Below are 57,671 nucleotides of genomic sequence, written 5' to 3'. Positions count from 1 at the left end.
TGTGTGACTGCGCGCGGTTCCACCAGAGATTCAATCGCGGCTTGCAGCGCTTTCAGCGCAAAGTCTATTTGCTCGAAAGTGATGATGATTGGCGGCAGGAAACGCAGCACTGAGCCATCGCGACCGCCTTTTTCAATGATCAGGCCACGCTCAAGCGCTGCACGCTGGATAGCAATGGTCAGCTCAGGTGCAGATTGCGGCTCACCGAATTTGTTTTTCTTCCCGGACGGGTCGCAAATTTCGATGCCCAACATCAATCCTTTGCCGCGTACTTCTGCAATACAGCTGGTCTTCTCGGCAATTTTTTCCAGACCACGGCGCAGGTAGTCACCGGAGATCTGGGCTTTGGCCGCCAGATTGTCGCGGCGGATAATTTCCATCGCTTTTGCGCCGGATACCATCGCCAACTGGTTACCGCGGAAAGTACCGGTGTGCTCGCCTGGACGCCAGGTATCGATCTGCTTATCAAACACCAGCAGGGACATCGGCAGGCCGCCACCAACTGCCTTCGACAGACAGAGAATGTCCGGTGTAACACCAGAATCTTCGAATGCGAAGTGGGAACCGGTTTTACCAATGCCGCATTGGATTTCATCAAAAATCAGCAGAATGCCGTGTTCTTGGGTAATGCGGCGCAGTTCTTTGAGCCAGTACGCTGGTGCAGGAATCACACCACCTTCACCTTGTACAGGCTCTACGATAATAGCAGCAGGTTTCTGCACACCACTTTCGTCATCCGCCAACATACGCTCAATGTAACGCAGCCCCTGACGCGCACCCTGCTCGCCATGCAAGCCATAGGGACAGCGTAAATCGTAAGGAAAAGGCAGGAAATGGACATCGGCCATCAGACCCTGGCGACGCGCTTTGGTATTCAGATTGCCCATCAGCGCCATGGTGCCGTTGGTCATGCCGTGGTAAGCACCGTGAAATGCAGCAATGGTGTTGCGGCCTGTGGTCTGCTTGGCCAGTTTGATAGCTGCTTCCACTGCATCCGCACCGGATGGGCCACAGAACTGCACCTTGGCATTTTCGGCAAAATCGGGTGGCAGAAACGCCATCAGTTCACGAATAAAAGCATCTTTGGCAGGCGTGGTGATATCAAGCGTCTGGTAAGGAATGCCAGCGTGGAGCTGCTCAATCAGCGCTTGGTTAATTTCAGGATGGTTGTAACCCAAGACCAAGGTACCAGCACCAGCGAGGCAGTCGAGATAAACCTGACCACGGGTATCTTCCACCAGCACGCCGTTAGCCTTTGCAATAGCGACAGGCAGTCGACGCGGATAAGAACGCACTTCAGACTCGTAATGTTCCTGGCTTAGCAGCAACTCATCTGGCGTGAGATCGTGGAGACCTTGCAGAACAGGAATAGCACCGGCTGCATTTTTATCCTGCGTTTGGGTCGGAAATTGAATCATTTTTATTAATCTTCCATGTTCACCACCAATCAAAAGCCCTTTGACGCACTAAACCCCTGCACAGCGCCTGTGCAAAGGAAGAAACGGCAATGTCATGGTGAAGCACACCCCCGAAATATTTCGGGAAATACCCGTCAATTCACATAATGTGTAATTGGCGGAAACCTAAGTGTGTAGAGCGGCGGTATCGTCTCAACAGACAAACAACACGTCTTTTCGCGTGGGAAAATGTTTGAACGGATAGATAGCGTCTCTTGTGATCAGGTAGATCAAGGCTCAGTAATGATACTGAATTTGGGTAAGACGAAGCGGAAGTGTTGATATTCATTAATCACTGTTGGGATCCCCATCAATATGCCCCGATCTCCTTGAGACCAGACAGCTCTATTAACGCCCTTCTACTGGAGAACCTCTCTCCAGTACCTACGTGCGACGACAACTTCTTCAACATTGCGCCGCGTGTGTCTCGAAAAGCTCTATGTTCGAGATTGTCGCGCAAGGTAACACAGACGGATTTTTAAACACAAGTGGAATTTAACCTCTCCCACAACTTTTCCTCCAAGGATCGTTACAATTCAGCTAATTATTGGATCTGACTACGGGGGCATTGGGGAAGCCAAAACCTTTACGGGCACGACTCATACCCTCTCTGAAAACGTCCTAGGGGCTGTTGACCTTTGGTGATGATTTTTGCAGCAGTTTGTGGGGATTTTATGCAAGGCAGAAGCTTCGATGTGTAGCTAGCCTACATGAGACGCTGATAACGCAGCAGAAATTCCCCACAAACGCTGCCCGAAGGGTTCTGCCCTAAGCGTTTTATGCTTTGTTGAGGTGTATTTGCTTAGAATACTAGGCGGCACACACCTCGCCGCGCCTAAAACGCTTATGGCTAGAACAAAATTTAACCACCAAAGGTCAACAGCCCCTCGTAAACGATAAATTTTTAACGAGCCCACATTTTAGACACCCGGCTGTACTACATTGAAGTCTAAACTACTATAAATCTATCTGCTCCAAGAATTGATTTATCCTATTGTTTTAAATATATTTTTTAGTTGGATGTTGTAAATAAAATGAAAAAAATCATTACATCTTTGCTTACAGCAGCCGTGCTCGCCGGTTGTGCGACTGGCTCTACACCTGAAGCCAAAAAGGCCAATGCGTGCAAAGACACTCAAGAAGCGCTCCAAACCATTTACTCAGAGCACCCGGGGTCCCGGGCTGCTGTTCAAAAAAGCCTTGCTTACCTGGTCTGTACTGGCAGTGATACTTACCTGTTTGCGGCCTCGTCCGGTGGTGGTGTTTGTACCTACCACAAAGGTGGCAAAATCACCTACTACCGCTTTGCTACCCTTGGGGCTGGACTTGGCATTGGCCTTAAGAAAGTCGCTTTCGTTTACGCCTTCAATAACAGGAATGCAATGAAGCGCTTTGAGGATTCTGGCTGGGATGCAGGTGCGAAAGCCGATGCAACTGCCAAAGCGAACGATCAGGGCGATCAAGCTAGCGCCAACACCTCTTTTGATGTGGACGGTGTAAAAGTCTATCAATCTGCGATCTGGGGCGCTGCCGCACAGGCAACAGTGCAGGGTTACAAGTTTTGGAAGACAGATTTTACCGACGACTTTATGTCTAACCCTGAATAATGGCTGTTTGGCCAGATAAAGTTAAAGATTGCCGGATGAGGATACTTGCCCGGCATTTTTCGTTTTGGTGAAGAGCGTTGTCGCGATTGTTTTTGCAGTAGATAAATGCAAAAAGGCCTTACCAGCATTGCTGATAAGGCCTAATTTAATGGTGCCCCGGGCCGGACTTGAACCGGCACAACGCGAACGTCGAGGGATTTTAAATCCCTTGTGTCTACCAATTTCACCACCAGGGCACGCAATTCTTTAATTGCGACGGCAACACCATCGAAATGTAATTTGGAGCTACACACGAGGTTCCTGATCTTCAAGGCTTAGGCGTGACCTCAACCTTGGCAAGGTTCCTTGCGTATCACACTTCCGACGTATCGAAAGTTCTACTTTTCCACTAAGAGAAAGTGGAGCGACACACGAGGTTCGAACTCGTGACCTCAACCTTGGCAAGGTTGCGCTCTACCAGCTGAGCTAGTGTCGCATTTGGTTGCGGAGCCGGATTTTATCCGAGCGGCGCTTCCGTCGACGGCCTGAGGGTTATGACGAACAAAACACTCAAACTATCTGAATAATTGGTTGCGGGAGCCGGATTTGAACCGACGACCTTCGGGTTATGAGCCCGACGAGCTACCAGGCTGCTCCATCCCGCGTCCGTAATTCATCGTTCTAGTACGATGACAACTATTCCCATATTCCAAACTCTCTAAGGAGATTGGAGCGATACACAAGTTTCCTTGCGCATCTCACTTCCGACGAATCAAAAGTGACGAATTTGGAGCGACACACGAGGTTCGAACTCGTGACCTCAACCTTGGCAAGGTTGCGCTCTACCAGCTGAGCTAGTGTCGCATCATGGAGGCGCGTCCCGGAGTCGAACCGAGGTCCACGGATTTGCAATCCGCTGCATAGCCACTCTGCCAACGCGCCTTCGTTTGTCTCGCTTCGGTAAGTTGCCTTCCTCTGCGGTACGGGTTGGCATTCTACATAAGTTTTTATGGCTGTCACGCACTAATTGCGACGATTCGGTTCGTTTGCTTCTTTATCGAGCAAAGATGATAAATATCAGCCACATTGATCAAAGTTTTAGCAAAAAAACCTGGAAATAATTCTCACACCCTACACACACAAAGGGCTACACGCAGATACAAAAAAGCCAGTGACTGGTCACTGGCTTTTACATGAATCGCGTTTGAGGCGATTAAATCGCTTCTACGTCGAAGTCTACTTCTGGGTTAACGTCTGCTTCGTAATCCACACCGTCAACACCAAAACCGAACAGCTTGAGGAATTCTTCTTTGTATTCCACGTAGTCAGTCAGCTCTTTCAGGTTTTCAGAGGTGATTTGCGGCCACAAGTCACGGCAGTGTTGTTGAATATCATCACGCAGTTCCCAGTCATCCAGACGCAGACGGTTCTTGTCGTCTACTTCTGCTGCTGTGCCGTCTGCTTTGTACAGACGTTGGCTGAACATGCGGTAGATTTGCTCCATACAACCTTCGTGTACGCCTTCTTCACGCATTTTCTTGAATACCATTGCGATGTACAAAGGCATCACAGGAATCGCAGAAGACGCTTGGGTAACCACACTCTTCAGTACGGCAACGTTCGCGCTGCCGCCGGTAGCTGACAGTTTCTCGTTCAGTGCCGCCGCTGCGCGGTCCAAGTCCATCTTGGCACGACCCAGTGCGCCGTCCCAGTAGATTGGCCAGGTTAGTTCGGTACCGATGTAGCTGTACGCCACGGTTTTACAACCGTCAGCCAGTACGCCTGCATCAGACAGTGCTTTGATCCACAGTTCCCAATCTTCACCGCCCATGACGGTTACGGTGTCTTTGATTTCTTGTTCTGTTGCTGGCTCTACCGTTGCTTCGATGATTTCATCTTTATTGGTATCAACCGCAGTTGAACGGTAAACCTCGCCAATAGGCTTCAGTGAAGAACGAACCACTTCACCGGTTTTTGGCAGTTTACGCACTGGTGACGCCAGTGAGTAAACCACCATATCGATCTGACCTAAGTCTGCTTTGATCAACTCGATGGCTTTCTTTTTCGCTTCGTCTGAGAATGCGTCGCCATTCAGGCTTTTAGAATACAGACCTTCTTCCTTGGCGAATTTGTCGAATGCGGCAGAGTTGTACCAACCTGCTGTGCCCGGCTTCTTCTCTGTGCCTGGCTTTTCAAAAAACACACCGATGGTCGCTGCACCGCCGCCAAACGCAGCAGCAATGCGCGATGACAGGCCATAGCCGCTTGAAGAACCTACAACCAGTACACGTTTTGGTGCATTTGCGATTGGGCCCTGGGCCTTGGTGTATTCGATTTGCTCTTTTACGTTGGCTTCACATCCCTTTGGATGTGTTGTCGTACAGATAAATCCGCGAATTTTCGGTTTGATGATCATATTCAACCTTCCTTTCAAAGTTGGGCTTAGGATAAATACTTCATTTTGTTTTGGCACTTATTTTTGTCGTAAAACCCCACTTTCGGGCAGTGGTTGGAGGTGTTAGCAAGAAAAAACGCCGCAGTTGCGGCGTTTTTGAGAACATATCGTCGATTATGCAGCCTTTCCTTTTTTACGGCTGTGGGGCACTTTTTCAGCTTCGCCTTTAAACCATTCCGGTTTGAAGTTATCCACTTGAATCGCTTCGTAGCGCAGGGCGTTGGCATGTTTAATCTTGTCGACCTCTTCCTGAGTAAGGATGTTTTGTTCAAGCGCTGCATTCAGGCGCTCTTCCAAGGTTCCTTTACGCGGGACTTTCTTCTCTTTTGCTGCCGCAGCGAGTTTCTTCTCCAGCGGCTTAACATCCTGCATGGCATCGAAAGCACGCTCCATAATGGCAATCGGATCGCTTTCTTTGTTGCCCACGTAGCAAAGGTGTGTCAGACGCTCGCGGTGTGCCCCAGGGGTCATCAGCAAGTCTGCAATCTTAGTCGCCAACTTGTCTGACGGCGCTTTGTAGTGCATACCCAGTGGGAACAAAATTGCACGCAGCGAGAATCCAACACCTTTTTGTGGGAAGTTGTTAAACGCACCATCAAACGCCACTGCGCATTTGTTCAGGCAGTATTGCAGTGAGTAGTGAACCAGTGGCAGGTCAGTTTGCTGGCGACCTTCATCTTCAAAGCGTTTGAGCACGGCTGATGCCAGATACAAATGGCCTAACACATCACCCAAACGGGCTGAAAGCATTTCACGGCGCTTCAGTTCGCCACCCAGAGTCAGCATCGCAACATCCGCAGTCACTGCCAGCGCACGGCTCATACGGGAGAGTTGACGATAGTAATCTGCCGTTTCACCGGACACCGGCGCGCTGTTCAGGCGCGAACGGGTGAAAGCATTGGTGAAAGACATTAGGACATTCTTCGTCGCAAAGCCGATATGTTTGATGAGCAGTGAATCAAACGCTTCTGCGCCTTTTGATTCATCTTTCTCTGCCGCAGCTTCCATCTCTTTCAATACATAAGGGTGACAACGTGTCGCACCCTGACCGAAAATCATCAGGTTACGGGTCAGGATATTTGCACCCTCTACGGTGATCGCCACCGGCATACCAAAATAGTGGTGGCCTACATAGTTCAGAGGCCCCAACTGGATAGCACGGCCCGCGTGGATATCCATCGAATCATTAAGGATGGTGCGTGCCAGCTCTGTCATGTGGTACTTGGCAATGGCGGTCACGATCCCCGGTTTTTCTTTCATATCCAGCGAGGTGGTTGTCAGTGTACGCGCCGCTTCAAGCATATAGGTGTAACCACCGATGCGACCCATGGCTTCTGCCACACCTTCAAATTTGCCGATATTCATACCGAACTGTTTACGGACATAAGCATAGGCACCAGTCGTACGCGCCGTTAAGTGCCCCACTGCCGTGCCAAGCGCCGGCAGAGAAATACCGCGGCCCGCTGACAAACATTCCACCAGCATGCGCCATCCACGGCCAACATATTCCTGTCCACCGATGACCCACTCCATTGGGATGAACACGTCTTCCCCTCGGGTTGGGCCATTCATAAAGGAGAGCCCAAGTGGATTATGACGCTCACCAATTTCGACACCTTTATGGTCAGCTGGGATCAAGGCGCAGGTAATGCCCAGTTGCTCTTTATCCCCAATGAGACCATCAGGATCATGAAGTTTGAACGCCAGCCCCAGCACGGTGGCAACCGGCGCGAGCGTAATGTAGCGCTTGTTCCAGGTCAGACGGATGCCCAGAACCTCTTTGCCTTCATGCTCGCCCATACAGACAATACCTTTATCAGGAATTGAACCTGCATCGGAGCCTGCCTCTGGGCCAGTCAGAGCAAAGCAAGGCACCTCATCACCATTAGCCAGACGTGGCAGCCAATAGTTTTTTTGGTCTTCTGTACCGTAGTGGGTCAGCAGCTCGCCCGGCCCCAGTGAGTTCGGTACCATCACCGTCACCGCCGCACTTAGGCTGCGGGTTGCAATGCGAGAAACGATGGTGGAGTTGGCAAACGCAGAAAACGCCAGACCGCCAAATTCTTTCGGAATAATGAGGGAAAAGAATTTTTCCTTCTTCATGTATTCCCACACTTCCGGGGGAAGGTCTTTATGTTCCTGAACAATTTCAAAGTCGTTCAGCATTCCCAGCAAGGTTTCCAGCTGGTTTTCCATAAATGCTTTTTCTTCGTCAGTTAAACGCGGCTTCGGATATTGCAGCAATTTGCGCCAGTCAGGATTTCCCGCAAAGAGTTCGCCATCCCACCACACACTGCCCGCTTCCATTGCTTCGCGTTCAGTCACAGACAAAGGGGGAAGGACTTTCTTAAAAAACTTAAAAGCGGGGTCGCTAAGGTAACGTCTTCTTAGTGATGGTTGAGCACTCATGATTCAGATCCTTTTATTCGTAACACGTTAATTTTGTTTTTATAGTTTTTATCCTGCACTGCGCGGAATGTTGCGCGGCACAAGTGACAGTTCCTGGCCGATCGGTGCATCCACACCCGCAGCCAGATAAGGGATTAACCTGTCGATGATGTCTTCAATAGAAACATCATGACCAAAATCGTTTTCAGCTATTTCGCTGAGCGCCACATTAGAGGCCATGGTGAAAATCACTGCGCCCAACGTGAAATGCAGCCGCCAGAACACATGTTCAGGTTTCAGGGCGGGGTTAGCTTTAGTGACTGCGCGGGTAAACAGAGAAAGTACACTGTCGTAACGGGTGGTGATGAACCAGCGCAAGTGGCCTTGTACATCGGTATATCCGCGGCCGATCAATTGCATGAATGTGGAGGCACCGTGTCGACGGAAGCTATCCAGCCCTAACAGAGGCTTCTTGGTACAGGCAAACACCTCTTCCATTGAAATGTCGTCTTTTACCAAAAGTGCCTTCAGCTCTTGCTCCAGTTGGGGCATGAACAATTCCAGATACCGCGCCAGAACCGCCCGCACCAGCGACTTCTTATCACCGAAGTGATAGTTCACTGATGCCAGATTCACCCCTGCTTTGCTGGTGATGGTACGTAGTGAGGTGTCCTTAAAGCCATGTTCTGCAAAGAGTTGCTCTGCGGCATCAAGGATTTTCCCCTTGGTTTCGCCTTTTCCTGCCATTTTCATTCACCCGTATTAAACACCTGTTTAACTTTACATCCCGATAGCATTGATAACAACTAAAAAACATTTATCATCATCACAGAAAAAAGATGTGCTTTCAGATGCACTTTTAACCCTTTGTAAAGCATGATTTTTTAAGAAAACCAGGTAAAAAAGTGCTCAAGATTGAGAAAAAAAGTACAGTTCGGGGGAACCAAGTGAATATCGGCAGGTCACAATTAATGCCACTGCTTTTTCTTAGAAGTTTTTTCTTCTGAAGCCCGAACTCAATGTGAGTACGGGCTTTTTTTCGTTCTGGCGGGTGATGAATAAGAGTGGGTAAAGAGAAAAGGAAGAGATCGAAAACTTTTTTAAATATTTTTTGAACTAACTGAAATAGCCTCAGTCAGAGTAACTGTAGATAGCGGATAAGTGCCTTAATATGTAATGCTGGCCGCCACACATGTCTTCTGACTTATCCCTAGATGCTGCTGCTTTTTCTTACTCCTGCTTAAAACTTTTTGCTTTAAGATCGCCCGCTCCCATGGATGCGGGCTTTTTTTTATTTCAATGTTCTCGGGAATATGAATATCAGCCTTGCAATGGCATCAGGTATGGCGATGGATACCTCAATTCAATGCCAAGCACTTTCAATGAAAAATCCGGACAAATCCGTTTACCCTCTCCCCCCTCAGCAACAAATTGTGGTTCTGGCAACCCCAGTTCGGCGGCAGCCCATTGGTAATAATCTTCGCGGGTTGGGTGCGCCGAGGCTGATAGATGAAGTATCTCTCCACCTAGCTGATTCCCAATGACGGCCTCCATGGCAGAGATACAATCATCACGGTGAATAAGGTTGACCGGGTCTTTACCATTAGCGATGCCCTCCCAGCCAGCCAGAAATTTTGCTGGATGGCGTGAACCACCGACCAGACCCGAAAAGCGCACTATCACACCATTCTCGGGAAACTGCGCTTGCACGTAGGTTTCCAGCTCTCGGTGTGCGCGGCCTGATGCAGTGTCTGGATGGCATTCCGTACTTTCGATCACGTTTCCTTTCACTTCCCCATAGACAGAGGTCGTGCTGACGAAAATAAACTGCTTCACATTCCCCGCTTTGGCGGCATCAATCATTGCTTTCATTGCAGTGACAAAACCATCACCTTCAAGTGTCTTTCTGCCGGGCGGAATATTGGCGATAAACACATCGGTGTCAAAAAGCAAGTTTGTGGTCTGGGCAGAATCCGTATTGAAAATATCGAAGACAACCCCCTCAATCCCTTTATTTTTCAGTAACGCCACCCCTTCATCCGTACGTTTGCTGCCCGTGACAGCGTACCCTTTTGATAGGAGGTATTCAGCCAATGGCAAACCCAGCCAACCACAGCCGCATACTGATACTGTTTTATATGGTTTCGACATCGAAAGTTCCCTGTAAGCAAATTTCAGCAACCCCAAATATTCATTCGAGACGTGCCACAAGAACGGAATGCAACCCGCATTTGGTGAAAAAAAACTCCGCCATTGTGTAATTAAGCAACTAAAAGCGTGAATGAATACAAATTTTTTAACGGCAATTCTTGGTTAAAATGTCTTTCGACAGGTTCAGCCGTTAGACTCGACTATAACATTGTTGGACTTCGAAATATTTCATCCATATACGTCACCTTACGCCGCCCTGATAACTGGATAGCGAATACTGACAACTTAGACAGCGGAAGCGACGCGGTAATCTGAATGAACACCCTAGAAAAAATACAAAAAAATATCGAAAACTTTAGTAAGTCAGAACGAAAAGTTGCAGAAGTGATCATTGCATCACCACAAACAGCTATTCATTCCAGCATTGCAACGCTGGCTAAAATGGCTGACGTGAGTGAGCCGACAGTCAACCGTTTCTGTCGCCGACTGGATACTAAAGGTTTTCCTGATTTTAAACTTCACCTTGCCCAGAGCCTTGCGAATGGTACGCCTTACGTTAACCGTAACGTAGAGGAGCACGACAGTGCCGATGCGTATACCTCAAAGATTTTTGAGTCGACCATGGCGTGTCTGGATGTGGCGAAAAACAGCATTGACCCACACCAGATCAACCGCGCGGTCGATTTGCTGACCCAAGCCAAGAAAATCTCTTTCTTCGGTCTGGGCGCATCTGCTTCCGTTGCCCACGATGCACAAAATAAATTCTTCCGCTTCAACATTCCTATCGTCTGTTTCAACGACATCGTGATGCAGCGAATGAGCTGTATTAACTGTTCAGACGGTGACGTGGTGGTGGTTATTTCACACACTGGCCGCACCAAGTCTCTCGTTGATGTTGCAACACTGGCGAGAGAAAACGGCGCAACGGTAATCGGTATCACCGAGAAAGGCTCTCCACTGGATAAAGTCTGCTCGCTGACCATTACTCTGGACGTACCGGAAGACACTGACATTTACATGCCAATGGCAAGCCGCGTAGTACAGATGACTGTCATCGACGTACTGGCGACCGGCTTTACACTGCGCCGTGGTCCAGGATTCCGTGAAAACCTCAAGCGCGTCAAAGAAGCCATCAAAGACTCCCGCTTCAACAAAGAGTCGCTGACGTAAGCAGATTGCATCAATAAAGGGTAGACACAATGTCTGCCCTTTTTATTTCGTCGCAGGTTGGCTCAACTACACTTTAACTACTGATACACAAAGCCAAGCCGCTTCGCCTTCATTCGATTGTTCTTCAAAGCAAGCATTTATTTCAGGAGAAATTCATGACCGCTCCACTTCGCCGAACAAAAATCGTAACCACATTAGGCCCCGCAACAGACAAAGAAGGGGTATTGGAAAAAATCATCATCGCCGGTGCCAACGTTGTGCGGATGAACTTTTCCCATGGCACAGCCGAAGACCATATCGAACGCGCGAATAAAGTCCGTGCTATCGCCGCTAAACTCGGCCAACACGTGGGTATTCTTGGAGACCTGCAGGGCCCGAAAATCCGCGTTTCCACCTTTGCCGATGGGAAAGTCCAACTGGCCGTTGGTGACCGCTTTATTCTCGATGCCGATTTACCCGCTGGAAAAGGCCATAAAGAGCGCATCGGTATTGATTACAAAAACCTGCCAAATGATGTCGTCCCTGAAGATATCCTGCTGCTGGATGATGGCCGTGTGCAGTTAAAAGTGCTGTCAGTTGACGGCGCCTGCATTCACACCGAAGTTACTGTGGGTGGCCCGCTTTCAAACAACAAAGGCATCAACAAAAAGGGCGGCGGATTATCAGCCCCAGCCCTGACAGAAAAAGATAAGCAGGACATTCTCACCGCAGCGAAAATCAAGGTCGACTATCTGGCCATCTCTTTCCCGCGTAACGGGGATGACATGCGTTTCGCACGCTCTCTGGCAAGGGATGCCGGTCTGGAAACCCGTCTGGTTGCCAAGGTTGAGCGTGCGGAAACTGTTGCGACTGATGAGAACATTGATGACATTATCGAAGCGTCTGACGCTGTGATGGTGGCGCGTGGTGATCTGGGCGTGGAAATTGGCGATCCGGAACTGGTGGGTGTGCAGAAAAAGCTGATCCGCCGCGCCCGCTCTTTGAACCGCTGTGTGATCACCGCCACCCAGATGATGGAATCGATGATCAAAGCCCCGATGCCTACCCGCGCAGAAGTTATGGACGTAGCGAACGCCGTATTGGATGGAACCGACGCAGTGATGCTGTCAGCAGAGACAGCTGCCGGTGACTACCCGATTGAAACGGTGAAGGCGATGGCGGAAGTGTGTGTTGGTGCCGAGAAGATGCCGTCTATCAACGTCTCGAATCACCGTCTGAACAAAGAGTTCGAGTTGATCGAAGAAACTATCTCTATGGCATCCATGTACGCGGCGAACCATATGCCGAAGGTTAAGGCCATGGTAGCGCTGACAGAATCAGGCAAAACGGCTTTGATGATGTCGCGTATCAGTTCGGGCAAACCGATTTTCGCCATGTCGCGCCATGAATCTACACTGTCACGCGCTGCGCTCTATCGTGGTGTTACACCGGTTTACTTTGACGCAGATACCGGTGCGGGCCCGGACATCGCCCATCAGGCGATTGAACTATTGAAAGAGAAAGGCTTATTGAAACCTTGGGATGTGGTCATTTTCACCCAAGGCGATGTGATGGGTTATGTCGGCGCAACCAATACTATGCGTATGATCACTGTGACCTAAACTTGCTCCCCTTTATACGTTCAAAAGCCCGCGAATGCGGGCTTTTTCGTTTATTCAGTCAGCGCTTCAACCAGCCATTTTCCGCCGATTCACTGAGCAGTTCGGTGACTTTTTGCCACAGAATGGCTGAGCCTTTCTCGATTTTTCTGTTCACTGTCAGTGCCTGCTCAAGCGAAACACCGTGCTCTTGCCAGCTTTGGCCATCATTGTGATAGTTGAGCAGCATGGGGAGCATTCTATCCAACGCTTTCCCAAACCGTGCTTCAGCACTCTCCCCTGCTTCAAATTCCAGCCAAAGCGACAACAATGCCTCGCCCTGCTCTTTGGGTAACATCCCAAACAACCGTTTTGCCGCTTTAAGCTCCTTTTCTTCCTGCTGTTTGACCGCTTCCAGATCGTAAACAAAGGTATCGCCAGCATCGATTTCCACCACATCATGGATTAACAGCATTTTCACGACCTTGGCGATGTCTACAGGTTCATCGGCATGCTCAGCAAGCAACAGTGCCATTAAGGCGACCTGCCAGCTGTGTTCGGCAGAATTTTCCAGACGGCCACCATCACACTTGATCCGCGAACGGCGTAAGACGGCTTTCAGTTTGTCGATTTCGATAATCAGCGCCAGTTGTTGTTCAAGACGCTCTCGCTGGCCAGTACTATTCATTGATTGCGGCTACCCAGTCTTGGTTGATGACGGAGGTCAGAATGTGGTCTTCCCATTTTCCGTTGATCAGGAGATAGTCTTTGGCTTCGCCTTCTTTTTGGAAACCCACTGCCTGTAATACAGCTTCACTGCGCTTATTACGCGGCATGTATGATGCTGTCACACGGTGCATATTGAGATTGTCAAACAACCACTGGTTAGTCGCCTTCAAAGCACGGCGCATGATCCCGCGCCCTTGCGCGTTTTCCGCCAGAGAGTAGCCTACGTTACAGGCATGAAAAGGAAACTGCATAATGCTGTTGTAAGTGATCACGCCGCAGATTTCCTCACTCTCTTTTTCAAAGATAAGGAAGTAGTAAGCCAAACCATGTTTTTGCAGCTCGGAAAGCTGGACAACCCGACGGTCCCACCCTTCTTGGGTAAAAAAAGAATCAGGCCTCAATGGCTCCCAGGGCGTTAAAAACGTCCGGTTTACTTGAAAATAGCGAACCACCGACGCGACATCTGTCTTCTGTACAGCTCTGATGACAAGATCATCAACGATCAATCTTGGGAAAGGGTTTATAATTTCGACTGACAACTTGCCCCCTGTCTAACTGTGTCGTGATTATGTACTTCGATAGCTTTGATTCCCCACTGGGGAAGATACACCTGCTGGCCGATGAGTCTGGGTTACGCCAGTTAACCCTTTGCCTTCATCATCCTTTTGAGCAATGTCGCGATTGGCAGCACTCTCCCTCCTTCCTCGCCCCCTATAAGCAACAGGTCCTTGAGTTTTTAGAAGGAGAACGAACTGACTTTGACATACCGCTTGCGCCCGAAGGCACCGAATTCCAACACAAGGTATGGCAAGCCCTCCGGGACGTCCCTTACGGCGAAACCTGCTCTTACAGTGATATAGCTGAAGCCATTGGTAACCCGCAAGCCTGTCGTGCCGTCGGCATGGCCAACAATGTGAATCCGATCCCCCTTATCATCCCCTGCCACCGTGTTATCGGACGGGATGGTGCATTGGTCGGTTACCGCTATGGCCTGGAGATAAAGCAAAAGCTGCTCGATATGGAAAAAGAAACGGCGCACTGAAGCGCCGTTTTACTATTTCTTGCCAATGCTGTATTCGCGCAGTTTATTCGCCACTGCCGTATGCGACACACTCAGGCGTTTAGCCAGTTTCCGTGTCGACGGATAACTACGGTACAGGTTCGCCAGAATACCTGACTCATAACGCTTCATGATGTCGTCCAATGAGCCGTCCAGCGAGTCCTCTGTCAAAAATGCCGTCTGCTCTGTTTCAGGAAGCTGGATATCCGCTTTGGTCAGGCGTCCGTCTTCTATCTGGGTCATGGCACGGAACAGCACATTGCGAAGCTGGCGCACGTTCCCTGGCCAGGAATACTGGTTCAGCAAATCCAACACCCCGGCTTCAAGCACCGGATGTTCTTGTCCCAACTCAGCAGCAAACTGGTTCAGGAACAGCTCTGCCAAAGGCTGAACATCAGACGGACGCTCGCGAAGTGGCGGTACCGTCAGCGACAACACATTCAGGCGATAGAAAAGATCTTCACGGAATTGTCCCGCAGTCACACGCTCGGAAATGTTTTTCTGCGTTGAGCAGATAACGCGGACATCAACTTTGATTTCCTTCTCTTCACCAACCCGGCGGAAGGTGCCATCTTGCATAAAGCGCAACAGTTTGATTTGCAGATGCTGGCTCATTTCCCCGACTTCATAGAGGAAAACCGTACCACCGTCGGCCTGTTCCAACTGCCCTTTTTTGCCTTCATGGTCCGAACCCGGAGCACAACCGAACAGTTCGGTTTCTGCGGCATCGTCCGGCATGGATACACAGTTCACCAGCAGAAACGGTTTTTCTGCGCGGTGTGAGCGTTGGTGACACGCTTTTGCCAGCATTTCCTTGCCGGTACCTGTCTCACCCTGAATAAGTAGTGGTGCATCCAGCAAAGCAAACTTCTTGGCCTGGTTGACCAGGGTGCGGAACTTACTGGACTGCCCCACCAGATGCTCAAATCCATGCTCGCCCGGCGTGCGGTAAAGCGTGGTGGGCAAATGGCTCATGGATACCTGTTTGAGCTGAATTACCGCACTGGCCAATACATCCCGCTGCTCGCTGTCTGTGACGTAAACCGGCATCACTTCCATCAGGTAATCCATACCGGACATGACAACCTGACGACACAGTTGGCTGGCGTTATCACGCTCAAGCCAGTGGCTGAAGTTAAATTCGGGAAAGAGATTATTGGCTGTTTCGCCAAGCACGGCGGACTCTTCGCAGCCCAGCAAACGGAAGGCGGCCTTATTGGCCATATCGACTTTACCGCTGAGGTTCACTGAAAAAACCGGATCGCTCAGGGTTTCGAGCAGCGCCCGCAATTCACGGTGTTCGCGCTCTGCAGGCAGGAACTGAATTTTGCGGACATCAGTGACGCCGCTAATCAAACGAATTTCAGACATCAGCTGCCTGAACTCATCAAACTCAATTTCCGGGCAGTTCAGGTAAATAATACCGACCTGGTCGATTTCTATGCCGCGCAAATCAATATTGCGGCGCGCCAGAATATCCAGCAGTTCCCTGGTCAATCCCAGCCTGTCTTCACAAAAGACCTGTAGTCTCACGGTGTAATCCTGCTAACAAAGGGCTGACGAACTCCATTTTCTCCCATCAGCCGGTTGGAATGAATGCACACGCTGCAACGATTTTTTGCCGCGTGCTCCTGCACCCCACGCCATATTCCTTGGCGTACATTAAAGTGTCAGGAATAGTTGACAGTGTTCGAAGTGTGCGCCCGATAGAAGTGCGAGTCAAGCGACAGAACGTAAAACGTGAGAGACAAAAACAAACCTGAAATCCCACGCAAACAGGATCTTGTATTTCATCGATACCGTGCTGCAGAAAAAGAAACAGCGCCATCAGGCGCTGCTTTTTTTGGAGGTCAGTTGCGTGAGCAATTGTCGGCGCATATCCGATAGTTTTGGCGGTTCGGTGCCGACATAAGGAAGCGGACGCATAATGGCCATCGCTTTGTAGCCCAGACGTGCTGTTAAAAGGCCGACACCCAGTCCCTGTGCTGCGCGGGCAGACACCCGTCCGGCAAGGTCGACAGACAACATGTCAGTGCCCACATCCGTCAAGGCTTCACTTGCACCGGCAAACGCCATGTTCACTAGCACCAACCGCAACAGGCGAATGCGCGACCAGTAGCCCAGTTTCACGCCATAGACATTCGAAACCTGCTCCAACAGGCGGAAATTACGCCAAGCCACCAGAAGCATATCTGCCAGGGCAAGCGGGCTCAGGGCAACCATGACAGCGGCTTCTGTTGCATAGCGCGCGACCATCTTGCGTGCCTTGGTGTCTTGCTCCGCCACGACGATTTGGTCATACAGTTCGAACACTTCGCGGTCGTTATGGGTAGCCGCCAGCGAGTTTTGCCAGGTGTCATAGCCGGGCGTGAGTCCGACAGCCGATTGCTTGGCAAGCTTTTCGCAAAAGTGTTTGGCTTTGCCAATGCCGTCTGCCGCCATGATTTCGACAACCTGTTCGCGCTCGTCCTGCCGCCCTTTCAGGCGGCGGAGGGCAAACAGTTCACGACCCAGGGCGCCAACCCCCATCGCAGCCAGCCCCGCAACAAAACCGCTCCAGCCTACGGTTAACCAATCACCGCTTTGCACCGCAGTGATCACGGTATCAACCGTCTGCCAACCAACCAGTGCCAGTCCAGCCGTTGCCAGTATGCGCCAGCCCCAGCGCTTTTTACGCGGCGGATTCAGCACAGCCGCAACCTGTTGCTCTGCATCACTTTCCTCGTCGATAGCAGCAACAGAAAAAGTAACCTTGTCTTTGTCGAACTGCTGTTGCAACGTCAACTCTGGAGACGCTGCTTTTTCGCCATCTTTATCTTCGAAAACAATGGCTTTTTTATAATCGTTCATCTTTTTCCTTACCTGAGCTTATCGCCCAGCAAATACTGTAATGCCTTGTCGACCCGGATATGTGGCAAGGGCTCATCCACATCCGTTGGCATTGGGCGAAACTGACGGAACTCAAACTGGTTGTTCTGCCAGAAAGTGTCACCCGGCAACCGCGATGGCACATCTCCCGGATACATCAGGATGGACTCGCCATCTTCCAGAGTGCCACGCAACGCAGCGACAGATTCACCTTTGTGGTTGACCATACCGGGCTCGGTCGCCTGAATGGACGCGAGACTGACGCATTCCATATCAATGCCTTCAAAAGCCGCTGTTTGCCACGCTTCATGGATAAGCTGCTGGAGCAACGACACCAGATTGGGGTGTTGATCCGGTGTCACGTGGTCAGCTTTGGTTGCAGCAAACAAAATCTTATCAATGCGCGGTGAAAACAGACGGCGCAACAAGCCGCTTTTGCCGTAGCGGAAGCTTTGCATCAACTGCTCGATAGCCAGCCGCATATCATTGAAAGATTCCGGCCCAGCGTTGAGCGGCTGCAGGGTATCCACCAGCACGATTTGTCGGTCTACCTTCGAGAAATGATCCTTGTAGAACCCCTTCACGATATGCTGACAATAGTAGTCGTAGCGCTGTTTTAGCATGGCGTAATTACTGCCTGCTGGCGCAGATGCTAACTGGCTCTCGCCATATTGATCACTGACCAGCGGAAAGAACTGTAATACCGGTGCACCGGCGTATTCTCCCGGCAGGACAAACCGCCCAGGCTGAACCCAATGCAGACCCGCTTCATCCTTACAGGCATGAAGGTAAGCCGTGTATTTTGCTGCAATATCAGCAATGTGCTTTTCATCGGCCTCTGCCATTGGGTCAAAGTCATTGACCGCATCCAGCCATGTTTGCGCCAGAGCCTGTCTTTTACCAGTCAACACGCCGCGCTGCTTGCGCGACCATTCGTCAAAGCTCATCGACAGCAATGGCAGATCCAGCAGCCACTCGCCGGGATAATCGACAATATCCAGATAAAGGGTTGCCGTTTCCTGCAGTAGCCTGAGTGCGCCTTTTTCCGGATGGAAACGAATCGCCAGCCGGATTTCACTCACATCGCGGGTCGGTGAAGGCCATGCGGGCGGTTGCCCACGTAATGATTGAATGCCTATGTCGTAATCAAACGCCGGGATATGCAACTGTGTTTGCTGGACACGGCGGGCACCGAGCACCCTGCCTTCCCTGACAGGCCGGAACAACGGCATGCGCGGGTTAGTGGCACTGTGCAGGAGTTGATTGATTAACGAGGTAATAAATGCGGTTTTGCCTGCCCGGGAAAGGCCGGTTACTGCGAGTCGAACGTGTCTGTCGAGAGTCCGGCTGACCCATTTGTCGACCTGACGCTTCACGGTTTTCATGAAATGCAGCACCCCTCAAAAGGTAAATCCCCCGCAAAGCAGGGGAAGAGGATACAAATAACAGCTAATGCCTGGTCAGAGTTTTTTGAACTGGCGATTCAGCTCAAACTCTTTGGATGTCACGTACGCTTCCATTTTGGCAACGCCACGCTCCATCTCTTTAATTTCTTCATCAATGTCTGCCAACAGTTTGCTCGCAGACTTACCCTGTTGCCAAGGCTTTTGTTTCACTTGATGTTCTTTGTTGTGGTGGGTTTTCTGCGCTTCTTCAGGTGGCATTTTTTCCAGAATCAGCATCGCTGCAATGTACGCCACGATAACGAAGAAACCCAAACCAATCAGAAATGCTGTCACGGTCAGAATCCTCACCAGCCAGACTTCCATCCCAAAGTAATCAGCGACACCCGCACAAACGCCACCGATTTTTCCGTTTACAGGATCACGATACAACGTTTTGCTCATTGTTTATGTCTCCAATTTGGCGCTTCCTCATCCAGAATGCGCTCAAGTGAGTGTATCCGCTCCTGCAGCGCTTCTGCGCGATTGGCCAGCGCCTGCAGGTGTTCATACTCGTCGCCGCTGAGCCCCTGTCCAACCTGTCGCTTGCTGCGGTAGTGGAGCCATAGCCACAGTGGTGCCACAAAAACCAGAAACACCACCAGTGGAACAGATAGAAACGCCATTGACATGCCAACTCCTTACCCTAGCCGGGCTTATTCTTTATCCTTCAGCTCAGCTTTCATGCGCTCAAGCTCTTTTTCGATTTCGTCCTGTGCCTGAAGATCGGCAAATTCGTCTTCCAGACGTTTACCACGCCCAATGCTGTAGCTGTCTGCTTCGGCTTCCAGTTCGTCAATGCGGCGCTCATATTGCTCAAATTTCGCCAGCGCTTCGTCTGTGCGGCTGGTATCAAGCTGACGACGCACGTCACGTCGGTTGCCTGCCGCTTCACGACGGATCACCAACGCTTGCTGACGCGCTCTTGTTTCAGCCAGTTTGGTCTCAAGCTCAGCAATTTCATTACCCAGCTTTTCGATAGTTTCATCGACCAGACTGTACTCTTCTTTGAGGGTCAGCAAAATATCATGCACTTTTTGCTTTTCAATCAGTGCTGCGCGGGCAAGGTCTTCGCGGGATTTTTGCAGCGCAAGTGTCGCTTTCTCCTGCCAATCCTGCATCTGGCGCTCAATACCTTCAATTTTCCGTGCCAGTTCTTTTTTGTCCGCCAATGCACGGGCAGACGAGGTGCGAACTTCCACCAGCGTGTCTTCCATCTCCTGAATGATCAGGCGAACCATTTTTTGTGGATCTTCCGCCTTGTCCAGCAGCGAGTTGACGTTGGCGTTAACAATGTCTGCAAAGCGAGAAAAAATACCCATTGTGATGCTCCTTGTTACCGAATGCGCGCTTCGCGCTTAACAATGTGGGGGGATGCCCCGGTTTGCAGTACCTATTACAATCTGCGTGCCAAGTTTATAAATCATTTATTTTCAAAGCATTAGATTAAAACGTGCAATTCCCACCCAGGTGCGTATGATGAAATAAACTAACAGTTGGTATTTTTCACCATGCAGAAACCCGACAACCTCATTGGCCAGTCCGATCACTTCCTCTCAGTGTTAGATCATGTTTCCCGGCTTGCGCCGCTGGAACGCCCTGTGCTGATTTTGGGTGAACGGGGGACGGGTAAAGAGCTTATCGCGAAACGCTTGCATTATTTGTCACGTCGTTGGGATGGCCCTTTGGTCAGCCTCAACTGTGCCGCGTTGAGTGAAGGCTTGATTGATTCTGAATTGTTCGGCCATGAGGCCGGTTCTTTCAGTGGGGCGAAAGGCCGCCACAAAGGGCGGTTTGAGCGTGCAGAAGGTGGCACCCTGTTTCTTGACGAACTGGCTACCTCACCGCTGGGTGTGCAGGAAAAACTGCTGCGGGTAATTGAATACGGTGAATACGAGCGTGTGGGGGGAAGCCAGGTTCTGGGTGCTGATGTCCGCCTAATCTGTGCCACCAACGAAGACCTTCCACAGCTTGCCAGCGTCGGGAAATTCCGCGCTGACCTGCTGGACCGACTAGCGTTTGACGTTATCCATCTTCCGCCGCTTCGCGAACGCCATGGCGACATTCTGCTGCTTGCAGAATACTATGCGCTGAAGATGTGCCGTGAGCTGGGTTACAGCTATTTCTCCGGCTTTTCCCCACGGGCAATTGACACCTTGCACCACTACCGGTGGCCGGGCAACGTGCGCGAACTGAAAAACGTGGTGGAGCGGGCGGTTTACCGCCATGCAGATGAACATTCGCAGGTGAATGTTATCGAGCTCGACCCCTTCCAGGCGCCTTGGAAGATGGAGCCCCTGCCCAATGCAGAGCCAGAGAACACGACCATTTCTTTCCCTATGGACTTGCGCCAGTGGCAACAGGATCAGGAACAATCCATTGTTGAACAGGCGATGGAACAGGCAAGATTTAATCAACGCCGCGCCGCAGAGCTACTTGGCTTAAGCTACCATCAGATAAGAGGGTTGTTGCGAAAATACAATCTGGTGGGTGAGGAAAGCTCGGGATCGGATTAGTTTTTTCGCCAAATCTTCTGAATTTAACCAGATATTCACACCGCCACTTGGTGACTCCGGCGCTTCAGTGGTAGATTAATAAACTTAACTTTATTACGTAATCATTGGCTTATGAGCGCTCTAGGCCGCTTGCTAATGGCAAGCGTTACTCTACTCCTCCTGGTGGGATGCGAAGATCCGTTTTCAGATAATGCCGCGCGTAATCGCGGATTTATTTATTGCGGTCCGGGCCAACCCAATACCTTCAATCCCCAGCTGACTGACGGCGGTCTCACCGCAGACGCGCTATCGAGTCAGTTGTTTGATCGGCTCTTGCAGTTAGACCCTGAAACCTACCAGCCTGCGCCCATGCTTGCCCACAGCTGGGAGGTCAGCCCCGACGGCAAAGAGTACACCTTCTCACTGAGAAAAAGTGCGCGTTTCCAAGTGACGGACTGGTTTATCCCCCATCGTGGACTGACTGCCGAGGATGTGGTTTTCAGCTTCAAACGTTTGATAGATCCGGAGCATCCCTTCAGTGACGTTTCCGGTGGTCAGTATCCTTGGTTTGACAGCATGGACTTTTCAGGACTGGTGGAAGATGTGGTCGCGCTCGATGACTACACCGTAAAATTCATCCTCTCCCGCCCAGACGTTTCATTCCTCTCCACACTTGCTACCACCTATGCCGTTGTCCATTCGGCAGAATATGCCAATGAATTGTTGGAGCAGGGAACTCCGGCGCGTCTTGATACTCACCCTGTCGGCTCTGGCGCGTTTTACCTTGATGAATACCAGCCACACCGCTACATCAGGCTGAAAAGGCATTGGGGCTACTGGAATGGTGCTGCGCCAATGGAGCAGATTGCCTATGACATCAGTAACCGCGGTACCGGCACATTGACCAAGCTCATCACACGCGAATGCGATGTTTTATCTTCCCCTATCGCCAGCCAACTTTCAGTCATTAATGAAAACCCCGATTTTGTGCTCGCCTCACAAACCGGCATGAATGTGGCTTTTCTGGCACTCAATACCCGCCATCCGGCCCTTTCCGAGTTGGAAGTCAGACAGGCGATCAGTCTGGTTATCAACCGCAATGCCCTTATCCAGTCGGTTTACTACAACACAGGAACCCCCGCGACCGGGATGTTACCCCCCATGTCTTGGGCATATGACGACGACGCGGATATCGGTTATGACGTGCAGTTGGCTAACAGTTTGATGGCAAAAGCAGGTTATCGGCACGGGTTTGATATTGATCTTATTGTGCCGCTCACGCCTAAGGCCTACAATCCTAGCCCCCGCAAGGCAGCGGAACTGATTCAAGCTGATCTCGCCCAAATCGGGATCAGGGTGAACATCATTGTTCAGGAAGACATTAACCGTAAGGTGTTGCGTGACGACATCTCGGAACTGGGCATGGTGCTGACCGGTTGGATTGCAGACAACGGCGACCCGGATAATTTCCTCCGGCCGCTTTTATCGTGCAATGCCAAATTTACCGGCTGGAACCTGTCCAACTGGTGTAACCGCTATTTTGACCGCTATCTCGACAGTGCAATCGCCACGGATGACAGGGAAAAAAGACGGGCACTCTACCTTCAGGCGCAGGCGATTCTAAATGATCGCATGCCTGTTATACCGTTAGCCCACGGTGTGCATTATCAGGCGCGTAATGCGTCTTTACAGGGCATTAGTCTTAGTCCTTTCGGAGACAAATCTTTTGCAAATGTGTCTAGGAGCCGCTGATCTATGTTGATCTACGCAATCCGTCGGCTCAATCTTTTCATCATCACGTTTCTGATCCTGACGTTGATCGGTTACAACATCGTCAAGCTTGACCCTTTCTCGGTTTATAACCAACACGATTTCTGGTTTGGCTGGCTGCAATACCTGCGTGAACTGATGCAGGGCAACCTCGGTTTTTCATCCAATGGACAACCTGTGACCCAAGCATTGATGCGGGTACTTCCTGCAACGATGGAACTCTGCTTTTTTGCCTTTTTACTGGCGCTGATTGTGGGTATTCCATTCGGTACGCTGGCGGGTATCCGCAGGGGTTCGACGCCAGACATCATCATTTCATCCATTACACTGCTGACATTTTCCATGCCCATCTTCTGGATGGCGATATTGATGATCATGTTGTTTTCCCTGTATCTGGGATGGCTGCCGGTTTCCGGCCGTTACAACCTGTTGTTTGAAATTCCGCCGACAACCGGTTTTGCTTTTGTCGATGTACTTTTATCCAACCATCCCCAGCGCTCTCAAGCGATTGAAGACATTATCCGCCATTTGATCATGCCGACGCTGGTATTGGCGGTGGCACCGACCACTGAAATCATCAAACTGCTGCGCGATTCTGTGGGCGATGTGATGAGCCAGAACTACATCAAAGCTGCGGCGACCAAGGGATTGTCAAAATCCGAAATCGTTATGCGTCATGTATTGAAAAATGCTCTGCCGCCTATTATTCCAAAATTTGGTATCCAGATTTCGACCATGATGACCTTCGCCATCATTACTGAATCTATCTTTAACTGGCCAGGCATTGGCACCTGGTTGTTAGATGCTTTGAACCTCCAAGATTATGTGGCAGTGCAAGCCGGTGTGCTTGCGGTCGGGAGCATTGTATTGCTCGCCAACATTTTCTCGGATCTCGCTGGCGCTGCAATCAGCCCGCTGGCAAGGAAGGAATGGTATGCCCTCAAATAGTGTTTATATGGAGGAGCGCATTCCGACCCAGTTGGAGCGTTCCTGGAAAGCATTTCGTGAAAACAACCTGGCTGTATTTGGTTTTTGGTGTTTGTGTATCCTGATTCTGGTCACCCTGTTTGCCCCCTGGATAGCACCTTTTGATGCTCAGCACCAAACCGGACACCTGCTACTTCCACCATCGTGGGATACCAAAGGCTCCGTGGACTTTTTCCTCGGGACTGACGATCTGACCCGCGATATGCTCTCGCGCCTGATTGCCGGCTCCCGTCTCACCTTTGGCTATGCGGTGCTGGTGGCTATTGCAGCCGCGATCATTGGCGTGCTGATTGGTATTGTTGCTGGCATGACTTCTGGTCTTAAGTCCAGCTTCCTGAACCACTTACTGGATACCGTACTTTCTATCCCTTCCTTATTGCTGGCGATTATCGTGGTCGCGTTTAAAGGCCCGGGGGAGATGAATATATTGCTTGCTGTGTGGCTGGCATTGATCCCTCGCTTTATTCGCGCCATCTACACCGCTGTCCACGCGGAAATGGAAAAAGAGTACATCACAGCCGCCCGTCTGGATGGCGCAAACAGCTTCTACCTGCTCTACCATTCCGTGTTGCCAAATATCCTTGTCACTCTCAGTACAGAGCTGACCCGCGCAATTTCAGTCGCTATCCTTGATATTGCAGCGCTTGGCTTTCTGGGACTCGGTGCCCAGGCGCCTTCTCCTGAATGGGGGGCAATGCTGGGCGATTCGATTGAACTGGTTTTCACCGCGCCATGGACAGTCACCCTGCCGGGTCTAGCCATCATGATGAGCGTGCTGGTCGTAAACCTTGTTGGTGATGGTCTGAGCCAAGCCATTAACGCAGGAACTGAATAATGCCGTTATTAGATATTCGACACCTGACTATTGAGATTGAAACCCCTCAGGGCATGGTAAAGGCGGTAGACCGCATGAGCCTGACCATCAATGAAGGGGAAATTCGCGGCTTGGTAGGTGAATCCGGCTCAGGCAAAAGTCTGGTTGCGAAAGCCATCTGTGGCGTGACCAAAGATAACTGGCGCGTCAGTGCTGACCGCTTACGCCTTGGCAACATCGATCTGCTTTCCCTGCCTGCGCGGGAGCGCCGCCATATGGTCGGCAAAGATATCGCGATGATTTTCCAGGAGCCGTCAACCTGTCTCGACCCTTCTGAAGAGGTGGGCTATCAGCTGGAAGAAGCCATTCCATCTGACTCATTCAGCGGCAGTTGGTGGCAACGCCTTTCATGGCGCAAGCAACAGTCTATTGCCCTGCTACATAAAGTCGGTATCAAAGATCATAAGCGGGTGATGAAAAGCTACCCCTATGAACTGACTGACGGTGAATGCCAGAAAGTCATGATCGCCATGGCGATTGCAAACCGCCCCCGCTTGTTGATTGCCGATGAGCCAACAAACGATCTGGATCCAATTACCCAGGCGCAAATTTTCCGTTTGCTTAGCCGCGCGAACCAGATTTCGAATACGACCATTTTGTTGATCAGCCATGATTTGACGACAGTTACCCAATGGGCAGACCGTATTACGGTTATGTACTGTGGCCAGTCGGTGGAATCAGCAGGTCGCCAGCAAATTCTTGAGTCACCGCATCACCCTTATACTGATGCGCTGCTGCGGGCAATGCCGGACTTTAGTCAGAACATTCCACACAAGAGCAAGCTGGAGGCACTGCCGGGTTCTATCCCGCCGCTGCAACATTTGCCAATCGGTTGTCGGCTGGGGCCACGTTGCCCTTACGCACAGCGCAAATGTGTTGAGGTCCCCCGCACGAAGAAGGTGAAAAACCACAAATTCGCCTGCCATTTCCCTCTGAACATGGAACAGAAGAAACATGAGCGCACTGCTTGAAGTCGATGGCCTGAGTAAAAACTACCACTACCGCACCGGACTTTTTACCAAGCGGGTCATTGAAGCGGTTAAACCCGTCTCTTTTTCGCTGGAAGCAGGTGAAACACTGGCGCTAATTGGCGAAAACGGTTCAGGAAAGTCCACACTGGCGAAAATGCTGGCTGGCGTTGTCGCACCCAGTGGTGGAGAGATTCGGGTGAACGGTGAAGTACTGGCGCACAACGACTACAAAACACGCTGCAAATTGATCCGGATGATTTTCCAGGATCCAAATACGTCGCTGAACCCTCGCACCCCGATCTGGCAGATCCTTGAAGGGCCGCTGAAACGAAACACCAATATGACAGCACCGGAGCGCGAGAAACGGGTCATTGATACGTTACGCCAGGTTGGTCTTTTGCCAGAGCACGCCTATTTCTACCCACGTATGCTTGCGACAGGCCAAAAGCAACGTGTTTCCCTTGCCCGTGCACTCATCCTGCAACCTTGCGTAATCGTTGCGGATGAAGCCCTTAACGGCTTGGATATGTCTATGCGCTCGCAAATCCTCAACCTTTTGTTGGAGCTTCAGGAGCAAATGGCACTTTCCTACGTCTATGTATCCCAACACATGGGCGTGGTGAAACATATTGCTGACAAAGTGATGGTGATGCAAAACGGTGAAGTGGTGGAAGCCGGCGACACCCAGACAGTATTTGCCGCCCCGGAACATCCGTTAACGCAGCGTTTGTTGGAAAGCCACTTTACGGCCCCGACACTGGAGCGCCGCTCTCGCTACCATGCCACATAAGCTGTTAATTTAATAAATAAAACAAAGCCCTGCGAATGCAGGGCTTTTTCATTTGATTTACTCAGGTAAAGACTGACCTTTCGGCACATTGTATGCGCGGACAAATTTGCTGTTTGTGCTGAATATCAACTTGGTACGTTGCAGGACTTCCTGGTAACTGATGTCATCAATAGTGCCGTTTACATCCAACAGTGCTTCCACGCCCCATCCGTTTATCAGGTAACGGCTAAATATATTTGCCTGATCGTGGGCATTCTGGTCTAGGTTCTGCATCGCTTCACGGAATTGTGCCGTAGCAACATTGAACTCTTCTTCCGATACCCCTTGAGACAGCGCTTTAGCAATCGATTCGAACACGTCATTTGCTTCTTTGGCGCGCTTTGGATCGACGGTGGCAGCAAACCCCCACCCCGTGCGATCTTCATTGTCGACATTGATTTGCCAGGTATTCGGCGCATAAGACAAACCTTTCTGCTCCCGGACAATATTAATGACACGTCTCATCACGATACGTTGCAGGATATCATTGATAAAAGCAGATTCGGCACTATCATCCTGCGCTGTTGGGCTCAGCACGTAAAGTGCAGCAAACCCTTTGTCTTTTTCCTCTTGCGCTATTCCCAACGAAATATCTGCGTCAATTGGCCACTCCTGTGGGTCTTTTAGTGCAACATCTGCTGGCGGAGCTGCAACGTCAATGCCCGCCAGATATTTACCGACAGCACGCTTCAAGCGGCTGGGCGATACATCACCGACGATATAGATTTTGGTATTGTCCGTCGTCTGGAAGAAGTTTTGATGCACTTTCTCGACTTGATCCAATGTGGCGGCTGCGATTTGGTTTTCACCGACAAACATGTACGAAGGATCGTTGTCGCGCAGTGCGTAAAACACCTCTTTATCAAAAGCGCCGCCTGCTGAGGAGAAAAAGTTTCTCGACTCCCCAGTAAGCTTCCTTTTGGCAACCTTTAAAGCCTCTTCGCTGAACGTCGGATTTTGTATTGCATGATGCAACACAAGAAGCGCATCATTCAGCTGTTCCCGTGAAGAACCCAGGTGAACTGCATGACGGGTTGGTGAAACCTCTGGCCAGATAGCAATATTTTTGTCATTGAGATACCCGGAAAGTTGCTGACTATCCAACCCTGCTAACCCGGATAAGAACAATGTATCTGGCATAAGGTAACTTGCCGCCATCATTTCGTCTGGAATGATTGAACGTCCGCCTTTGTTACCCAACACGATTCTCAGGTCTTTTTTGGCTTTCGGGTTTTGTTGATACCAAACTTCCATACCATTTCCGAGTGTCCAAACGCGCAGAGATGGTGTCACAGACCTTTCAGCAACCACTGACCCGGTTTTATCAACCATCGCCAATATCGCTTTGCCCGTCTTACCTGCAGGCGCCTCTCCTTCAAGGCTGAAAAGCTCCCTTGCCATTGCAAGTTGCTTTGTCACTACTGAACGGTCTTCACTTGGGTCAACAAACGCAACAGTGGATGGTGTACGGGACAACATGGACTCTATGCTTCTGAACAAGGAATCTTTGTTCACATTCCTCGACCAGCCCAGTCTCAGAGAGTCTTCGTCATCGACAGATAGATTTGGGTAACTATACAACAGGTTACGGGCGTACTGATCAGCTCTATCCCTTGCATTGAGATTACTGTCGCGCTGAATTAGCTGCTTTTTATTGGCTATACCCCAACCAATAGACGATGCCAGCGATGCATCTGCGCCATGATCACGCAATGTGGCTAAGGTCTCTGCAATTGCCAGTTGAGCCTCATCCCTGGCTTCCTCTGGGAACTGGCTACGAATAATCAGTTGCCGACGCTCACCGATGTTATCAACCCAGACCTGAATACTGTTTTGATCGCCGGTGATGCGTAATGCCACTTCCTGAAGCTTCTGGGCAATTAAATAGGCTGATTCCCATTGCGTCCAAAGCGCATACAAGCCCGCTTTGTCGTTCACATCAGCACTGCCAAGGTCAAACAGCATGACAGTCGATGTACCCTCATTTGGGTAGGCTGTATAGAGCGCGGTATCCTTGTCCAGTTCAGGAACCTGGTATCTCTCCGGTATTTGGGTAACACCGCGTTGCCATTCTGAAAACTTTTCAGCCATCAAGCTTTGCACTTCAGTGGCTTCTATGTCTCCCACTACGACAATATGGGCAAGCTGGGGCTGATACCATTTGTCATAAAATTCACGAAGCGATGCGGGTGTGGCTTGTTGCAGCTGATTGAGCTGGCCAATTGGATCCCGCTCCTCAAGTTTTGAACCTTTCGCAACGTGTTCATATAACTTCAAGCCGGCTTGTTTGATGCCAGCGCGGCTTGCCCGCCACTCACCAATCAACACCTCTTTTTCTTTTTCCACTTCGTCATTTGAAAAAGTCAGCCCCTGCGCAATATCTGAAAACCAGTCCATGGCTTCAGGCGCATAGGCCGCGTTGGGAAGATCCAGTTTGTAAACGGTTTCATAGCCGCTTGTGAACGCATTGGTACCGTGACCAAATGTGACACCGATACGTCGTGCGAACTCGACAAATTCATTACCTTCAAAATGCTCTGAGCCATTGAATGCCATGTGTTCAACAAAGTGAGCGTAGCCGCGTTGCTGGTCTGTTTCCTGTAGGCTACCAGCCTGGAAAATTAAGCGGACAGAAACATCTTCATGCTCGGGGGAAGAAAAGACGTGGTAGGTTAATCCGTTTTCTAAGGTTCCTGTCGACCATCGGTCGTCAACACGAACATTGCTTCCCGAGGTTGCCTGGCAACCTACGAGTAAAAATGCCATGCAGGCAGAAAATACTAATCTCATCAAATACTCCCTTTTTGTTTAAAGGAAATCTTAATGCGGTTAGTAATCAACCCGTTAGGAGGAAGTTAACGGAATTATAAGCAATATTGTTCGATGCGAACGACATCACGTATGAGATTCTGGGCAGGGTTAGTGTTGCAAAAAAAAAGCTGCACGAATGCAGCTTTATCTCTCTGTTTCTGCGTTTAGGCCAATGACTGGTTGATTTGTGTCAGCACAGCCATAGGGTCAGCCGCTTGGGTAATCGGGCGGCCGATAACAAGGTAATCAGAACCTGCTGCCACCGCTTCTATCGGTGTCATAATACGGCGCTGGTCACCTGCATCACTTCCCGCTGGACGAATGCCCGGGGTCACCAGTTTGAATTCTTTACCCAGTGCATTCTTAAGCATGCTGGATTCATGGGCAGAACACACGACACCATCAAGGCCACTGTTGCGGGTCAGCGTCGCCAGAGACATAACATGCTCTTGCGGCTCGCGGTTAATACCGATACCTGCAAGGTCACTTTGCTCCATGCTGGTCAGCACTGTCACACCAATCAACAGAGGCTTATCTTTGCCGTATGGTTCCAACGCCTCACGGGCTGCAACCATCATACGCTCACCACCGCTTGCATGAACGTTCACCATCCATACCCCAAGTTCCGCCGCTGCTGCAACAGCACGGGCGCAGGTGTTTGGAATGTCATGGAACTTCAAATCCAGAAAGACAGTATGACCACGCTCATGAAGCTTGCGCACATAGTCAGGACCATAAAGGGTAAACATCTCCTTACCCACTTTCAGGTGACAACTGCCTGGCTCGATACGATCTACGAACGCCAGCGCCTGATCAATGTTTGGGTAATCCAATGCAACAATAACTTTTGGATCCTGCATTCCTAATTATTCTCCGTCTAGGCCTCTGATGGGTTTTATTGAACCCCACCCCTTGCACGACGGACAATGCCAGTACAATGAGTGAGTAGAGAAACCACATTTCCGACAACGATAATGTGGTTTCACTTTTAACTGTTCCTCTACCAGTTGTTTGAGCGTGTTGAGGCTCGCTTTCGCGCGTCCTTCTTCTGCCTGTTCCACATGCAGTTCCATCAACTTGTGGAAACCTTTCATGGTAGGATTTTTGGTCAACTGGCGGGTCAAAAAGCTTTGTGCCATTGCCGCGTTTTCATGGCTGTTGATAATGTCTGACATCATCAATTCCGCGGCGGCACCGGTGTTCTTCTCAATACAGCTTTTCAGGAATCGAACCATCGACATTTCTTTGTCGAGGTGGGAGTAACAGATCTCCAGTTGTGGCAGCGCTTCACTGATGAAATCCGGGTCTTGCTCCAAGACCTGCTCAAGCGCTTTCGCCGCTGTGCGGTAGTCCTCACGGGCAATATCAAGCCGGGCTAACATCAAGGAGGCACGTACACACGCTTTGTCTGTCGACTGGGCTTTTTTCAGTAGCTGGCGGGCAGTTTTTTCATCACTGTCTCCCATCGCCTGCATTGCGAGTTCGCAGTAGAAATGAGAAATGTCACGTTTCAGTTTGGGCTTGCCAGATTTAACCAGCTTGTTCGCAATCTCGATTGCCTTCTCCCATTCCCGGGTCTGCTGGTAAATGGCGAGTAGCTGTTGGAGGGCAAAAGCGCGGTAGTCAGGTTCTTCGATGAGCTGGTGGAAGATTTTTTCAGCTCGGTCAAAAAAGCCTGCAACCATGTAATCTTTTGCAAGTTGCTGCAATGCCAGATTACGTTGATCCAACGTGAGGTTGGGTCGGGCGATAAGATTTTGGTGAATACGAATAGCGCGATCTACCTCACCGCGTGAGCGGAAAAGGTTACCGAGTGCAAGGTGGGTATCAATCGTCTCGTTATCGACCTGGAGCAGTTCTATGAACAGATCTACCGCTTTGTCTGACTGATCAGATAAAAGCAGGTTAAGACCCGCGACATATTGTCGGGATAGATGGTGCGACTGATCCTGTCGGCGATGACGAGCATTCCTATTGCCCATATACCAGCCGTAACCGGCAGCAATTGGCAGCAATAGAAACAGCAGCTCTAGCATTGACGCTTATTCCTTAACAGGGTCCGTACGCAGCTTATCCAACTCCTGACGTTGCTTGTTTACTTGCTTTTTCAACATGGCGGCGGACATTTTTGCTTTCAGATAAAGCATGCCACAAATCAACCACCCCAGCGCAAAACCAGTACCAAACACGACGCCCAGAAGTAATGACAATCGAAACTCTCCCTGAGCGATCAGGTAGTTAAAATTAACCACTTCCTGATTTTGAGCTCCAAGGGCGAGTGTGATCAGAAAGCACAGGACGAGCAATACGATACCAATAATCTTCACAGTCACTCCCTTTTTATTCTTTGCGCAAGTCAGGGATGTCGAACAGTGAATCCCTACAACTTGTCAACGGTGATACCCGCTTTCAACGCAGTAACGGGCGAACTTTAGCCACTATCACTCTGCGTTTATGCCAACTTGGGTATATCTGTGATTATGCAGTAATTTGGCTTGTCAGACCATTCCAATAGGCATAAAAAAAACGGCATACGTATAGCATGCCGTTTTTTTATTCGAAAACGAGTCAACCTTTAAAAGTTGACGCGATCGCGAAGCTCCTTGCCTGGTTTGAAGTGAGGGACGTACTTGCCGTCGAGCTCAACTTTGTCACCGGTCTTTGGATTGCGTCCAACACGAGGAGCGCGATAATGCAAAGAGAAACTACCAAAACCACGAATCTCGATTCGGTCACCTTCCTCGAGTGTAGTGGCCATGTGCTCAAGGATTTCCTTGATGGCATCTTCTACCTGTTTGGCAGAAAGATGGGTTTGTTGACTACACAGTCTTTCGATTAACTCAGACTTGGTCATGATCACCCCGCTTTTAGTTGTTTCTCAACAGTATAACTGCAGAGGGGGAATTTTTCCCCCTCACTTACATTAATTATTCGCTTTTCGCAGCTTTGAAAGCGTCTGCCATAGCATTACCGAACGCAGCGTCGTCAGCTTTGTTCAGAGTTGCCATTGCTTCTTGCTCTTCTGCTTCGTCTTTCGCGCGAACAGACAGGTTGATTACGCGGTTCTTACGGTCAACACCGGTGAACTTCGCTTCAACTTCGTCGCCAACAGCCAGAACCAGAGTTGCATCTTCAACGCGGTCACGTGATGCTTCTGAAGCACGCAGGTAGCCTTCAACGCCTTCTGCCAGCTCAACAGTTGCGCCTTTCGCGTCAACTGCAGTTACTTTACCCTTAACTACAGCGCCTTTCTTGAAGTCAGCCATGTAGTTGTTGAATGGGTCTTCTTCCATTTGCTTGATGCCCAGAGAGATACGCTCACGCTCAGCATCAACTTGAAGAACAACTGCAGAGATTTCGTCGCCTTTCTTGAAGTCACGAACCGCTTCTTCGCCTGCAACATTCCAAGAAATGTCAGACAGGTGAACCAGACCGTCGATACCACCGTCCAGACCGATAAAGATACCGAAGTCAGTGATTGACTTGATCTTACCAGTTACACGGTCGCCTTTGTTTTGCATTTCTGCAAACGACTGCCATGGGTTAGCTTTACATTGCTTCAGACCCAGGCTGATGCGACGACGCTCTTCGTCGATGTCCAGAACCATAACTTCAACTTCGTCACCCACGTTAACAACTTTAGATGGGTGAATGTTTTTGTTAGTCCAGTCCATTTCAGAAACGTGTACCAGACCTTCAACGCCTTCTTCGATTTCAACGAAGCAGCCGTAGTCAGTCAGGTTAGTTACACGACCAGTCAGTTTGTGACCTTCTGGGTAACGGTTCGCGATAGCAACCCATGGATCTTCACCCAGTTGCTTCAGACCCAGAGATACGCGAGTACGATCACGATCGAACTTCAGAACCTTAACCAGGATCTCGTCACCAACGTTAACGATTTCTGATGGGTGCTTAACGCGTTTCCAAGCCATGTCAGTGATGTGCAGCAGGCCGTCAACACCGCCCAGATCTACGAATGCACCGTAGTCGGTCAGGTTCTTAACGATACCTTTAACTTCCATGCCTTCTTGCAGAGAAGCCAGCAGTTCATCACGCTCAACGCTGTTTTCAGATTCGATAACTGCGCGACGAGAAACAACAACGTTGTTGCGCTTCTGGTCCAGCTTGATAACTTTGAACTCCAGCTCTTTGCCTTCCAGGTGCAGAGTGTCACGAACTGGACGAACGTCAACCAGTGAACCTGGCAGGAACGCACGGATACCGTTCAGTTCAACAGTGAAGCCACCTTTAACTTTACCGTTGATAACACCCATAACGGTCTCAGCGTCTTCGTAAGCTTTCTCCAGTTGGATCCAAGCTTCGTGACGTTTCGCTTTTTCACGAGACAGTTGAGTTTCACCGAAACCATCTTCAATCGCGTCCAGTGCTACGTCTACTTCTGCACCAACTTCGATTTCCAGCTCGCCAGCAGCGTTTTTGAACTGCTCAGCAGGGATAGAAGATTCAGATTTCAGACCAGCGTCAACCAGAACGTAACCGTTCTCGATAGCTACTACAGTACCTTTAACGATGGCACCTGGGCGGGTTTCTAGCTCTTTAAGAGATTCTTCAAAGAGTGAAGCAAAAGATTCAGTCATTAATTTAGTCTTCAATTTTTAAACTTCCACGGGTGTCCTACCACGTGGGGTTGATAGTAATGTCAGTCATCATCCTTGCGACCAACAGTTAAACCCGCTGCTTCAGGAAGCAACGGTAATTTTACTCTTAATATAGGACAATGCTTGTTCCAGCACCTGCTCAATGTTGAGAGAGGTGGAATCTAGAACCAAAGCATCCTCCGCCGGACGTAATGGCGCGACTGCTCGATTGCGGTCTCGATCATCACGTTCCTGAATTTCGCTCAAAAGGCGGTCAAAGTTAACATCTAACCCCTTTAGTTGCAACTGGTTCATGCGACGATTGGCGCGCTCTTCAGCGCTGGCGTCCAGAAAGATTTTCACTTCCGCGGCTGGGAAAACAACGGTACCCATATCGCGGCCATCAGCAACCAGTCCCGGCGCTTCAGCAAACGCACGCTGACGACGCAGCAAGGCTTCGCGAACACGCGGCAAAGCAGCAATTTTTGACGCCGCGTTTCCTGTTTCTTCTTTGCGCAGTTCACCGGAAACGTCTTCGCCTTCGAGGATCACTTTTACCAGCTCACCTTCGGTTTTGAACTGAACATCCAAATGGGATGCCAGCGGCACCAGCGCGTCTTCCGACTCAGGGTCTACACCATGGTGAATAGCTGCCAGTGCCAGTACGCGGTAGATAGCGCCAGAATCGAGCAAATGCCAACCCAACTTTTCCGCCAGCAGCATACAAAGGGTCCCTTTACCGGCACCGCTTGGGCCATCAACGGTAATTACTGGTGCTTGGGTAGACATAGGTATCTCCATTTCATTTACGATCAGAGCAGTAACAATAACTTCGCGATCACTGCCCTTCGGAATCGGTGGCGTATTATAGGTAAGTCTCACCAAAAAAAACAGGCCGACGCTGTGTCGACCTGTATATTTGTACATCCAAACTGTTTCGTCATCTTTCCGACAGTGAAGCCAACTTGTCGAAATAATCCGGGAAGGTCTTAGACGTACACTTTGGGTCGTTGATGGTGACCGGTGTATCGCTCAGTGCCACCAAGGAAAAACACATCGCCATGCGGTGGTCATCATAGGTGTCGATGTCTGCATGCATCAGTGTTTGTGGCGGCGTGATCGTGATGTAGTCTTCGCCCTCTTCGACAACAGCACCTACTTTTCGTAGCTCCGTTGCCATAGCAGACAGACGATCTGTCTCTTTCACCCGCCAGTTATAGACATTGCGGATCGCCGTGGTGCCTCTAGCAAATAACGCAGCTGTTGCAATCGTCATTGCCGCATCCGGAATGTGGTTGAAATCCAGGTCGACCGCATTCAGCTCACCCCGGCGGGCAATCACATAGTCGTCACCCCATTCTATATCTGCGCCCATAGCCGCCAGCGCATCCGCAAATTTCACATCACCCTGTACGCTTTGCTTGCCAATTCCTGTCACCTTGACTTCGCCACCCTTAATGGCAGCAGCCGCCAGGAAGTAGGAAGCCGACGAGGCATCACCTTCCACCAAAAATGCACCTGGTGCGATATAGGTCTGGTTGCCCTTCACATGGAAAGTCTGGTAATTCTCATTGACCACTTCCACGCCAAATTGCGCCATGATGTGCAAGGTGATGTCGATGTAGGGTTTAGAAACCAAATCCCCTTTGATGCGGATATGGGTGTCACCACTGAACAAAGGTGCTGTCATCAACAACGCAGTCAAAAACTGGCTGGAGATGGTGCCATCAATTTCCACGTCACCGCCCTGAATGTCTTGGCTGACAATTTTCAGCGGCGGATAATGTTCATTTTCCAAATAGGTCACATCCGCGCCAACGGTGCGCATAGCGTCAATCAGGTGACCAATCGGACGCTCTTTCATCCTTGGCTCACCCGTCAGCACGTATTCGCCTTGGCCGATGCACAGTGCAGCCGCGAGTGGACGCATCGCCGTTCCGGCATTGCCAAGAAAAAGCTCTAGCGGTTCAGATGTTTTGAACGGACCACCAAGCCCTTCAACCACACATTCTGTTTTGTCGTCAGATAAGCGATACGAAACACCGAGTTTGCTCAATGCATTGAGCATGTGACGGATGTCATCACTGTCTAACAGGTTGGTTAAATGGGTGGTGCCTTTTGCCAGTGCGGCCAGCAAGAGTGCGCGGTTTGACACGCTTTTCGAACCGGGGAGGTTTACTTCACCGTTGATTTTTGAAATGGGTTGTAACGTCAACTGCTCCATCTGAACTAAAACGATCCTTAATTTTTCGTTCCCTGAGAGTAACGAAAAAGCAGCACGGGGGCTAGCCCAAGCTGCTTTTATCTCGTGATGACTGAAAAAACGGAATTTCAGTCGGTTATCGGGTCATTTTCTTTACAAACACCACCACGAACAGCGCGATAGTAAAACTGCCGGTGAATGCTTCAGTAGCTGCCACCAGGCGTGACAGGCCTATGGGGATAAAATCCCCATACCCCAGGGTTGTGAATGTCACTACGCTGTAATAAAGGCAGTCAAAAAACGCGAAGGTGTTTTCCCTCAGGGTCTTCTCTTCGGTAAACCCAACGTACTCGCCGTCATACTGGATACCGGTAAAAAAGTAGATCATTGCGGCGAGAAGGATCAGCGCTAGAGAGAAAAACACCACTCTTATGGGGCTTTCGCCGTAGCCACAAAACAGATCTACCGTTTTTGACATTGCCCGCTGCGTTGAAAATAGCGGCATTTGAAACCGGCGCATGGTGAGCTCTTTTTGCAGGAAATAGCCAGCCATGGTGAAAATGCCATGCGACTCAGACGCTTTGCGCAAGTCCCGGTAAATTTCTTCAGACTGTTCATATAAATCGAGCGCTTTATCCATTTCGCCGTTGCGCTCAGCAACACGCCCTTCCGATTCTTGCTGTAACATCTGCCCGATTTTGATGTTGTCTATTTTGGTATCGGTAAGCTTCACGCCCAGCAAGTTGCAGTTAATGAAGCTGGCGCAATGGACATTGGCATCATGCAGATCCGCTTTCATCAAACTTCCGTGATCAAACTTCGCATTAAACAGATGGGCACCGGTGAGATTCGACCGGTAAAAATTGGCATAGCTGAGATCATATCCACCGTGACGGCCATGCCGAACCAAGTTTACGTCCTGCAATTCCGCACGCTTGCATATGATCCCCCGAAGCTGTCCTCCCCGCTGGGCATAGGCTTCTAGCCGCTCTTTGACATCAGCTATGCCTTCCTTCGCGATATTTTCGTCATGCCAGAAACACAGACCGGACGCTTCCGCGGGTTCAGAGCACCGAAACTGTTCTCCATCAGGATCCTGATAACAGCAGGTTGCGGTTTTCAATTCATGGTTCTGCTCACCATCACACGATGGCTCCATTTCCGCGCCTTCCGGGCGCAATGATGCTGAACGTTCGGACATAGCGACACCTCCACTTTCTCAGTATAGAAACTTGGTACAAAAAACGAGAAAGAGTCGAGGCTGACTGGAGATAGGAGAACAGAGACTAGAGATTGGAGACCAAAGATAAAAGAAGAGAGAAGAAAGAAGAAAGAAGAAAGAAGAAAGAAGAAAGAAGAAAGAAGAAAGGGTAGCGCAGTGAATATTTCACCACACTACCCTTTTGGCAAGATTCAGAAAATTAGTCTTTGTGTTTTGGCTCTGGTGGCAGCACGAGGTTCAGGATGATTGCAGTCAGACCACCGGCTGCCATACCCGATGACAGAATGTTTTTTATCCACTCAGGCATAAACTGGAGAATTTCCGGTTTTTGCGCGATACCCAGCCCCATTGAGAAGGACAGTGCCATGATAAGAATCGCGCGGCGGTTCAGATCACAGCGGGAGATAATGCGGATACCTGACGCTGCAATCGTACCGAACATCACAATGGTCGCACCACCAAGCACAGGTTCAGGGATCAACTGAACCAAGGTTGCCACGCCGGGTAGCAGACCCAGAATAACCAACATGCCCGCCACAAAGTAACCGATGTAACGGCTCGCCACACCCGTCAGCTGGATAATGCCGTTGTTCTGGCTGAATGTAGAATTAGGGAAACTGTTCAGCACTGCTGCAAGTGCAGAGTTAACCCCATCAGCCAACACTCCACCTTTAATACGCTTCATATACAGTGGGCCAGCAACAGGCTGCTCTGATGTTTCAGAGGTGGCGGTAATATCACCGATTGCTTCCAGTGAAGTTACAAGAAATACAATCACCAGAGGGATCAGCAAAGAGAAATCAAACGACAGGCCATACTGCATCGGTTGCGGAATAGCGACAAACGGCACGTCCTGCGCCGGGGCGGTATTTACCATACCCAGCGAGTAGGCTAAAACGGTACCGACTGTCATTGCGATAACAATAGAAGAGACACGCAGGTAAGGATTGTTGATGCGGTTTAGCAACACAATCACGGCCAATACCGAACCAGCCAACATCAGATTGTTCAAACTACCAAAGGTGCCGTTTTCAATTGCTGCATAACCACCACCCATTGAAGTCAAACCGACCTGGATCAGTGTCAGGCCAATCAGGGTCACCACAATACCGGAAACCAGCGGTGTAATAATGCGTTGGGCATGATCCATTACGCGCGACAGGAACACTTCAGTCAGTGATGCCACCATGATGGTGCCGAAAATCGCAGCCATCATTGTTTCAGTCGGTGTACCGCCCGCTTTCATAGCCAGACCGGCGCCGATGATTGGTCCCAGAAAATTAAAGCTGGTGCCCTGAATCGAAAGCAACCCCGAGCCCAGCGGTCCAAAGGTTTTAATTTGGATAAACGAGGCAAGACCGGAAGCAAACAGTGACATGCTCACAATGGTATTGGTGTCTGCAGCTGGCAGACCCAGAGCCTGACAGATGATCAATGAAGGAGTGACAACCGCAACGAACATTGCCAGCAAGTGCTGCACAGCGGCAAAAAGGGTTTGTGGCAAAGGTGGCCTGTCATCCAATCGATAAACCAGTTCGGAAGGTCTGACATTTTCGGTGCTGTTTTCGGTACTGCGCGAAAGGCTCATTTGTTTTACTACCTGTATTAACACACTTCTGCATTACGCTGAATGGGTAAAGCAGCCTGCTGAATGTGATGCTCTGTGATTGCTGTTACTCAGAACATTCGGCTGGTTAAGTGGTTGGGATGAAAGAAATTTCGCGCCATTCTAACCGCAAGCCAGCAAAAAGCAATCGTTTGCGTAGACGGTGTATTTTAATTGGTGGCACTTTACCGATATTTAACCGCCAAGCATCCAAAAGGTAACTTTAAGGCAAAAAAAACCGCCGATAGACGGCGGTTTTTCAAAAGATTCTGATTACGCGTTTTTGGCTTCAAACTCTTTCATAAAGGCGACCAGCGCCTGTACACCTTCCAAGGACATCGCGTTATAGATAGAAGCACGCATACCGCCTACATCACGGTGTCCTTTCAATGCAACCAGCCCAGCCGCCTCAGACTCCTTCAGGAATGCTTCATCCAACTCTGGATTAACCAGTTGGAAAGGCACATTCATTAATGAACGGTTGTCTGGATGGATGTTGTTGACGTAAAAGTCTGACGCATCAATAAAGTCATAAAGCAACGCAGCTTTCGCTTCATTTTTCTGCTGCATCGCTTCAACACCACCCTGCTCTTTCAGCCATTTATAGACTTCACCCGCCAGATACCAACCAAATGTTGGTGGCGTGTTGAACATAGATTCTTTGTCCACCAGCGTTTTGTAGTTCAGCACATTCGGCAAGAACTCTTTCGCACGTCCCAGTAGATCGTCACGGACAATCACCAGCGTGATACCCGCAGGGCCAATGTTTTTCTGTGCGCCTGCGTAAATCACACCGTATTTAGACACATCGATAGGACGGGACAAAATCGTTGAAGACATGTCTGCAACAATTGGCTTGTTGGTGTCTGGCAAATCACGAATTTCAATACCGTCGATGGTTTCGTTTGGACAGAAGTGCACAAAGGCACCATCACTGCTCAACTTCCAGTCTTTGGCTGGGAGCACCGCTCGCTTGCCATCAATTTCAGTTTTGATATTGATAACGTTCGGTGTGCAGTATTTCTTTGCTTCGTTGACTGCACTCGCCGCCCAGTAGCCGCCATCCACATAGTCAGCAATGGTGTTGCTGCCAAGCAAGTTCATCGGTACGGCAGCGAATTGCGCGCGAGCACCACCCTGTGCATACAAAACATGATAGTTTTCTGGAATAGAAAGCAGCTCACGGAGGTTTTTCTCGGCTTCTGCAACAACAGCCAGAAATTCCTTACTGCGGTGAGAAATCTCCATGACGGATGTGCCCAAGCCATTCCAGTTAGTCAGTTCAGCCTGTACTTTTTCCAGAACCGCTTCCGGCAACATTGCCGGGCCAGCAGAGAAGTTATATACCTTTTCCATGATTATCGAATGCTCCTGCATTAAATCGCTTATTTATGGCTGTCTCGTGAATCAGTGAGGCTTTCCGTTTCCGCCAACTCCCGGTTTCAGGGAGCACAAGACGCCAAGAAGAATTGTTATTGGTTTTGTTTTATCACCTTTTTTAGGTGATTGGAACGGATAGGCGCAATCAATTTCAGTCACAATTAAAAAGGGGATAAAAAAAACGCAGCGAATGCTGCGTTTTTTACAATATGATTAAACTGAATGAATTTTATTCTTCAGTATCACCGTCAGTGCTGTCTTCTGCCGGTGCTTCAGCGGCCACTTGACCTTCTGTTTCACCTTCTTCGTCCAACGGCAGATCTTCTTCATCTGGCTCGTCAATACGTTGCAGTCCAACCACTTTCTCGTCTTCAGCGGTACGGATCAGTGTCACACCTTGGGTGTTACGGCCAACCTGGCTCACTTCAGCGACGCGGGTACGCACCAAGGTACCAGCGTTGGTGATCATCATGAATTCATCACCGGTTTCTACCTGAACCGCACCGACAACGCTGCCGTTGCGCTCAGAAACCTTGATGGAGACAACACCCTGTGTTGCGCGGCTCTTCGCTGGGTACTCACCAAGTTCTGTACGTTTACCGTAACCGTTTTCAGTCACAGTCAGTACATCACCATCATTGTGAGGCACAATCAGAGAAACAACCTTGTCGCCCTCTGCCAGTTTGATACCGCGAACACCCGCGGCGGTACGACCCATGCCACGCACCTGGCCTTCGTTGAAGCGAACAACTTTACCAGACTTCGAGAACAGCATGATGTCGTTGTCACCGGTGGTGATATCCACACCGATCAGCGAATCGTTGTCACGCAGGTTAACTGCAATGATACCGGCGCTGCGAGGACGGCTGAAATCAGTCAGCGGCGTCTTCTTCACGGTACCGTCGCCGGTTGCCATAAAGACAAACTTGTCTTCCGCATATTCTTTCACAGGCAGAATCGCAGTGATGCGTTCATCCTGCTCCAGCGGCAGCAAGTTAACGATAGGCTTACCACGCGCAGTACGCGATGCCAGAGGCAATTGGTAAACCTTCAACCAGTACATACGGCCACGGCTTGAGAAGCACAGAATAGTGTCGTGTGTGTTGGCAACCAGAAGACGCTCAATGTAGTCTTCTTCTTTCATGCGCGTTGCTGACTTGCCTTTACCACCACGGCGCTGCGCTTCGTAATCAGACAGAGGCTGATACTTCACGTAACCTTCGTGCGACAGGGTCACAACAACGTCTTCCTGATTGATCAGGTCTTCGATATCGATGTCAGCACTTGCTGCGGTGATCTCAGTACGGCGCTCGTCGCCAAAGCCATCACGAACAGCAATCAGCTCTTCAGTGATCACTTCCATCAGGCGCTCTGGGCTCGACAGGATGAACATCAGCTCGCCGATCAGTGCCAGCAGCTCTTTGTATTCATCCAGGATCTTCTCGTGCTCAAGACCAGTCAGTTTATGCAGACGCAGATCCAGAATTGCCTGAGCCTGTTGCTCGGTCAGGTAGTATTTACCATCACGAACGCCATATTCGTCTTCCAGCCACTCAGGACGCGCTGCATCAACACCGGTTGCTTCCAGCATTGCCGCTACAGTGCCCAAATCCCAACCACGTTGTTGCAGCTCTTCGCGTGCAATCGCAGGGGTTTGCGCATTACGAATCATTTCGATGATTTCATCGATGTTTGCCAGCGCAATCGCCAGACCTTCCAGGATATGGGCACGGTCACGGGCTTTACGTAGCTCATAGATAGTACGGCGTGTCACCACTTCACGGCGGTGGTTCACAAAGCACTTCAGCATGTCTTTCAGGTTGAACAGGCGAGGCTGGTTGTTATCCAGCGCAACCATGTTGATACCGAAAGAAGTTTGCAGTTGAGTTTGGGCATACAGGTTGTTGAGGATAACCTCACCCACTGCATCACGCTTACATTCGATAACGATGCGCATACCGTCTTTGTCAGACTCGTCACGCAGCGCACTGATGCCTTCGATCTTCTTATCTTTAACCAGCTCGGCGATCTTTTCGATCAAACGCGCTTTGTTTACCTGATAAGGGATCTCAGAAACAATAATGGTTTCTTTGCCGTTTTTCTCAACTTCGATTTCTGCTTTGGAGCGCAGGTAAATCTTGCCGCGACCGGTGCGGTACGCATCTTCAATACCTTTACGGCCATTGATCATAGCAGCAGTTGGGAAATCCGGACCTGGGATGTGCGTCATCAGCTCTTCGATGGTGATATCTTCGTTCTCGATATACGCCAGACAGCCGTTAACCACTTCAGTCAGGTTGTGCGGAGGAATATTGGTCGCCATACCTACAGCGATACCGGACGAACCGTTCACCAACAGGTTTGGAATGCGGGTAGGCATTACTTCTGGGATTTGCTCGGTACCGTCGTAGTTCGGAACGAAATCAACGGTCTCTTTGTCCAAATCAGCCAGTAGCTCGTGGGCGATTTTCGCCATACGAACTTCGGTGTAACGCATTGCTGCCGCAGAGTCGCCGTCGATCGAACCGAAGTTACCCTGGCCATCGACCAGCATGTAACGCAGTGAGAACGGCTGTGCCATACGAACAATGGTGTCGTAAACTGCGCTGTCACCGTGTGGGTGGTATTTACCGATCACATCGCCGACAACACGGGCAGATTTTTTATATGCTTTGTTCCAGTCGTTGCCCAGTACATTCATCGCGTACAACACGCGGCGGTGTACAGGCTTCAGACCATCACGCACATCTGGAAGAGCACGACCCACGATAACGGACATCGCGTAGTCGAGGTATGAGCTTTTCAGCTCCTCTTCAATGTTGACGGGCGTGATCTCTTTAGCAAGATCGCTCATGGAGCCAATATCCCTCAGGTAAGTATGTCAAAAATGACTACGTGCAAGACCCGAAAGAATACCATAAAAGCAGACAAATAGTCATAGCCTAAACCCGAGATAAATCACGAAATACTCTTATATCGTCGCTCTAAGGCGCTACAGGGCGAAAAAACACTCAACCTCAAGGTGGAACTAGGTAAAACTGTTAGACAAGCTTAGAAAGCGCCAGGGGTCTTTTGCTTATTAACGTCAAGCTAGGTATCTCGATCACGAATAGGGATGTAATAAAGGAGGGAGATATACAATGGGAAGCCGGTCTCAATATCCGCAAACTTAGTGCGTGAAAATACCCCTGACACAATGCTGTGTCGCCAACATCGGGGGAAGAGCTATGTTCTATAAAGCTATCAACGCGGTGGGTATGGCTATCATTGTTGGAAAATACACTTTGCTGGGGCTGTTGGCTGCTGTTGCTGTCACTAACGCTGCCTAATCCTTCTTTCTGACACTGATGCTATATAAATTAACCTCGCCGGGGGTGCGCCTCCGGCTTTGCGTATCTCCCCTTTCAAAAACCATTCCTTCCCCTTCGCGACCTATCCTGAACGAACAAGTCTGCAAACCAAGTTCACCCAGGTTGCGTAACTTCAGGTAGCTTGAGATATAATGGCAAAAAAATTTTAGGGATAAGATGTAGATGACTACCCAACTCAACGTTGATCCAGCTGAAATCCAGAAGTTCGAAGACATGGCCTCGCGCTGGTGGGATCTGGAAGGTGAATTTAAACCACTGCACCAAATCAACCCATTGCGCCTTAACTACGTGATTGAACGCAGCAACGGTATCTTCGGCAAGAAAGTGCTGGATGTCGGGTGTGGCGGTGGCATCCTCGCTGAAAGCATGGCACGGGAAGGCGCCGATGTAACAGGTTTGGATATGGGTAAAGAGCCGCTGACCGTGGCACGTTTGCATGCGTTGGAAACCAACACAACCCTTTCATATATCCAATCAACGGCTGAAGAACACGCAGAAACCCACCAAGGGTATTACGATGTGGTTACCTGTATGGAAATGCTGGAGCACGTGCCCGATCCGGCTTCAGTCATTGCTTCTTGCGCCAAAATGGTGAAACCGGGCGGTCATGTGTTCTTCTCTACGTTAAATCGCAATACCAAATCCTGGCTGTTTGCGATCGTGGGTGCAGAGCACCTGTTGAAAGTGGTACCCAAGGGCACCCATGACCACAATAAATTTATCCGCCCGTCAGAACTGCTGAAAATGATCGACTGCACGTCACTGCAGGAACAACATATGACAGGCCTGCACTACAACCCGCTGACTGACCGCTACTGGCTGTCACCACGTAATGTTGACGTGAACTATATTGTACATACTCATTGCCCCGGTTAATCCGGCGCTGCCCGGCTCAGACCGGGCATTTTTGTTTTAGGGGAACAGGGATGAAAGGAATCATCAAAGCCGTGCTTTTTGATTTGGATGGCACGCTACTCGATACCGCACCGGACATGGCCAATGCCGCTAACAACGTGCTGAAAGACCACGGACTACCGCCGCTGAAGCCCGAGCAGGTTCAAGCGCTAACCAGCCATGGGGCAAGAGGCTTGCTTAAAGCCGGGTTTGGTAACGCTTTGGAAGGCAAAAACATCGACGAGTTGAGATTGGCTTTCCTCGACCACTACGCAACCAGCATTTGCATCGATACAAATCTGTACGCAGGCGTTAACGAACTGCTGAACGGGTTAAGTGAGAAAGGTATTCCCTGGGGCATCGTCACCAACAAGCCCGGATTCCTGACAGGCATGCTGCTCCCCTATTTTCCCGAACTCTTGCAAGCACGGACAATTGTTTGTGCCGATACCACACCTCACGCCAAACCTCATCCTGCACCACTTCTTCATGGCGCATCAATATTGGCGATCGCACCAGAGCAATGTCTCTATGTAGGGGATATAGAAAATGACATTGTAGCGGCCAAAGCTGCCAGCATGTATTCCGCCGTCGCTGGCTGGGGCTACATAGGGAAAGATGACGATCCCTGCCTGTGGGAGGCAGATCTTATTTTTAACAAAGTTGAAGAGATTCTGTCATTATTCTGATCATTGTCACAGGTGAGCTGAGCGCAAAATAACCATATATCAGCATGTTAACGTCATTCACTGAAGCCACACAGAATCAAGCGGAATATTTTTTTTTATTTATTTTCACACCCTAAAAAACGTTGCTTTTTTCTATACCATTGCCTTTCTTACCATAAAGCGGTTAGTAAGCACTAACATAACAATTCTAATCCCCAAGATATCCACAGATCGCCCCACCGGGGTGAACTTGCAATATTTGATACTCACCACTATCTTGTTACTCATAACGAGCGCACCCCCTATATGTAGTGTTTTAGTCATCGCTCAGTAAGTTTTACTTCGATCACAAATCATCCTTGCAATTTGTGTAATTTTGCAAAAATAAGTCTTCAGGCAAGGAAAAACCGGGAACAAGATAAATGAACCAACAAATTACCGTCCAAAAGCGCAGTGGTGCTAAGGAAAACATTGATCTGGATAAAATCCACCGCGTGATCACTTGGGCCGCAGAAGGTCTGGACAATGTCTCCGTTTCACAAGTCGAACTCCGCTCGCACATCCAGTTTTACGACGGTATAAAAACTGAAGACATTCACGAAACCATCATCAAGGCTGCCGCCGATCTGATCTCTGAAGAGACACCGGACTACCAGTATCTGGCAGCGCGCCTCGCCGTATTCCATCTGCGTAAAAAGGCTTATGGTCAGTTTGAGCCTCCTACACTGCTTGACCACGTGAACAAAATGGTCGACATGGGTAAATACGATAAGCACCTAATTGAAGACTACACCAGTGAAGAGCTAAACATTCTCGACACCTACATCGATCACTGGCGTGATATGAACTTTTCATACGCGGCTGTGAAGCAGTTGGAAGGGAAATATTTGGTACAAAACCGTGTTAGTGGTGAAATCTACGAAAGTGCACAGTTTTTGTACATTATGGTTGCAGCATGTCTGTTTGCGAATTATCCAAAAGAAACCCGCTTGGATTACATCCGTCGCTTCTATGACGCGGTTTCCCAGTTCAAGATTTCATTGCCTACGCCTATTATGTCCGGCGTGCGCACCCCTACCCGTCAGTTCAGCTCTTGTGTACTGATCGAGTGTGACGACAGCTTGGATTCTATCAACGCAACCGCAAGTTCTATTGTGCGTTATGTCAGCCAGCGCGCAGGTATCGGTATCAACGCAGGTCGTATCCGTGCACTGGGCAGCCCGATTCGCGGCGGTGAAGCATTCCACACAGGTTGTATTCCATTCTACAAATACTTCCAGACTGCCGTTAAGTGTTGCTCACAAGGCGGTGTGCGTGGCGGCGCAGCTACCCTGTTCTACCCAATCTGGCACCGTGAAGTTGAAAGCCTGTTGGTGCTGAAGAATAACCGTGGTGTTGAAGAGAACCGTGTCCGTCACATGGATTATGGCGTTCAAATCAACAAACTGATGTACACCCGCCTGATCAAAGGCGAGAGCATTTCTCTGTTCTCACCATCAGACGTGCCGGGATTGTACGATGCCTTCTTTGCCGATCAGGATGAATTTGAACGCCTGTATGTTCAATATGAAAACGATTCATCCATCAAGCGTGAAACCCGCAAGGCGGTTGAACTGTTCTCGCTGATGATGCAAGAGCGCGCGTCGACAGGCCGTATCTATATCCAAAACGTCGACCACTGCAATACGCACAGCCCGTTTGACCCGCAAGTTGCACCAATTCGCCAGTCTAACCTGTGCCTGGAAATTGCACTGCCAACCAAACCACTGAGCAATGTAGAAGATGATCAGGGTGAGATTGCCCTGTGTACCCTTTCTGCATTCAACCTGGGCGCGCTTAAGTCGCTGGATGAGCTGGAAGAGCTGGCAGACTTGACTATCCGTGCACTGGATTCCCTGCTGGATTATCAGGACTACCCACTGCCTGCAGCACGTAAGGCGACCATGAATCGCCGTACACTGGGCGTAGGTGTGATTAACTTTGCCTACTATTTGGCGAAAAATGGTGTGCGTTACTCTGATGGCAGCGCAAACGGCCTGACTCACCGGACATTTGAAGCGATGCAGTACTACCTGCTGAAAGCCTCTGTCGGTCTGGCAAAAGAACGCGGCGCGTGCCCGGCGTTCAACGAAACCAACTACGCCAAAGGTTTGCTGCCAATTGACACTTATAAGCGTGATTTGGATGCGATCTGTGATGAGCCACTGCACTATGACTGGGATGCTCTTCGCACCGAAATCATGGAGCACGGCCTACGTAACTCAACGCTGTCTGCACTGATGCCGTCTGAAACCTCTTCGCAGATTTCAAACGCCACCAATGGTATTGAGCCACCGCGCGGCTTCGTTTCCGTGAAAGCGTCGAAGGACGGTATCCTCAAGCAAGTGGTTCCAGAATACGAGCAGTACCGTGAAAATTACGAGCTGTTGTGGAGCATTCCGTCAAACGATGGTTACCTGCAGCTGGTAGGTTTGATGCAGAAATTTATCGACCAGGCGATTTCCGCGAACACCAACTACGACCCAAGCAAACAGCCAGGCGGCAAAGTACCAATGAAGCTGCTGCTGAAAGACCTGCTGACGGCGTACAAGCTTGGCGTAAAAACCCTGTACTACCACAACACGCGCGATGGTGCAGACGACGCACAGAAAGATCTCGCAGCGCAAGATGATGATTGTGCAGGCGGCGCTTGCAAAATCTAAGTAACAAATACTGAGGGAGCGAATGCTCCCTCTTTGAAGTTTCAACTAACCGGTAAAAAGACGGCAATGGCTTACAGCACTTTTTCAAAAGAAAACAACAACGCGCTCAAGGAACCTATGTTCTTTGGCCAGCCTGTAAATGTGGCGCGTTACGACCAGCAAAAATACGAAATTTTTGAAAGACTGATTGAAAAGCAGCTTTCCTTCTTCTGGCGTCCGGAAGAGGTGGATGTATCGAGCGACCGCATCGATTACAACAAACTGCCAGACCACGAAAAACACATCTTCATCAGCAACCTGAAATACCAGACGCTGCTGGATTCCATTCAAGGCCGCAGCCCGAACGTGGCTCTGCTGCCGCTGGTTTCCATTCCAGAGCTGGAAACCTGGATTGAGACATGGTCATTCTCAGAGACCATTCACTCGCGCTCTTACACTCACATTATCCGTAACATCGTCACCAACCCTGCCGTTGTTTTCGATGATATCGTGGTCAATGAGCACATCATCAAGCGCGCGAATGACATCGCAGGCTACTACGATGACTTGATTCAAGCGACCAGCGATTACCACCGTCTGGGTGAAGGCGAGCACACGGTGAATGGCGAAACCATTGTCGTGTCTCTGCGTGAACTGAAGAAAAAGCTGTACGTCTGCCTGATGTCAGTTAACGCACTGGAAGCCATCCGCTTTTACGTCAGCTTTGCCTGCTCGTTTGCATTCGCCGAACGCGAACTGATGGAAGGCAACGCTAAAATCATCAAGCTGATTGCCCGTGATGAAGCCCTGCACCTGACCAGCACCCAACACATGCTTAATATCCTTCGCAGCGGTGATGACGACCCTGAAATGGCAGAGATTGCCAAAGAGTGCGAGCAAGAGTGTTTCGACCTGTTCAAAGCTGCTGCAGAGCAGGAGAAAGAGTGGGCGGAATACCTGTTCAAAGACGGCTCAATGATTGGTCTGAACAAAGACATCCTGTGTCAGTATGTTGAATACATCACGAACCTGCGTATGTCTGCGGTTGGTTTGAAACCGGCTTACCAAGGTGCAAGCCAAAACCCAATCCCTTGGATCAACGCATGGTTGTCTTCTGACAACGTTCAGGTTGCGCCTCAGGAAGCGGAAATCAGTTCATACCTCGTTGGCCAAATCGACAACGACGTCGATATGGACGATCTGGGTGATTTCGAACTATGAGCCGAATCACTATCACAGTGAACGGACAATCGCTGGTGGGAAACACCCACCAGCCTCTGCTCGAGCAACTCGAGCAAGCTGGAATGCAACCCGAATTTCAATGCCGCAATGGGGTATGTGGCGCATGCCGCTGCAGACTTAATAAAGGCCAGGTCAAACAAGAAGACGCCATGGCATACCTCGCTGCAGGAGAAATTCTTACCTGCCGCTCTGTGCCTAAAGACGACGTGTCTCTGGCATTCGACTACCAATTTTCTTTTATAGCGAAAAAAGCCGCGAACCTCTGACTCCGGTTCTGCGGCGCTCTTTTTTCCTGCTTACGTCTGTTTTTTTCTATTCTCAACTGAGCTGTTACTTAACCTTATAAACTGGCAAATCCGAAGGCAGTGATAGCTTGTTGGTGAAGATTTTTGAGAATTTAGAAAGCCGGCAAACCTTCGAAGAAGCAAATCTTCCCCACTTACTGGCATCAGCCAACAACCAACTCTCGCGTGAATTGGCGACAATCGCTTTGGAAATCTCAGCTTCAATCGGCTCATACTCCATTGCAAAATGACTGGCTGTCACCGACCCGCACCCCACAATACCGATATCCGCTTCGAAGCCCTCAAAGAATCCCAGCACGCTCTGCCCGACCACATCCTGATGCTTGCTCCTGACTAACCCTCCAGCCAAAAACACATCTATGTTTGGGTTTCCTTCCACCACCTTTTCCACCTGAAGGTTGTTGGTCACGATACGTAACTTGTCATAGTGAGCGAGGCATTGGGCAATGTAGGCCATTGATGTACCAATACCCAAAAACACAGTCGAGCCTTCGGGGATCAGACTGGCCACATTTTTGGCAAGCCGCTGCTTTACATCCGCTTCCAGCTCAAAGCGAACCTGATAAGTGGTATTGGTCAGAACGGCCGGCAGACTCACCCCACCGTGAACCCGGCGTGCCAACCCCTGTTCAGAAAGCTGGTTCACGTCACGGCGAATCGTCTGGGTTGTCATTGAGAACATTTCCGCCAGCGCTTCAATCTGCACATTGCCGTTGGCTTTGAGAAACTCCAGAATTTGTTTTTGTCTGGGCGTCATAGCATGTCACCAGCAGTTGGGTTTACGCACTTATTCGGAAAACGGAACAGGGTCATCGGTGATGATGTGTGTCACCCCCAACCCGCGAAAATACTGCGCCTTTCGGGCTTCATTCAGCGTCCAGATGTTGAGCTGATAACCGCGACTGAGAATAGCGTCAGCCAGCTCCAGTGACAGATGCCGTTGATCGCAATGCACGCTGAATATATTCAATGGCTCAATATCATCCAGAAACGCTGGGGAGGTTTGTTCAGTGATTAGCCCCACGCGGCAATCGGGTAACATTGCCAGACAGTGTTCAATCGCTGGTAGTGAAAAGCTTGAAAGTAAGAGATTTTCATTGGGATATCCGGTGCTTTTAATCACCTCTGCCACTTTTTCCACCAGTAACCCTGGCGCTGTTTTGCTGTGGCATTTGATCTCAAGGTTAATGCTAATACCCCTTTGCGCGCAGAGTGTCAGCGTTTCTTCCAGGGTAGGAACCTTTTCTCCTTCAAACCGGGCGTTGAACCAGGCGCCAGCATCCAATTCCCTCAATTGTGCCAGCGTGAACAAATCAAGCCTTCCTATGCCATTGGTACAACGGTTGACGGATTCATCATGAAATAGCACCGGGACATTGTCGCGGGTGAGTTGTACATCCAGCTCCACCCATTTTATTCCGAGGTCGGCGGCAGCGTTAATGCCTAAGAGTGTGTTTTCAGGAGCAAGCGCAGCTACTCCCCTATGACCGATTATCATGTTAAGCCTCATCCATGTTCACTTGAAAATCCCAAAACCGATTTTGTATTGGTGATAGCGCTATAAAGATGCCCGCTATCTATTGATGCTCAAGTTAACAAAACACGCATTGTTAACAGGATCACAACATTCGAACGAACACAAAAATGTTCATTTGAAAGAGTCCAGCAATGCCGTATCGTATTTCGAGCGAGTTCACAACATTTAGAGAGATGCTGTTGCATAACGCCAAAGTGCGCTTGGTATAAACGGACCTAACTGAGAACTAAAGGCAAAAACGATGAAAAAATTACTCCTTGGAACTGTACTTTCCCTTTCAACACTCTTTGGTGCGGCTTCAAACGCCCTAGCCGCTGACAAAGTGAACATCAATATGAGCCTCGTGTTCCAGCAAAACGAGCTGCTGACACAAGAGCTGATTAAAGTCACAGATAACATCCGCGAACGCACAGATGGCAGTGTGAACATCAAGGTCTTCCCTGGCGGCCAGCTGCCTGTGTACAAAGACAACCTGGAGCAGGTGGTCAACGGCGCAAATTGGATCGCCGTTGAGGATTTAAGCTACCTCGGCGACTACGTGCCGGACTTCGCGGCGCTTGCTGGCCCAATGCTTTACAACAACTACGACGAATACCTCGCGCTGATGCAGTCTGACTATGTGGCTGACCTGAAAGAACAAGTAGAGAAAAAAGGCATCAAAGTCCTGAATGCGGATTACATCTTTGGCTTCCGCCACATGATCACCAACAAAGAGATCAAAACACCGGAAGACATGAAAGGAATGCGTATCCGTGTACCGGGAAGCCAGCTGTTTATCAGCACGTTGCAAGCAATGGGTGCATCACCGGCGGCGTTGCCATTCCCTGAAACCTATGCCGGTGTGCAACAGGGCGTCGTTGATGGCCTGGAAGGCTCAATCCTGACCATGTACTCCACCAAGATTTACGAAGTGGCGAAAAACATGTCCAAGACCGGTCACTTCCTGGGTACTGTTGGCCTGTACATTTCACCGAGCGTTTGGGACAAGCTGGATGCAGAACAACAGAAAATCGTGATGGAAGAGATCCTCGCTGGCGCAAAATCCAACACGGAACAACTGGTTAAGCTTGATGAAGAATACACACAGAAGCTGAAAGAAGAAGGTGTGACATTCAACGACGTAGACACAGCAGCGTTCAACAAACTGACCGCTCAGGTTTACAACGAGTTCCCGGCATGGAGCAAAGACGTGCATGCCACTATCAACGCTGAGCTGGAAAAAATCCGCGCGTCAAAATAATCAAAAGGTTTAACGCTACGCCCCCTCCGCGGGGGCGTTTAGTCATGCGTTGGAGTTGCAATGCGATTTTTAAAGAATTTCGAGGAAATACTCGCATCAATAGCGATTTCCATCACTGTTATAGTGGTGATTATCAACGTTTTCCTGCGTTACGGTCTGGGCTTTGTTGTCCCCTGGAGTGAAGAGTTATCCGTCATCTGTTTCACCTGGGCGGTCTATTTCGGAATCAGCTCCTGCTACAAGCACAAGCTCCACATGGGCGTCGACGTGATCCTGAGCTTTATCCCCAGAGCAGGTCAGCGGTACTTCCGGCTGATGGTCTCTTTCTTCTTGTTGGCGCTTAACCTACTGATGGCATACCTGAGTTACAACTACACCATGCTATCGACAAAAGTGACCCCGGTGATGGGTATGTCCTATTTCACCATTAACGGGGTGTTGGTCGTGTGTTTTTCCCTGATGGCGTTTCATACCGTGAGATTCATTATTGACGACCTCAAGCCATCTGATCCCAATCACCCAGCGCAGTAGGTGAATGCCGTGGATATCTATATACCTATCATCCTGCTTTTTGTTTTATTTTTGCTGAATATCCCGATTGCATTCTCGCTGATCGCCTCATCAATGGTGTATTTCCTGTTCATCAATGATTCGTTACCCGTCAGCCTGGTCATGCAGCGGTTTATTTCCAGCGTTTCCTCCTTTCCTCTTTTGGCGATACCTTTCTTTATCATGGTCGGGTCGATCATGAATTATTCGGGGATCAGCCGGAACCTGCTTGCCTTTGCGGATTCGCTCATCGGTCATAAAACCGGTGGCCTTGCACACGTGAACGTGCTGCTGAGTACGCTGATGGGCGGAATTTCCGGCTCCGCCAACGCCGATGCGGCGATGCAGTCTAAAATCCTGGTGCCGGAGATGACAAAACGGGGCTATGGCCTTGCGTTCAGTGCCGCAGTTACCGCGACGTCTTCGAGCATTAGCCCGGTGATCCCGCCGGGTATCAACCTGATTATTTTCGCCCTGCTCGCCAACGTTTCCGTTCATTCCATGTTTATCGCCGGGTATGTTCCAGCCTTTTTTATGGCAGCAGCGTTGATGTTCACCATCGCCATTATTTCGAAAAAGCGGAACTACAAACCGTCGCGTGAAAAGCCAGCATCAGCGAAAGAAAGGTGGCACTACTTTGGCAAAGCCATACCTGCACTTTTGATCCCTTTCGGCATCATCCTTGGTATGCGTTTTGGCCTGTTCACCCCCACAGAAGCCGGCGCCATTGCAGTGCTGTTGTGCACCATCATCGGGTTTCTTATTTACCGCGAACTCAAACCACAGCATTTCGTGCAAATACTGCGTGAGACCATTCAGGGAACAGGCAGCGTCATGTTCATCATTGTCGGAGCCTTGGTCTTTGGCTATTACATGACACTCGAGCAAATTCCGCAGAACATTGCATCGATGCTGATAAGCCTGACAGACAACAAATATGTGCTGCTGATACTTATCAACGTACTGCTGCTGATTGTGGGGATGTTTATTGAAGGCGGCGCGGCGATGATTATCCTCACACCACTGCTGTTGCCTGCGGTGCTGAATCTGGGGATCAACCCCGTTCACTTCGGTGTGGTCGTCATCGTGAACATTATGATCGGAGGCGTGACACCGCCGTTTGGTTCCATGATGTTTACCGTGTGTTCGATACTCAAAGTCCGTCTGGTGGATTTTGTGCGTGAAGCGCTGCCGTTGCTGGGCGCCCTGTTTGCCGTGCTAATGATACTGACCTTCTCCGAAGATCTGGTGATGTTCCTTCCTAACCTGTTTAAATAGTTCTTATACGCAAACGTGCCCGATCTCCACGGGCACACTTCCCCAAAACATCCTCCATTGATGCTTATCTGACCGTCTTTGCTACTTATCTCATATTTCAGGCACTTCCAAAGCATATGCAATCTACGCTGAAAATGTTCCTGACGCGCACAGCGCTACTACAACTGTTCAATGCTGTTAAGAACAAGATCAGGATCGCGCTAATTTCCGAAAATTAAGGAGCCCACAATGGGATTGCATTACACCAAAAAACAAACGCCAGAGAGTCAAGATATTTACGAAGAAGCCCTGTCGGAAACCCAACTGCCCAAGTTTTCACTTCCCCAAGAAAGCCAGTCCCCCGCACTTATAGATCAACTGCTGAAAGACGAACTTCTGATGGATGGTAATGCCCGTCAGAATCTCGCGACGTTCTGTTCTACCTGGATGGAGCCGAGTGTGCATGACCTTATGGATCTCTGTATCGATAAGAACATGATTGATAAAGATGAATACCCGCAAACCGCGGAAATTGAATCCCGTTGTGTTCATATCCTCGCCAAGCTTTGGAACAGTCCGCAAAGCGAAGACACCATTGGTTGCTCCACCACCGGCTCTTCAGAAGCCGCCATGCTTGGCGGCCTAGCCATGAAATGGCGCTGGCGTCAGAAACGCGAAGCGCAGGGTCTTTCAACAGACAAACCGAATATCGTCTGTGGCCCGGTACAAATTTGCTGGCACAAATTCGCCCGTTACTTTGACGTAGAGATGCGCGAAATCCCGCTCGATGGCGATGAAGTTTGTATGAATCCGGACAAACTCGCCCAGTATGTGGATGAAAATACCATCGGCGTCGTGCCAACTTTGGGTGTTACCTATACCTGTGTTTTTGAGCCGGTAGAGGAAATCTCTAAAAAGCTCGATGAGATCCAGGCATCAACGGGGCTTGACGTCCCTATCCATGTAGACGGTGCTTCCGGCGGTTTTATTGCGCCTTTCGTTAACCCTGATTTGAAGTGGGATTTCCGCCTGCCCCGCGTGGTGTCTATCAACAGTTCTGGTCATAAATATGGGTTGGCACCACTGGGTGTGGGCTGGGTAGTATGGCGCGACAAAGAACACCTGCCCGATGAGCTGGTGTTCAACGTGGACTACCTTGGAGGCAACATGCCGACCTTCGCGTTGAACTTCTCCCGCCCGGGCGGCCAGATTGTAGCGCAGTATTACTACCTGCTCCGCCTCGGCTTTGAGGGCTACAAAGGCATTCAGGAAGCCTGCATCAGTACCGCACAGTGGCTGGCAGATGAAATTGCCAAGATTGGCCCATTCGATCTGTTCTACGACGGACGCGGCGGTTTACCGGCGCTCAGCTATAGCCTGAAAGAAGGCGACTGGGGTTTCACCCTCTATGACCTTTCTGATCGCATGCGTATGCGCGGTTGGCAGATAGCCTCTTACCCGCTTCCAGGCAACCGACAGGATACCGTTATTCAGCGCATCATGATCCGCCATGGTGTCAGTAAAGACATGGCAGCGCTGCTGCTTGAAGACCTCAAACGCTGTGTGGACTACTTCAAGCAATACCCGCAAGTGCATTCCGGTGCGACTTCCTCATTCCATCACGGTTAATCCGCCCGGAAACCCGCCCTATTGCACACAAGAAGGCCACTGAATAGTGGCCTGTACTATCAAGGACTTGCGTAATGGATAAGAAAACCGCATCGCCGGCGAAAAATGTCGGCAAAATCAGCGTATTTACGTTCGCTATCATGAACATTGTGGCTGTTGTCAGTCTGCGTGGTCTTCCCGCAGAGGCGGAGTATGGCCTCAGCTCAATGTTCTTCTATGTATTTGCAGCCGCCTTCTTCTTGGTGCCTGTATCACTGGTGGCAGCAGAGCTTGCTACCGGTTGGCCGGAAAAAGGCGGTATCTTCCGCTGGGTGGGTGAAGCCTTCGGTCCCCGCCTTGCATTTATGTCAATGTTCCTGCTCTTTGTGCAGGTCTGTGTCTGGTTCCCAACCGCGCTGACCTTCGGTGCAGTATCACTGGCATTTATCGGCCCCGATCAAACCTTTGATGCCGCCCTGTCGCAGAACAAATTCTTTGTTCTGGCGATTGTTTTTGCCATCTACTGGTTTGCTACCTTCGTGGCGTTCCGTGGCGTCAGTGCCTTTACCTTGTTGTCCAAATGGGGCGGCATCGTCGGCACCATTATCCCGGCTATCACCCTGATCATCCTGGGTTTTGCGTTTCTGTTCAGCGGACAGCCAATCCAAATTCAGATGGAATGGAAAGACCTAATCCCAGATCTCTCCAACTTCAATAACGTCGTATTGGCCGCCAGTATTTTCCTGTTTTACGCCGGTATGGAAATGAACGCCATCCACGTAAAAGATTTGGATAACCCGACCAAGTCCTACCCTCTAGCGATTGGTATGGCGGCGCTGGGTACCGTGGTCATTTTTGTTTTGGGTACTCTGGCAATCGCTTTTGTCATTCCTAACGCTGATATCAACCTGACTCAAAGCCTGCTGGTTGCCTATTTTGATATGTTCAAATGGGCGGGGCTGGGTTTTCTGGCGCCAATCATGGCTATCTGTCTGGCTATAGGCGTACTGGCAGGCATCGTCACCTGGGTGGCTGGCCCTTCAACCGGCCTGCTGGAAGTCGCGAAGGCCGGTTACCTGCCGCGTTTTTGGCAACACACCAACGAGCACGGTATGGCAACCCATATCCTGCTGGTGCAGGGCATCATCGTCAGCTTCCTGGCGATCACTTTTGTGGTGCTGCCGTCGGTCGAAGCGGCGTATCAGATCCTGAGCCAACTGGCAGCAGTCATCTATCTGGCGCTTTACATGCTGATGTTTTCCGCGGCGATTTACCTGCGTTTCAGCCAGCCTAACCGCCCGCGCCCTTACAACGTCCCCGGAGGCCGCAAAGGGCTGTATATGTTTGCCGGTATCGGCTTCACCGCCTCCGCGATTGCATTTGCGTTCAGCTTTATCCCGCCAAGCCAGATAGCTGTGGGCAGCCCGACTGTGTTCATCTCGATTCTGGTCGGCCTGAGCCTGCTGTTTGCCATCATCCCATTCCTGATTTACGCAGTGCGTAAACCACACTGGCGAGATGAAAACTCAGACTTTGCACCCTTCACCTGGCAAATTGAAGGTGTGCATCCCGGGCTGCAAAACCACTCTGACAAGCACACTGAATCTGTCACTGCGATGCACCGTGAAGGTAAAGGAGAAGCACAATGAGTCAACTTCCTTCTGCCAAAGCACTGCAGCACCTGGTGGAT

The 57,671-nt window shown here is 50.0% G+C and carries 48 protein-coding genes and 5 tRNA genes (2 of these 53 running past the window's edge); 21 read left to right on the top strand and 32 right to left on the bottom strand.

All coding sequences use genetic code 11. The features are described from left to right. A protein-coding gene (locus KU854_RS07300; RefSeq protein ID WP_218357753.1) for a pyridoxal phosphate-dependent class III aminotransferase crosses the window boundary here: on the bottom strand, positions 1-1,418 show its start. The gene continues 1,486 nt to the left of window position 1, outside the view; 1,418 of the gene's 2,904 nt are visible here — the first part of the coding sequence; the start codon lies at positions 1,416-1,418; its stop codon lies off the left edge, out of view. Between the two features lie 1,073 nt (positions 1,419-2,491). Here KU854_RS07300 and KU854_RS07295 point away from each other — a divergent pair. Beyond that, the gene (locus KU854_RS07295) at positions 2,492-3,064 is read left to right on the top strand and encodes a lipid-binding SYLF domain-containing protein (protein WP_218357752.1); all 573 of its coding nucleotides are present in this window, start codon (positions 2,492-2,494) and stop codon (positions 3,062-3,064) included. Between the two features lie 149 nt (positions 3,065-3,213). On the opposite strand, the gene KU854_RS07290 is transcribed toward KU854_RS07295, so the two are convergent. The 9 genes from KU854_RS07290 to KU854_RS07250 all read right to left on the bottom strand — a co-directional run bounded on the left by KU854_RS07290 (position 3,214) and on the right by KU854_RS07250 (position 10,037). Continuing rightward, positions 3,214-3,300, bottom strand: a tRNA-Leu gene (locus KU854_RS07290). 163 nt (positions 3,301-3,463) lie between these two features. Beyond that, positions 3,464-3,539 (bottom strand) — tRNA-Gly (locus KU854_RS07285). A 92-nt stretch (positions 3,540-3,631) separates the two neighbouring features. After that, positions 3,632-3,708 (bottom strand) — tRNA-Met (locus tag KU854_RS07280). A 123-nt stretch (positions 3,709-3,831) separates the two neighbouring features. After that, a tRNA-Gly gene (locus KU854_RS07275) sits at positions 3,832-3,907 on the bottom strand. 4 nt (positions 3,908-3,911) lie between these two features. Then, positions 3,912-3,985, bottom strand: a tRNA-Cys gene (locus KU854_RS07270). Positions 3,986-4,256: 271 nt separating this feature from the next. Beyond that, positions 4,257-5,459, bottom strand: a complete 1,203-nt coding sequence (fabV, locus tag KU854_RS07265; RefSeq protein WP_218357751.1) for an enoyl-ACP reductase FabV — start codon at positions 5,457-5,459, stop codon at positions 4,257-4,259. A 153-nt stretch (positions 5,460-5,612) separates the two neighbouring features. Then, complete coding sequence (locus tag KU854_RS07260; RefSeq protein ID WP_218357750.1) at positions 5,613-7,907, bottom strand: acyl-CoA dehydrogenase; 2,295 nt, start codon at positions 7,905-7,907, stop codon at positions 5,613-5,615. A gap of 48 nt (positions 7,908-7,955) precedes the next feature. Further along, positions 7,956-8,633, bottom strand: a complete 678-nt coding sequence (gene psrA / locus KU854_RS07255; protein ID WP_218357749.1) for a TetR family transcriptional repressor PsrA — start codon at positions 8,631-8,633, stop codon at positions 7,956-7,958. Between the two features lie 573 nt (positions 8,634-9,206). Further along, a complete protein-coding gene (locus KU854_RS07250; RefSeq protein ID WP_218357748.1) occupies positions 9,207-10,037 on the bottom strand; it encodes an SDR family oxidoreductase in 831 nt (276 codons plus the stop codon). Between the two features lie 315 nt (positions 10,038-10,352). On the opposite strand from KU854_RS07250, the gene KU854_RS07245 reads away from it, so the two are divergent. Both KU854_RS07245 and pyk read left to right on the top strand, forming a co-directional pair. After that, positions 10,353-11,207: a MurR/RpiR family transcriptional regulator gene (locus KU854_RS07245; RefSeq protein WP_218357747.1), complete on the top strand. Its 855-nt coding sequence runs from the start codon at positions 10,353-10,355 to the stop codon at positions 11,205-11,207. Positions 11,208-11,362: 155 nt separating this feature from the next. Continuing rightward, a complete protein-coding gene (gene pyk / locus KU854_RS07240) occupies positions 11,363-12,808 on the top strand; it encodes a pyruvate kinase (protein ID WP_218357746.1) in 1,446 nt (481 codons plus the stop codon). Positions 12,809-12,866: 58 nt separating this feature from the next. Here pyk and KU854_RS07235 read toward each other — a convergent pair whose 3' ends face one another. Both KU854_RS07235 and rimJ read right to left on the bottom strand, forming a co-directional pair. Next, a complete protein-coding gene (locus tag KU854_RS07235; protein ID WP_218357745.1) occupies positions 12,867-13,472 on the bottom strand; it encodes an HD domain-containing protein in 606 nt (201 codons plus the stop codon). After that, positions 13,465-14,052, bottom strand: coding sequence for a ribosomal protein S5-alanine N-acetyltransferase (gene rimJ / locus KU854_RS07230; protein WP_218357743.1), 588 nt, complete (start codon positions 14,050-14,052; stop codon positions 13,465-13,467). The genes KU854_RS07235 and rimJ overlap by 8 nt, the downstream gene beginning before the upstream one ends. Before the next feature lie 29 nt (positions 14,053-14,081). Here rimJ and KU854_RS07225 point away from each other — a divergent pair, with 29 nt between their 5' ends. Then, positions 14,082-14,555 (top strand): methylated-DNA--[protein]-cysteine S-methyltransferase, encoded by a 474-nt coding sequence (locus KU854_RS07225; protein ID WP_218357742.1) that lies wholly within the window; start codon positions 14,082-14,084, stop codon positions 14,553-14,555. A gap of 12 nt (positions 14,556-14,567) precedes the next feature. Here the strand turns inward: KU854_RS07225 and tyrR are convergent, their stop codons facing one another. The 6 genes from tyrR to pspA all read right to left on the bottom strand — a co-directional run bounded on the left by tyrR (position 14,568) and on the right by pspA (position 20,205). Continuing rightward, positions 14,568-16,106 carry a transcriptional regulator TyrR gene (gene tyrR / locus KU854_RS07220; protein ID WP_218357741.1) on the bottom strand — a complete coding sequence of 513 codons (1,539 nt, stop codon included), beginning with the start codon at positions 16,104-16,106 and terminating at the stop codon, positions 14,568-14,570. Between the two features lie 294 nt (positions 16,107-16,400). Continuing rightward, positions 16,401-17,423 carry a YcjF family protein gene (locus tag KU854_RS07215; RefSeq protein ID WP_218357740.1) on the bottom strand — a complete coding sequence of 341 codons (1,023 nt, stop codon included), beginning with the start codon at positions 17,421-17,423 and terminating at the stop codon, positions 16,401-16,403. Between the two features lie 8 nt (positions 17,424-17,431). Continuing rightward, positions 17,432-18,826: a YcjX family GTP-binding protein gene (locus KU854_RS07210; RefSeq protein ID WP_218357739.1), complete on the bottom strand. Its 1,395-nt coding sequence runs from the start codon at positions 18,824-18,826 to the stop codon at positions 17,432-17,434. A 75-nt stretch (positions 18,827-18,901) separates the two neighbouring features. After that, the gene (gene pspC / locus KU854_RS07205) at positions 18,902-19,288 is read right to left on the bottom strand and encodes an envelope stress response membrane protein PspC (protein WP_218357738.1); all 387 of its coding nucleotides are present in this window, start codon (positions 19,286-19,288) and stop codon (positions 18,902-18,904) included. Continuing rightward, a complete protein-coding gene (pspB, locus tag KU854_RS07200) occupies positions 19,285-19,515 on the bottom strand; it encodes an envelope stress response membrane protein PspB (RefSeq protein ID WP_054780612.1) in 231 nt (76 codons plus the stop codon). Before pspB ends, pspC begins: the two co-directional genes overlap by 4 nt. Before the next feature lie 24 nt (positions 19,516-19,539). Further along, positions 19,540-20,205, bottom strand: a complete 666-nt coding sequence (gene pspA, locus KU854_RS07195; protein WP_054780613.1) for a phage shock protein PspA — start codon at positions 20,203-20,205, stop codon at positions 19,540-19,542. A 189-nt stretch (positions 20,206-20,394) separates the two neighbouring features. Between pspA and pspF the strand changes: the two genes are divergently transcribed. From pspF to KU854_RS07165, 6 genes are all read left to right on the top strand, one after another. Further along, complete coding sequence (gene pspF / locus KU854_RS07190) at positions 20,395-21,399, top strand: phage shock protein operon transcriptional activator (RefSeq protein WP_218357737.1); 1,005 nt, start codon at positions 20,395-20,397, stop codon at positions 21,397-21,399. A gap of 111 nt (positions 21,400-21,510) precedes the next feature. Further along, positions 21,511-23,130: an ABC transporter substrate-binding protein SapA gene (gene sapA / locus KU854_RS07185; RefSeq protein ID WP_218357736.1), complete on the top strand. Its 1,620-nt coding sequence runs from the start codon at positions 21,511-21,513 to the stop codon at positions 23,128-23,130. A gap of 3 nt (positions 23,131-23,133) precedes the next feature. Continuing rightward, positions 23,134-24,096 (top strand): ABC transporter permease, encoded by a 963-nt coding sequence (locus KU854_RS07180; RefSeq protein ID WP_218357735.1) that lies wholly within the window; start codon positions 23,134-23,136, stop codon positions 24,094-24,096. Then, positions 24,083-24,970 carry a putrescine export ABC transporter permease SapC gene (gene sapC / locus KU854_RS07175; RefSeq protein WP_218357734.1) on the top strand — a complete coding sequence of 296 codons (888 nt, stop codon included), beginning with the start codon at positions 24,083-24,085 and terminating at the stop codon, positions 24,968-24,970. The genes KU854_RS07180 and sapC overlap by 14 nt, the downstream gene beginning before the upstream one ends. Further along, entirely contained in the window at positions 24,970-25,980 is a 1,011-nt protein-coding gene (locus tag KU854_RS07170; RefSeq protein ID WP_218357733.1) for a peptide ABC transporter ATP-binding protein, read from the top strand. Before sapC ends, KU854_RS07170 begins: the two co-directional genes overlap by 1 nt. Then, positions 25,964-26,770: a peptide ABC transporter ATP-binding protein gene (locus tag KU854_RS07165; protein ID WP_218357732.1), complete on the top strand. Its 807-nt coding sequence runs from the start codon at positions 25,964-25,966 to the stop codon at positions 26,768-26,770. Before KU854_RS07170 ends, KU854_RS07165 begins: the two co-directional genes overlap by 17 nt. Positions 26,771-26,827: 57 nt before the next feature. On the opposite strand, the gene KU854_RS07160 is transcribed toward KU854_RS07165, so the two are convergent. The 12 genes from KU854_RS07160 to gyrA form a co-directional block, all read right to left on the bottom strand. Next, complete coding sequence (locus KU854_RS07160; RefSeq protein WP_218357731.1) at positions 26,828-29,599, bottom strand: M16 family metallopeptidase; 2,772 nt, start codon at positions 29,597-29,599, stop codon at positions 26,828-26,830. A 185-nt stretch (positions 29,600-29,784) separates the two neighbouring features. Continuing rightward, positions 29,785-30,480 (bottom strand): orotidine-5'-phosphate decarboxylase, encoded by a 696-nt coding sequence (gene pyrF / locus KU854_RS07155; protein ID WP_218357730.1) that lies wholly within the window; start codon positions 30,478-30,480, stop codon positions 29,785-29,787. 6 nt (positions 30,481-30,486) lie between these two features. Further along, the gene (gene lapB, locus KU854_RS07150; RefSeq protein WP_218357729.1) at positions 30,487-31,656 is read right to left on the bottom strand and encodes a lipopolysaccharide assembly protein LapB; all 1,170 of its coding nucleotides are present in this window, start codon (positions 31,654-31,656) and stop codon (positions 30,487-30,489) included. Between the two features lie 6 nt (positions 31,657-31,662). Further along, entirely contained in the window at positions 31,663-31,947 is a 285-nt protein-coding gene (locus KU854_RS07145) for a LapA family protein (RefSeq protein ID WP_218357728.1), read from the bottom strand. Positions 31,948-32,195: 248 nt separating this feature from the next. Next, entirely contained in the window at positions 32,196-32,474 is a 279-nt protein-coding gene (ihfB, locus tag KU854_RS07140; RefSeq protein ID WP_054780619.1) for an integration host factor subunit beta, read from the bottom strand. Between the two features lie 73 nt (positions 32,475-32,547). After that, a complete protein-coding gene (rpsA, locus tag KU854_RS07135) occupies positions 32,548-34,218 on the bottom strand; it encodes a 30S ribosomal protein S1 (protein WP_054780620.1) in 1,671 nt (556 codons plus the stop codon). Between the two features lie 102 nt (positions 34,219-34,320). Further along, positions 34,321-35,007, bottom strand: a complete 687-nt coding sequence (cmk, locus tag KU854_RS07130; protein WP_218357727.1) for a (d)CMP kinase — start codon at positions 35,005-35,007, stop codon at positions 34,321-34,323. Positions 35,008-35,158: 151 nt separating this feature from the next. Continuing rightward, the gene (gene aroA / locus KU854_RS07125; protein WP_218357723.1) at positions 35,159-36,442 is read right to left on the bottom strand and encodes a 3-phosphoshikimate 1-carboxyvinyltransferase; all 1,284 of its coding nucleotides are present in this window, start codon (positions 36,440-36,442) and stop codon (positions 35,159-35,161) included. 115 nt (positions 36,443-36,557) lie between these two features. Further along, positions 36,558-37,622 (bottom strand): ion channel, encoded by a 1,065-nt coding sequence (locus tag KU854_RS07120; RefSeq protein WP_218357721.1) that lies wholly within the window; start codon positions 37,620-37,622, stop codon positions 36,558-36,560. 220 nt (positions 37,623-37,842) lie between these two features. After that, positions 37,843-39,231 (bottom strand): uracil-xanthine permease family protein, encoded by a 1,389-nt coding sequence (locus KU854_RS07115; RefSeq protein ID WP_218357719.1) that lies wholly within the window; start codon positions 39,229-39,231, stop codon positions 37,843-37,845. Positions 39,232-39,522: 291 nt separating this feature from the next. Continuing rightward, entirely contained in the window at positions 39,523-40,605 is a 1,083-nt protein-coding gene (gene serC / locus KU854_RS07110; RefSeq protein ID WP_054779829.1) for a 3-phosphoserine/phosphohydroxythreonine transaminase, read from the bottom strand. Between the two features lie 253 nt (positions 40,606-40,858). Continuing rightward, on the bottom strand, positions 40,859-43,483 hold the full coding sequence (gene gyrA / locus KU854_RS07105; protein ID WP_218357718.1) for a DNA topoisomerase (ATP-hydrolyzing) subunit A: 2,625 nt from the start codon (positions 43,481-43,483) through the stop codon (positions 40,859-40,861). 679 nt (positions 43,484-44,162) lie between these two features. On the opposite strand from gyrA, the gene ubiG reads away from it, so the two are divergent. The 5 genes from ubiG to KU854_RS07080 all read left to right on the top strand — a co-directional run bounded on the left by ubiG (position 44,163) and on the right by KU854_RS07080 (position 49,751). Further along, complete coding sequence (gene ubiG / locus KU854_RS07100; protein ID WP_218357717.1) at positions 44,163-44,876, top strand: bifunctional 2-polyprenyl-6-hydroxyphenol methylase/3-demethylubiquinol 3-O-methyltransferase UbiG; 714 nt, start codon at positions 44,163-44,165, stop codon at positions 44,874-44,876. A gap of 50 nt (positions 44,877-44,926) precedes the next feature. Then, positions 44,927-45,583 carry an HAD family hydrolase gene (locus tag KU854_RS07095; protein ID WP_218357716.1) on the top strand — a complete coding sequence of 219 codons (657 nt, stop codon included), beginning with the start codon at positions 44,927-44,929 and terminating at the stop codon, positions 45,581-45,583. Between the two features lie 401 nt (positions 45,584-45,984). After that, on the top strand, positions 45,985-48,264 hold the full coding sequence (nrdA, locus tag KU854_RS07090; protein ID WP_218357715.1) for a class 1a ribonucleoside-diphosphate reductase subunit alpha: 2,280 nt from the start codon (positions 45,985-45,987) through the stop codon (positions 48,262-48,264). Positions 48,265-48,330: 66 nt separating this feature from the next. After that, positions 48,331-49,464, top strand: coding sequence for a class Ia ribonucleoside-diphosphate reductase subunit beta (nrdB, locus tag KU854_RS07085; protein ID WP_218357825.1), 1,134 nt, complete (start codon positions 48,331-48,333; stop codon positions 49,462-49,464). Continuing rightward, positions 49,461-49,751, top strand: coding sequence for a 2Fe-2S iron-sulfur cluster-binding protein (locus KU854_RS07080; RefSeq protein ID WP_218357714.1), 291 nt, complete (start codon positions 49,461-49,463; stop codon positions 49,749-49,751). The genes nrdB and KU854_RS07080 overlap by 4 nt, the downstream gene beginning before the upstream one ends. A gap of 64 nt (positions 49,752-49,815) precedes the next feature. Here KU854_RS07080 and KU854_RS07075 read toward each other — a convergent pair whose 3' ends face one another. Together KU854_RS07075 and KU854_RS07070 are read right to left on the bottom strand one after the other, a co-directional pair. Next, positions 49,816-50,547: a DeoR/GlpR family DNA-binding transcription regulator gene (locus tag KU854_RS07075; protein WP_218357713.1), complete on the bottom strand. Its 732-nt coding sequence runs from the start codon at positions 50,545-50,547 to the stop codon at positions 49,816-49,818. A 30-nt stretch (positions 50,548-50,577) separates the two neighbouring features. Next, positions 50,578-51,288, bottom strand: coding sequence for a glycerophosphodiester phosphodiesterase family protein (locus KU854_RS07070; RefSeq protein WP_218357712.1), 711 nt, complete (start codon positions 51,286-51,288; stop codon positions 50,578-50,580). A 280-nt stretch (positions 51,289-51,568) separates the two neighbouring features. On the opposite strand from KU854_RS07070, the gene KU854_RS07065 reads away from it, so the two are divergent. From KU854_RS07065 to glsA, 6 genes are all read left to right on the top strand, one after another. Further along, positions 51,569-52,567 carry a C4-dicarboxylate TRAP transporter substrate-binding protein gene (locus tag KU854_RS07065; protein WP_054779835.1) on the top strand — a complete coding sequence of 333 codons (999 nt, stop codon included), beginning with the start codon at positions 51,569-51,571 and terminating at the stop codon, positions 52,565-52,567. A 60-nt stretch (positions 52,568-52,627) separates the two neighbouring features. Continuing rightward, positions 52,628-53,098, top strand: coding sequence for a TRAP transporter small permease (locus KU854_RS07060; RefSeq protein ID WP_218357711.1), 471 nt, complete (start codon positions 52,628-52,630; stop codon positions 53,096-53,098). Between the two features lie 9 nt (positions 53,099-53,107). Next, the gene (locus KU854_RS07055; RefSeq protein ID WP_218357710.1) at positions 53,108-54,394 is read left to right on the top strand and encodes a TRAP transporter large permease; all 1,287 of its coding nucleotides are present in this window, start codon (positions 53,108-53,110) and stop codon (positions 54,392-54,394) included. A 228-nt stretch (positions 54,395-54,622) separates the two neighbouring features. After that, positions 54,623-56,002: a glutamate decarboxylase gene (locus KU854_RS07050; RefSeq protein WP_054779838.1), complete on the top strand. Its 1,380-nt coding sequence runs from the start codon at positions 54,623-54,625 to the stop codon at positions 56,000-56,002. A gap of 74 nt (positions 56,003-56,076) precedes the next feature. Further along, positions 56,077-57,630 carry a glutamine/gamma-aminobutyrate antiporter GadC gene (gadC, locus tag KU854_RS07045; RefSeq protein WP_218357709.1) on the top strand — a complete coding sequence of 518 codons (1,554 nt, stop codon included), beginning with the start codon at positions 56,077-56,079 and terminating at the stop codon, positions 57,628-57,630. After that, on the top strand, positions 57,627-57,671 hold the beginning of the coding sequence (gene glsA / locus KU854_RS07040) for a glutaminase A (protein ID WP_218357708.1). 894 nt of this gene lie beyond the right edge of the window; 45 of the gene's 939 nt are visible here — the first part of the coding sequence; it begins with the start codon at positions 57,627-57,629; its stop codon lies beyond the right edge, outside the window. Before gadC ends, glsA begins: the two co-directional genes overlap by 4 nt.

Source organism: Enterovibrio paralichthyis (genome assembly GCF_019209835.1).
Taxonomy (GTDB): Bacteria; Pseudomonadota; Gammaproteobacteria; order Enterobacterales; family Vibrionaceae; genus Enterovibrio; species Enterovibrio paralichthyis.
The sequence above is the reverse complement of the archived record's forward strand: the minus strand, read 5'-3'. Positions and strand labels throughout refer to the sequence as shown.

Excerpts from the sequence above, each read along its gene's own strand:
- aroA (WP_218357723.1), bottom strand. The coding sequence starts at position 36,442 with ATGGAGCAGTTGACGTTACAACCCATTTCAAAAATCAACGGTGAAGTA.
- gadC (WP_218357709.1), top strand. The coding sequence starts at position 56,077 with ATGGATAAGAAAACCGCATCGCCGGCGAAAAATGTCGGCAAAATCAGC.
- sapA (WP_218357736.1), top strand. The coding sequence starts at position 21,511 with ATGAGCGCTCTAGGCCGCTTGCTAATGGCAAGCGTTACTCTACTCCTC.
- KU854_RS07215 (WP_218357740.1), bottom strand. The coding sequence starts at position 17,423 with ATGAACGATTATAAAAAAGCCATTGTTTTCGAAGATAAAGATGGCGAA.
- cmk (WP_218357727.1), bottom strand. The coding sequence starts at position 35,007 with ATGTCTACCCAAGCACCAGTAATTACCGTTGATGGCCCAAGCGGTGCC.
- rpsA (WP_054780620.1), bottom strand. The coding sequence starts at position 34,218 with ATGACTGAATCTTTTGCTTCACTCTTTGAAGAATCTCTTAAAGAGCTA.
- nrdA (WP_218357715.1), top strand. The coding sequence starts at position 45,985 with ATGAACCAACAAATTACCGTCCAAAAGCGCAGTGGTGCTAAGGAAAAC.
- lapB (WP_218357729.1), bottom strand. The coding sequence starts at position 31,656 with ATGCTAGAGCTGCTGTTTCTATTGCTGCCAATTGCTGCCGGTTACGGC.
- KU854_RS07250 (WP_218357748.1), bottom strand. The coding sequence starts at position 10,037 with ATGTCGAAACCATATAAAACAGTATCAGTATGCGGCTGTGGTTGGCTG.
- KU854_RS07170 (WP_218357733.1), top strand. The coding sequence starts at position 24,970 with ATGCCGTTATTAGATATTCGACACCTGACTATTGAGATTGAAACCCCT.
- serC (WP_054779829.1), bottom strand. The coding sequence starts at position 40,605 with ATGGAAAAGGTATATAACTTCTCTGCTGGCCCGGCAATGTTGCCGGAA.
- KU854_RS07165 (WP_218357732.1), top strand. The coding sequence starts at position 25,964 with ATGAGCGCACTGCTTGAAGTCGATGGCCTGAGTAAAAACTACCACTAC.
- sapC (WP_218357734.1), top strand. The coding sequence starts at position 24,083 with ATGCCCTCAAATAGTGTTTATATGGAGGAGCGCATTCCGACCCAGTTG.
- KU854_RS07050 (WP_054779838.1), top strand. The coding sequence starts at position 54,623 with ATGGGATTGCATTACACCAAAAAACAAACGCCAGAGAGTCAAGATATT.
- KU854_RS07180 (WP_218357735.1), top strand. The coding sequence starts at position 23,134 with ATGTTGATCTACGCAATCCGTCGGCTCAATCTTTTCATCATCACGTTT.
- pspA (WP_054780613.1), bottom strand. The coding sequence starts at position 20,205 with ATGGGTATTTTTTCTCGCTTTGCAGACATTGTTAACGCCAACGTCAAC.
- pspF (WP_218357737.1), top strand. The coding sequence starts at position 20,395 with ATGCAGAAACCCGACAACCTCATTGGCCAGTCCGATCACTTCCTCTCA.
- KU854_RS07295 (WP_218357752.1), top strand. The coding sequence starts at position 2,492 with ATGAAAAAAATCATTACATCTTTGCTTACAGCAGCCGTGCTCGCCGGT.
- KU854_RS07065 (WP_054779835.1), top strand. The coding sequence starts at position 51,569 with ATGAAAAAATTACTCCTTGGAACTGTACTTTCCCTTTCAACACTCTTT.
- pspB (WP_054780612.1), bottom strand. The coding sequence starts at position 19,515 with ATGTCAATGGCGTTTCTATCTGTTCCACTGGTGGTGTTTCTGGTTTTT.
- psrA (WP_218357749.1), bottom strand. The coding sequence starts at position 8,633 with ATGGCAGGAAAAGGCGAAACCAAGGGGAAAATCCTTGATGCCGCAGAG.
- KU854_RS07075 (WP_218357713.1), bottom strand. The coding sequence starts at position 50,547 with ATGACGCCCAGACAAAAACAAATTCTGGAGTTTCTCAAAGCCAACGGC.
- KU854_RS07070 (WP_218357712.1), bottom strand. The coding sequence starts at position 51,288 with ATGATAATCGGTCATAGGGGAGTAGCTGCGCTTGCTCCTGAAAACACA.
- nrdB (WP_218357825.1), top strand. The coding sequence starts at position 48,331 with ATGGCTTACAGCACTTTTTCAAAAGAAAACAACAACGCGCTCAAGGAA.
- pspC (WP_218357738.1), bottom strand. The coding sequence starts at position 19,288 with ATGAGCAAAACGTTGTATCGTGATCCTGTAAACGGAAAAATCGGTGGC.
- KU854_RS07235 (WP_218357745.1), bottom strand. The coding sequence starts at position 13,472 with ATGAATAGTACTGGCCAGCGAGAGCGTCTTGAACAACAACTGGCGCTG.
- KU854_RS07115 (WP_218357719.1), bottom strand. The coding sequence starts at position 39,231 with ATGAGCCTTTCGCGCAGTACCGAAAACAGCACCGAAAATGTCAGACCT.
- KU854_RS07210 (WP_218357739.1), bottom strand. The coding sequence starts at position 18,826 with ATGAAAACCGTGAAGCGTCAGGTCGACAAATGGGTCAGCCGGACTCTC.
- KU854_RS07060 (WP_218357711.1), top strand. The coding sequence starts at position 52,628 with ATGCGATTTTTAAAGAATTTCGAGGAAATACTCGCATCAATAGCGATT.
- pyrF (WP_218357730.1), bottom strand. The coding sequence starts at position 30,480 with ATGCAGGATCCAAAAGTTATTGTTGCATTGGATTACCCAAACATTGAT.
- fabV (WP_218357751.1), bottom strand. The coding sequence starts at position 5,459 with ATGATCATCAAACCGAAAATTCGCGGATTTATCTGTACGACAACACAT.
- ihfB (WP_054780619.1), bottom strand. The coding sequence starts at position 32,474 with ATGACCAAGTCTGAGTTAATCGAAAGACTGTGTAGTCAACAAACCCAT.
- ubiG (WP_218357717.1), top strand. The coding sequence starts at position 44,163 with ATGACTACCCAACTCAACGTTGATCCAGCTGAAATCCAGAAGTTCGAA.
- pyk (WP_218357746.1), top strand. The coding sequence starts at position 11,363 with ATGACCGCTCCACTTCGCCGAACAAAAATCGTAACCACATTAGGCCCC.
- KU854_RS07080 (WP_218357714.1), top strand. The coding sequence starts at position 49,461 with ATGAGCCGAATCACTATCACAGTGAACGGACAATCGCTGGTGGGAAAC.
- KU854_RS07260 (WP_218357750.1), bottom strand. The coding sequence starts at position 7,907 with ATGAGTGCTCAACCATCACTAAGAAGACGTTACCTTAGCGACCCCGCT.
- gyrA (WP_218357718.1), bottom strand. The coding sequence starts at position 43,483 with ATGAGCGATCTTGCTAAAGAGATCACGCCCGTCAACATTGAAGAGGAG.
- KU854_RS07095 (WP_218357716.1), top strand. The coding sequence starts at position 44,927 with ATGAAAGGAATCATCAAAGCCGTGCTTTTTGATTTGGATGGCACGCTA.
- KU854_RS07245 (WP_218357747.1), top strand. The coding sequence starts at position 10,353 with ATGAACACCCTAGAAAAAATACAAAAAAATATCGAAAACTTTAGTAAG.
- KU854_RS07160 (WP_218357731.1), bottom strand. The coding sequence starts at position 29,599 with ATGAGATTAGTATTTTCTGCCTGCATGGCATTTTTACTCGTAGGTTGC.
- KU854_RS07225 (WP_218357742.1), top strand. The coding sequence starts at position 14,082 with ATGTACTTCGATAGCTTTGATTCCCCACTGGGGAAGATACACCTGCTG.
- KU854_RS07120 (WP_218357721.1), bottom strand. The coding sequence starts at position 37,622 with ATGTCCGAACGTTCAGCATCATTGCGCCCGGAAGGCGCGGAAATGGAG.